Raw genomic sequence first — 54,873 nt, 5'->3', positions numbered from 1 at the left:
CGGGTGCGGGAGCTGCTCGGCGCGGCGGCCGAGGTCCTGGACGCCGCCGCGCACGCGATCCGGCACGGCGAGCCGGTCGTCCTGCCCCCGCCCGCGCTCGCCGCCCTCCGCACCCCGGACACCGGCGCGATCCTCAAGGGCCCGTCCCGCCGGGCGGCGCTCCGCCTGGTGGCGCTGCTGGGCGACGTCGTCGAGACGGCGGAGCCGCGTACGGAGACCTCGGAGCCGTACGCCCAAGGGGCCCGCGCCCGGCCGACGCTGCCCCGCCTCGCCCCCCTCGTCCTCGCGAAGGTGCGCGCCGAACTGCGCCCCGACTCCCCGGTCCTCCGGCACGCGGTCCGCGTCTCGGCGGTCACGGCCGCCGGCTACCTGCTGGGGACCTGGCTCCCGTTCGGGCACGGCTACTGGGCGCCGATGGCCTCGGTGATGGTGATGCGCCCGGACTTCTCGCAGACGTACGCGCGCTCGGTGGCCCGCTTCGGCGGCACCCTCGTCGGTGTGGCCCTGGCGACGGCGGTGGTGCAGTCGGCGCACCCGGGCATGTACCTGTCCGCCGCGCTCGCGGTGGTCTGCGCGTTCGGGATGTACCTGCTGATGCGGACGGGGTACGCGGCCGGCCAGGTCTTCGTCTCCGCGTACGTCGTCTTCCTGCTCGGCATGGCCGGCGCGGGCCTGACCCAGACCGTACGGGAACGGGTCCTGCTGACCCTCCTCGGCGGGGTCCTCGCGATGCTGTCGTACGCCGTCTACCCGGCCTGGGAGACGCCCCGGCTGCGCGGCCGGCTCGCGGACTGGCTGGCGTCGGTCGGCGCGTACGCGGCCGTCGTCGCCGCGCGGTACGCCGACCCGGCCGGGCCGGCCAGCCCCGACGTACGGGAAGCGCTCCTGAAGACCCGGGCCGCCCGCGTCGCCTGGCAGGAGGCGGTGGCCCGGGCGACCCACGAACCGGTCCGGCACCGGGGTCTCTCGCACGCGGCGGTGGAGCAGGCCGAGCACGCGCTCGCCGAGTTCGGCCGGGTGGCGATGCTCCTGGAGGCGCACCTGCCGGAGCGCGGCGCCCCGCCCGTACCCGCCGCCGCGACCCTCGCCGAGTCCCTGCACCGGTCGACGGAACGGGGCGCGAAGCAGGTACGGGAGCGCAGGGAGCCGCACTGGGACGACCTGCGCGAGACCGTCACCGCCTGGTCCGCCGAACCCCCGGACCACTTCCTGCTCGACAAGGGCGCCGTCCTGCTCCTGGAGACCCTGGAGGAACTCACGACGGCCCTGACGGAGTCGAAGCGCGGCCGCTGATTGCGACGAGGTGTCATCCGGCTGCGGGCGGACCGGAGTTGAGAGGGATGAGGGCGGCGAACGGTCGCGGCCCCGCGAGATCCCAGGAGCAACCGGATGAAGAAGTACCTGCTTGCGGCCGCCGGTGTCGTGGCCGCGGCGGTGATCGCGGCACCGTCGGCGGTGGGCGCGTCCACGGAGACCTCCGCGAAGCCGGCCACCACCCCGGCCACCGCACCTCTCCAGGCGAGGGCCGCCGCCGCACCCGCCGCCGCGGCCGTCACCCCTGCCGCGGCCCCCACCCGGATCCACACCGTCCGCTCCGGCGAGCGCGTGGACGCCGGGCTCGGGTACACGGTGTGGCTGACCGAGGACGGCAAGCACTGGGCGGGCCCGGACGGCTACGAGAACTTCCGCAGCGTGGTCGACGGCAACATCGACCGCTCGCAGCCCGGCGTCAGCCACCAGAGCGAGGGCAGCGAGGCCGGGGCCTTCCACTCGGGCCTCTTCTACGGCACGCGGAAGGCGGGCCGCGTCGTCCTCACCGACGCCGAGGGCCACAAGACCGTCGCCACCCTCGTCGCGCTCCCGGGCCACCCCGACTGGGGCGTCTGGTACGCCGTGACGGGGCCGGGCTCCAAGACCAGCAGCCCGGCCGTGGCGCTGTACGACCGTGCGGGCACACTCCTGGCCGAGCTTCCGGCCTGGAAGTACTGACCCGGCGTACGTCACCGTGACGGGGCCCGCTCCGGGCCCCGTCGTCCCCGTGTCCCACCGACAGATCGCGAGGCCCGAGACAGTGCCGCACGAGTCCGCCCCGGCCGTCTCCTCCGCCCCCTCCGCCACCGAGGGCGACGAGGACGACGGCTTCGCCGAGTTCGCCGTCGCCGCCTGGCCGCGCCTCGTGCGCACGGCCCAGCTCCTGACCGGGGACTTCCACGAGGCCGAGGACCTGGTGCAGACGACGCTGGCCAAGGTCTACGGGCGCTGGCGGCGGGTCCCCCGCGCCGAGATCGACCTCTATGTGCGCCGCGCGCTGATCAACAACAACCTGAGCAGGATCCGGCGGAAGCGGGTCGTCCACCTCCTCACGCCGGTGCTGCCGGAGTCGCTCCGCCACACCGCGGCCGGCCACGCGGAGGCGGTCGAGGAACGCGCCGGGCTCCTCGCCGCCCTCGCGGACCTCTCGGCCCGCCAGCGAGCCGTGATGGTGCTCCGCTACTGGGAGGACCTGACCGAGCCGCAGATCGCGAGCGTGCTCGGCTGTTCCCTCGGCACGGTCAAGTCCCATGCCCGCCGCGGTCTCGCGGCGCTGCGCGAACACCCCCGGCTCGCCGCCGCCACCACCGTTTCGCTTCCCCCTGTCCCCGCCTCTTCCGGAGTCCGCCCATGAACCCCACGCCCCTGCCGGACCCCGGCCCGTCCTCGTCCGGCCCCGGCGAGAGCGAGGTTCGGGGCGTCTTCGCGCGCGTGGCTCTCGATGTCACCCCGGGCCCGGTGCCGCTGGCCGCCGTCCGGCGCGCGGGCCGCGCGTGGCGGCGGCGCAGGACCGCGGGCCTGTCGGCGCTCGCGGTGCTCGGAACGGCGACGGCCGTGGCGGCGGTCGTCGCCCTCGTTCCCGTACGGCCGTCCCCGCCGGCCCCCGCGCCCGTCGCCGCCCCGCCGACCGCCGTCCGGACCTCGGCACCGGCGGTCGCCCCGACGCGGACCCCGCCTCCGGTCCGGCTCGTGGCCGCGGGGGAGCGGGTGGATGCGGGAGAGGGGTGGAAGGTCTGGCTGACGGGGGACGGCAAGCACTGGACGGGCCCGGACGGCTACGAGAACTTCCGCAGCGTGGTCGACGGGAACCTCGACCGCTCGCAGCCCGGCGTCAGCCACCAGACCGAGGGCGGCCCGGCCGGGACGTTCCACTCGGGCGTCTACTACGGGACCCGGGCGGCGGGCCGGGTCGAACTCACCGACGCCGGGGGGCGCACCGTCCTCGCCACGCTCCTTGAACTGCCGGGCCGCCCGGGCTGGGGCGTCTGGTTCGCGCGCACCGGCCCGGGGGACGGGCGGGCCGGGGTCACGCTCTACGACCGTGCGGGCGCGCGCCTCGCCCACCTCCCGGCTTGACGAAGCCACCCGGGCCGGGGCGGTCGGGGCGGTCGGGGCGGTCGGGGCCGGGCGCCGGGGCCGCCGCCTGGGGGTGACGTACCTCTCCATCGAACTATTGGCAATGGGATTCATTTTCATTTACTCTGCACAGCATGGCACGCAATGAACTCCGACCCGTCGTCAAGCTCCGCTCCACCGCCGGAACCGGATTCACCTACGTCACCCGCAAGAACCGCCGCAACGACCCCGACCGGCTCACCCTGCGCAAGTTCGACCCGGTCGCCGGCCGGCACGTCGACTTCCGAGAGGAGCGCTGACCATGAAGCCCGGCATCCACCCCACGTACGAGCCCGTCGTCTTCCGCGACAAGGCCGGCGGCTTCGCCTTCCTCACCCGGTCCACTCTCGCCAGCGAGAAGACCGTGGAGTGGGAGGACGGCCGCACCTACCCCGTCGTCGACGTGGAGATCTCCTCGGCGAGCCACCCCTTCTACACCGGCACCGCGCGTGTGCTCGACACCGCCGGCCGCGTCGAGCGCTTCGAGAAGCGCTACGGACGGCGCGAGGCGCGCTGATGCTCCCAGGCGCCCCTCGGGGCGCCTGACCTCAGATGATGGGATGTCAGTAACGCTCTACCAGTCGGTAGCACGCTCAGTCGCGTAGTCGCTACGCCACCCCTTGTGCACGTGCATCTGCTCATGCATCCGCATATGAACACAGCTATGATCCGAGGAAGTTGACACCTGCACCAAGCAACTCGGGGAGCTACCAGTGCATCATGCGCATCACGCGTACAACGGCATGGCGGCCACGGAGCTGCGAGGAGTCGTGTGGCAGAAGAGCCGGCACAGCAACTCCCAGGGATCCTGTGTGGAGTTCGCCAAGCTGCCGGGCGGTGACGTCGCCGTGCGCAACTCGCGCCACCCCGACGGGCCCGCTCTCGTCTACACGCCCGCGGAGATCGAGGCTCTCCTGCTGGGCGTCAAGGACGGGGAGTTCGACCACCTGGTGTGACGGTGACTGAGACGCGAGAAGGGCCCCGACGGTTGCCGTCGGGGCCCTTCCCGTGCTCGGTCGCGCTACTCCGGTCCGATCCGGAACAGCGCCCACACCACCTTGCCCTGGAGCGTGCCGGCGAGCGGGTGCCAGCCCCAGCTGTCGCTGAACGAGTCCACCAGGAACAGACCGCGCCCCGACTCGGCGGCGAAGTCCTCCTCGCCGCCGCGCGCCTCCGGGCTCTCCCGGCTGGGGTCGCGCACGGCGCACACCAGGCGCGAGGCCCAGCGCATCAGGTGCAGCCGGACCGGCGGGTTCTGGCCGTCCTCCTGCGGCGCGTCGGCGGGCACCGCGTGACGCAGCGCGTTGGTGACGAGCTCGGAGACGACCAGCGCCACGTCGTCGAAGCGCTCCGTCAGCTCCCAGCGGTCGAGCGTCGCGCTGGTGAACTTGCGGGCCCCGCGCACGGCTTCGTACCGGGCGGGCAGGGCGCAGGAGGCGGAGGTGGAGACGGCGCCGGGATCGATCGGCGGTAGGCCCTGCCGTAACGGCTCGAGCACGGTCGATCCATTCGTCCCCATGCGAGGCACTCCCGGGAATCGCGACTGTGGTGCGACAACACGACAACACGAACGAGTACGCGGCTGCGCGGGCTCCATGGTTCCGAATGCGTGCACTGGATGCAAGGGCAGATGCACGTGCACGCGCCGGACCTGTCCGTCCACGTGCCGAATCTGTGCATAAGTCGTCCACACGATGAGGGGAACTTCCCCGGATCCGCACGCACTGTGCCCGCGATGTAAGCGTGGATGCCCGGAACTCGCCGCCTTTCCGTAATCGAATGTGTACGCGCTGAAGCGTTTGATGGCAGAATCCGGGGCTCGACGGGGGCTCGACACCGTAAAGGGGAGGCGAAGAGCCGTGACCGCAGGCGAATCGAGCGGAGCGAGCGGGAGCGTGGTGCGGCGCATCCTGCTGGGCTCCCAGCTGAGGCGGCTGCGCGAGTCGCGCGGGATCACCCGTGAGGCTGCCGGTTATTCGATCCGTGCGTCCGAATCCAAGATCAGCCGTATGGAGTTGGGACGGGTGAGCTTCAAGGCCAGGGACGTCGAGGATCTGCTCACCCTCTACGGGGTCGGGGACGAGGCCGAGCGCGGCGCGCTCCTCGGACTCGCCCGCGAGGCCAATGTCGCCGGCTGGTGGCACAGCTTCGGCGACGTGCTGCCCGGCTGGTTCCAGACGTACATCGGTCTGGAAGGCGCCGCCTCCCTCATCCGCGTCTACGAAGTCCAGTTCGTTCACGGCCTGTTGCAGACCGAGGCGTACGCTCACGCCGTCGTCACCCGCGGCATGCCCGACGCCCCGCGCGCCGAGATCGACCGCCGCGTCGCCCTGCGTCTTGAGCGCCAGAAGGTCCTCGTCTCCGAGCGCGCCCCGCAGTTCCACGCCGTCCTCGACGAGGCCGCGCTGCGCCGCCCCTACGGCGACCGGTCGGTCATGCAGGGGCAGTTGAGGCATCTCATCGAGATCTCCGAACACCCGGGCGTCACGCTCCAGATCATGCCCTTCAGCTTCGGCGGTCATGCCGGCGAGAGCGGCGCCTTCACGATGCTGAGCTTCCCCGAGTCCGACCTCTCCGACATCGTCTACCTCGAACAGCTCACCAGCGCCCTCTACCTCGACAAGCGCGAGGAGGTCGCCCAGTACCAGCGGGTGATGGAGAAGCTCCAGAAGGACGGTCCGGATCCGGCCGAAAGCCGGGACCTTCTCCGAGGTCTCCTTCAACTCTCCTGATACATCAGTACGATGACGCCACATCAGTCGCACTGCAGGTAGCGGGTAGAGGGGTCTCAACCATGTCGCACTTCACCGACCTGGCCCACCAGTACATCGACGGCGAGTGGAAGCCCGGCAGCGGTTCGTGGGACATCATCGACTTCAACCCGTACACGGGGGAGAAGCTGGCGTCGATCACCGTCGCCACCGCCGATGAGGTCGACCGCGCCTACCGCGCCGCCGAGCGCGCCCAGACCGCGTGGGCCGAGACCAACCCGTACACGCGCCGGCTCGTCTTCGAGCGCGCCCTGCGGATCATCGAGGACCGCGAGGAGGAGATCGCCGAGACGATCGTCGCCGAGCTCGGCGGCACCCGTCTCAAGGCGGGCTTCGAGCTCCACCTCGCCAAGGAGTTCCTGCGCGAGGCGATCCAGCTGGCGCTGCGCCCCGAGGGCCGCATCCTGCCCTCCCCGGTCGACGGCAAGGAGAACCGCGTCTACCGCGTCCCGGTCGGCGTCGTCGGCGTCATCTCCCCCTTCAACTTCCCCTTCCTCCTCTCGATCAAGTCGGTCGCGCCCGCGCTCGCGCTCGGCAACGCCGTCGTCCTCAAGCCGCACCAGAACACCCCGATCTGCGGCGGCACGCTGGTCGCGAAGGTCCTGGAGGAGGCCGGTCTGCCGGCCGGCCTGCTGAACGTCGTCGTCACCGACATCGCCGAGATCGGCGACGCGCTCCTGACCCACCCGGTCCCGAAGGTCATCTCCTTCACCGGCTCCGACAAGGTCGGCCGCCACGTCGCCACGGTCTGCGCGCAGAACTTCAAGCACGCCGTCCTCGAACTCGGCGGCAACAGCGCCCTGATCGTCCTCGACGACGCCGACGTCGACTACGCGGTGGACGCGGCCGTCTTCAGCCGCTTCGTGCACCAGGGCCAGGTCTGCATGGCCGCCAACCGCATCCTGGTGGACCGCCGCCTCGAGGAGGAGTTCACCGAGAAGTTCGTGGCGAAGGTGAAGACCCTGCGCGTCGGCGACCCCGCCGACCCCGCCACCCACATCGGCCCCCTCATCAACTCCCAGCAGGCGGAGGCCGTCTCCTCGGTCGTCGACCAGACCGTGGCCGCCGGCGCGACGGCGCTCCTGCACGGCACGGTCGAGGGCAACCTCGTCTCCCCGTCCGTCCTCACCGGCATCGCCGCCGACGCCCCGGTCCTCAGCCAGGAGATCTTCGGCCCGGTCGCGCTGATCGTCCCCTTCGACGGCGAGGAGGAGGCCGTACGGATCGCCAACGACACCCCGTACGGGCTCAGCGGCGCCGTCCACACCGGGGACGTCGAGCGGGGCGTACGGGTCGCCAAGCGCATCCACACCGGCATGATCCACATCAACGACGGCACCGTGCACGACGAGCCGATCGTCCCCTTCGGCGGCGAGAAGCACTCGGGCGTCGGTCGGCTCAACGGCGAGGCGATGGTGGAGACCTTCACCACCCAGAAGTGGATCTCGATCCAGCACGGCCGGAGCCGCTTCCCGTTCTGATCCGCGTTGCGGACAGTACCTGTCCGCAAGGGTCCGTAGCGTGGTTCCTGTCGAAGAAAGCCACAGCTACGTAAGGCGGACACCATGGTTGCCCTTGTTCCCGCGGAGGCCCCCGGCGACGAGCGCGGTGCGTTCCTCAACTTCGTCGAGGCGCAGCGCGCCGCGCTCCGCCGCTCGCTCCTCGGGCTCACCGAGGAGCAGGCGGCGAGCCGCCCGAGCGCCAGCGAGCTCAGCCTCTCCGGGCTGGTCAAGCACGTCGCCGAGGTGGAGCTGACCTGGCTGCGGCTGGCGCAGGAGCGGCCGAACGAGCGGCAGCGCACGCAGGAGACCTGGGGCGAGGCCTTCCGGCTCGTGGACGCGGAGACGATCCCCGACGTCCTCGCGTTCTGGGAGGACGTGGCGAAGCAGACCGAGGCCTTCGTCCGCTCGGCTCCCAGCCTGGACGACACCTTCCCGCTGCCGCCCGCGCCCTGGTTCCCGAAGGACGGGCGGGTCTCGGTCCGCTGGATGCTGCTGCACCTGGTCCAGGAGATGGGGCGGCACGCGGGCCACGCGGACATCGTCCGCGAGTCCCTGGACGGGAAGGGTTCCTTCGACCTGATCGCCGAGGAGAACGGCGTCGCCTAGTCGGGACACCGCTGGTTCCCGGCCCGTCTTAGTCAAGGTTGACTAACATCGGGGCATGTCAGCGATCCGTCTTCTCGTCCTGGGCGCGGTCAAGCAGCACGGCCGCGCCCACGGCTACCAGGTGCGCAACGACCTGGAGTACTGGGGCGCCCACGAGTGGTCCCACGCCAAGCCCGGCTCGATCTACCACGCGCTGAAGCAGATGGCGAAGCAGGGACTGCTGCACGCGCACGAGGTCGCGCCGAGCGCCGTCGGCGGGCCGCCGCGCGTGGAGTACGAGCTGACGGAGCGCGGTGCGGAGGAGTACTTCGCGCTGCTGCGCGAGGCGCTGACCACGTACGACCAGAAGATGGACGTCCTGTCGGCGGCCATCGGCTTCATGGTGGACCTGCCCCGCGAGGAGGCCGCGGAGCTGCTGCGCCGGCGGGTGGCGGCGCTCGACGAGTGGCGGGCGGCGGTCACGGACTACTACACGCCGGAGGGCGGCCCGGAGCAGCTCGGGCACATCGGCGAGATCATGCACATGTGGGTCCACTCGGCGGACGCGGGCAAGGAGTGGACGCTCGGCCTGATCGAGCGGATCGAGGGCGGGGCGTACGTGTTCGCGGGCGAGGGGGACCCGTTCGTGGGGGTTCTCGCGGAGGGCCAGGAGAACCCGTACGCGAGCTAATCAAGTTTGATTAATGACCCGGAAGGGCATACCGTCCTCCGTCGGCGACTGCTAGTCAAGTTTGACTAAGGTCTTTCGGGAGGAAAACGGATGGCATCGGAAGCGGTCCTCGTCGAGGGCGCGCGCAAGCGGTACGGGGAGAAGAGCGCCCTAGACGGGCTCGACCTCGCCGTCGGACGGGGGACCGTCCACGGCCTGCTCGGTCCCAACGGCGCGGGCAAGACCACGACCGTACGGATCCTGGCCACCCTGCTGCGGCACGACGAGGGCCTGGTGCGCGTCGCGGGCCACGACGTACGGACCGGGGCCCGCGAGGTACGGCGGCGGATCGGGCTCCTCGGCCAGCACGCCGCCCTCGACGAGGAGCTCGGCGGCCGGCAGAACCTGGAGATGTTCGGCCGGCTCCACCACCTGGGCGCATGGCGCGCCGCCGCACGGGCCGGCGAGCTCCTGGAGCGCTTCGGCCTCGGGGACACCGGCCGCAAGCCCGTCCGGCAGTACAGCGGCGGCATGCGACGGCGGCTCGACCTGGCGGCCTCGCTGATCACCGAGCCCGAGGTGCTCTTCCTCGACGAGCCGACGACCGGACTCGACCCACGCGGGCGCATGGAGGTCTGGGACTCGGTGCGCTCCCTCGTCGGCGGGGGCACGACCGTGCTGCTCACCACGCAGTACCTGGAGGAGGCCGACCGGCTGGCCGACCGGATCTCGGTCGTGGACCGGGGGAGGGTCGTCGCCGACGGCACGCCCGACCGGCTCAAGGCGCGCGTGGGGGCCGATCGCCTCGACGTGGTCGTCCGGGACGCGGCACGGCTCGACGAGGCGGCCGGACTGCTGCCCGTGCCACGGGCGGAGGTGGGCGTGGACGCCGACCGGCGGCGGCTCAGCGCACCGGTCACGGACCGGATGGCCGCACTGGCCGAAACCGTGCGGGCGTTCGGCGCGGCCGGCATCGAGGCGGAGGACATCGCCCTGCGGCGGCCGACGCTGGACGAGGTGTTCCTGCATCTGACCGCGCGGGCCGGGGAGGTGGCGGCATGAGCGCCGCGTACGTGGTGAGCGACTGCTGGACCATGACCCGGCGCGAACTCGCCCACTGGGCGCGGCAGCCGGTGCAGGTCCTGGTCGGTCTCGTGTTCCCGGTGATGATGCTGCTGATGTTCGGCTACCTGGTCGGCGGCGGACGGACCGTCGACGGCGACTACGTCGACTACCTGGTGCCCGGGATGCTCACCCTGACCATGGTCTTCGGCCTCGAAGGCACGATGACGGCCGTGACGCGGGACCTGGACAGGGGAGTGATCGACCGGTTCCGGTCCCTGCCCATGGCCGACGGGGCGGTGCTCGTGGGGCGGGCGGCCGCCGACATGCTCCAGTCGACGGTGGGGCTGCTCGTGATGGTCGGCGTGGGGTACGCGATCGGCTGGCGGGCGGAGGGCGGCCCCGGGGCGACCCTGGGGGCGCTGGGGCTGCTGCTCCTGCTGCGCTTCGCGATGCTGTGGATCGGGATCTTCCTGGCCCTGGTCGCGGGGCGGGCGGAGCTGGTGCAGGCCGTGCAGATCCTGGTCTGGCCGGTGGGCTTCCTCTCCAACGCCTTCGCCTCGCCGGACTCGATGCCGGGCTGGCTCGGGGCGGTCGTGGAGTGGAACCCGATGTCGGCGACCGCGACGGCGGTGCGCGAGCTCTTCGGCAATCCGGGCGGCGAGCCGGGGCACGTCACGGCGGCGGTGGTGTGGCCGCTGGTGCTGCTGGGGCTCTTCTTCCCCCTGGCGGTACGGAAGTTCGGGCGGCTCGGAAAGTAGCGGCGCGGAGGTGGGAACCCGGGGGCGGCGAGCGGTGTATGGAAAGCAGCGGTTCACCGCGGACCGCCCGAGGGGCAAGGGGGATCGAGCGATGCGCAGGCTCGCGGGAGCGGCCGGCGCCGTCGTGGCGCTGGTGTTGGCGGTACTGAGCGGATGTACGGGGTCGGGGTCGGGGACGGGACCATCCGGGTCGGGGACGGATCGGGCGGCTTCGGGTTCGCCGGGCTCGGGGTCGGGCTCTGGCTCGGGTTCTGGCTCTGGCTCGGGCCCGACGGGTGCCGGCTCGGGTGTCTTCGGGGCGCCGCCCCGGATGCCGTCCGGGGCGGGGCTGCCCGGCTGGGCGCACGGTCTGGGGTTCGCGCGGGACGGCAGCGGGTTCGCGCTGCTGGCCGAGTGCGTGAGCGAGCCGGCGGCGCCGGGGAGCGGCTTCTGCCGGCAGCACGTGGCCGTGCGGGACGCCGGGGTGGAGGAGTGGGTGCTGCGGCGCTCCCCGCTGCCCGAGATACAGGGGGACGAGGGGGTCTCGGCGAACCTGCTGGTGCTGGGGCCGGGCCGGGCGCTGGTGGAGGAGGGCGCCGTGGGGCCGGGCGGGCGGACGTGGTTCACCCGGGACGGCGGCCGGAGTTGGCGGGCGGGTGACCGGCGCACGGTCGGCACGGTTCCGGAGATACCCGTCGGGGCCGTGCTCACCACCGACTGCGCCGCCCCGGCCGGGGCCCTGCCCGACGCGTGTGAGCGGGAGCGGCTCGTGGTGGTCTCGCCGCAGGACGGTCGGCGCCGGGCTCTCGCCCGGGGGCCGCTGCTTGGCGCGCATCCCCGGCCGGCGGAGCAGCCGGAGCCCGACGGGTCCTGGTGGGTCTCGGGCACGGACCCGCTCTCCGGCAGTCCGGCGGTCGCCGTCTCGCGGGACGGGGGCCGTGGCTGGACGGTGGCTCGGCTGCCGAGCGCGGCGAAGGGGCCCGGGTGGTACACGGCGGTGGCGGTGGGTCAGGACGCGGTGTACGCGGCGGAGATGGGGGAGCTGACGGGCGGTGATCCCGTGAAGAACGGGATGCGGGCGCTGCATCGTTCGGTGGACGGGGGCAGGAACTGGAGCCGGGTGTGGACCACGGGGCCGGTCGAGGAGCCCCGGACGCTGATGGGGCTGCCGGTGCCGGGGCCCGGGGGCCGGGTGGAGATCGCCGGGGAGCTGTCGGGGTACGGGAGCGCGGACGGCGGCCGCACCTTCGTGGACCGGAAGGACGGCACGCACTTCGTCCGCCGGACCCCGCTGGGCCTGCTGCGCGAGGGGTCCCGCTGTCGGTACGCGCTGACGGCGGACGGGGTGCGGTGGTCGGAGTTCCGGCTCGCCTGCGGGGACGAGGAGTCCTGAGGCGCGGGGTCTGCGCGGCGGGCGGGGCGGCGGGGGTCAGCGCAGGGAGTGGCCCTCGTGGTCGAGTTCGAGCATCGGGCGGCCGGTGACGATGAGCCAGGCCGGGAGGGAGGCGAGGCAGAGCACGGCGAGCATCGCCGGGGAGGAGGCGAGGACGGCGCCGGTGAAGAGGCTGATCCAGCCCTGCCGGGTGGTGGCGAGCAGGATGCCGAGGACGGCGGCGGAGACGGCGACGGCCGGCGGGATCTCGGGGACGAGGGCCTGTGCGGACAGGCCGAAGGCGGCGCCGATGAAGACGGCGGGGAAGATCCGGCCTCCCGGGAACCCGCAGGAGGAGGCGACGAGCAGGGCGAGGATCTTGACCAGGGCCATCTTCATCAGCTCGCCCGACGACCAGCTGCCGATGCCGGCGGTGAGGTCCTTGGTCTCGGTCAGGCCCTTGAAGAGGGTCAGGTGGCCGCCGAGGGCGCCCAGGAGGCCGAGGGTGAGGCCGCCCAGCGGAAGCATCACGAGGGGGTGCCGAAGGCGCCGGAAGGCGCCGTGGACGTAGGGGAAGAGGTAGCAGGCGACGAGGCCGAGGACGGCCGCGAGGGAGGCGATGACCATCGCGGCGAGGAGGTCGCCGAAGCCGGGGTCGTCCAGTGGCGGGAGTCCGACGTCGAAGCTGGGCGAGGCGAGGAGCTGGGTGGTCAGCGCGCCGGTGCCCGCGGCGACGAGCGGGGCGAAGAGCCTGTCCCAGAGGGAGCCGGGTCCCGGCTGGTGGGTCAGGGCCTCGGAGAGCACGAGGGCGGCCGCCACCGGCGTGCCGAAGAGGGCGCCGATGGTGGCGGCCGAGGCGAGGGCGACCCAGGCGGCGCCGGGCACGGCGGGCGCCGCCTTGCGGCCGAGCCAGTAGAAGAGGGCGATGTTGGAGGCGATGATCGGGTACTCGGGGCCGAGGCTGACGCCGCCGGCCAGGACGAACGTGGTCGCGAGCAGCAGTCCCGGCACCACGCCCGGGGGCTGGGCCGGTCCGCCCAGCCCTCCTTCCGCCGGGTCCGGTCCGGCGTGTCCGGGGATCTTCCACACGATGAGGCCCACGACGATGCCCGTCGCCGTGAGCATGGTGATCATCCAGAGGGAGGAGTAGTTCCCGATGCCGAGCGCGTCCGGCAGGTTGTTCCAGAGCACGTGCTGGAACTCCTCGGCGAGGGTGCTGATGCCGAGGAACAGCAGGCTCGCCCCGACGCCGATGACGAGGGCGGGGAGGAGCTGGGGGAGGAGGAGCCGGGCGGACGCCTCCGGGGGAGGCGGAGCATGATCGGTGGCCACCGACCCACCATAAGTGAGCAAATGCCGCAGAACATCCCGAGCGCGCCGGTGCGGGGCCGGGGCAACGCCCGCGCCGGGACTTGCACCTCACGTCGCGTCAGGACCCAGGCTGAACGGCGTACCGACAGAGAAAGGGCGGACGGCCGATGGGCTACTCCGTGGGACAGGTGGCCGGCTTCGCCGGGGTCACGGTGCGCACCCTGCACCACTACGACGCGATCGGGCTGCTCTCGCCGAGCGGCCGCAGTACGGCGGGGCACCGCCGCTACGACGACGCGGACCTCGACCGGCTCCAGCAGATCCTGTTCTACCGGGAGCTCGGCTTCCCCCTCGAAGAGGTCGCCGCCCTCCTCGACGACCCGCACGCCGATCCGCAGGAGCACCTGCGGCGGCAGCACACGCTGCTGACCGCGCGGATCGGCGAGCTCCAGAGGATGGCGGCGGCCGTCGAGCACGCCATGGAGGCGAAGAAGATGGGCATCAACCTCACCCCCGAGGAGAAGTTCGAGGTGTTCGGGGAGAAGGACCCCGAACGGTTCGCGGAGGAGACCGCCCGCCGCTGGGGCGGCTCCCTCCCCCTACGCCCTGGAGGGCGTGGGGGGACCCCCACCCACGAGCAGGCCCAGGCGCGTGCCGCCGGGTACGGCAAGGAGGAGTGGCAGCGGATGAAGGACGAGGTGGACGCCTGGGGCGCCGCCTACGCCGCCCTCATGGCCGGCGCCGCGGACCCCGGGTCCGAGGCGGCGATGGACCTCGCCGAGGCCCACCGCCGTCACCTCACCACCTGGTTCTTCGAGTGCCACCCGAGGACCCATGTGGAGCTCGCCGAGATGTACGTCGCCGACGAGAACTTCCACGCGTTCTACGAGGCGATCCACCCGGGCCTCCCCGAGCACCTGAGGGAGGCGGTCCGGGCGAACGCCGCACGTCAGGCGGGGTGACCCTCAGGCGCGCGGCCCGATCACCACCGCCGTGCCGTAGGCGCACACCTCCGTGCCCACGTCCGCCGCTTCCGTCACGTCGAAGCGGAACATGAGCACGGCGTTCGCGCCGCGCGCCCTGGCCTGCTCCACCAGGCGTTCCGGGGGCGGCCAGGGGCCGCACCCCATCGGAATGCACCTCCTGACCCCCCGAGCCTCGGGCCGAGGGGCCGGGTCCGCATCCCGTGGGGGCCGGGTGGAACCGGGGGCTTCCCGCCCGCGTTGATAGCTTGGGGCCAGCCGTCCCCCGAACCCCCACCGACCGCAGGAGCCCGGAACCCGTGAACACGCTTGCCCTCGGACCGAGCTGGCTGGACCCGGACTATCTGATCCAGACCTTCGGTCTGATCGGTGTCCTGGTCATCGTCTTCGCCGAGTCCGGCCTCCTCATCGGGTTCTTCCTGCCCGGCGACTCACTGCTCTTCACCACCGGCCTGCTCGTCACCACGAACAAGCTGGACACGCCGCTGTGGCTGGTGTGCACCCTGGTGGTGGCCGCCGCCGTCATCGGCGACCAGGTCGGCTATCTCTTCGGCCGCAAGGTCGGGCCGTCCCTCTTCAAGCGCCCCGACTCCAAGCTCTTCAAGCAGGAGAACGTCGAGAAGGCGCACGAGTTCTTCGAGAAGCACGGCCCGAAGTCGCTGATCCTGGCCCGCTTCGTCCCGATCGTCCGGACGTTCACGCCGATCATCGCGGGCGTCAGCAAGATGAACTACCGCTCGTTCATCACGTTCAACGTCATCGGCGGCGTGCTGTGGGGCGCGGGCGTGACCCTGCTCGGCGCCTCCCTCGGCAAGGTCGAGTTCGTCCACAAGCACATCGAGATGATCCTCATCGGGATTGTCCTGATCTCCGTGATCCCGGTCGTGATCGAGCTCCTCCGGGCCCGTTCCCAGGCGAAGAAGAACCCGCCGCACAGCGACCACGACGCCCCCGGCACCCCGAACCCGGGCTCGCCCCGCGGCCGCCACGCCAAGCGGTAGGAACCGGCCCTAGAAACCCCGGGTGCGCTTCGCCGCGCGCCGCGCCGCCGCCGCGCCCGGGGCCTGCATGAAGAGGCGGGCCAGCTCGCTCCCCAGGTTCACGCCGATCGCGATCGCCAGGGCGAGCGCCGCCGCCTTCGCGAGCGAGGCGAAGCCCTGGTCCAGATTGTTCTGGGCGATCGCGAGCACCCCGAAGTACGTCGCGGAACCGGGCAGCAGCGGACCGATCGCCGCCGTCACGTACGGCAGCGACGAGGTGTGGTGATAGCGGGCGATCAGCTGCCCGAAGAGGCCCACCAGACCGGCCGCCACCGCGGTCGCCATCACCGTTGAACCATCGGCGGTCACCGCGATCGACGCGTAGATCACCCACGCCACCCCGCCGTTCAGCGTCGCGAACAGCACCGTCCCCCGCGACTGCTGCAACAGGATCGCGAAGGTCGCGCACAGCACCATCGACGCCAGGATCTGCGTCACCGGCCGCTCCACCGCCTGCAGCGCCCCCTCCGGGTTCAGCTGCGCGTCGAACTGCACCGCGATGTACAGCACCGACAGCACGCCCACCACGATCGCGACGAAGAAGTACGCGACCTCCAGGAGCCGGGCCGAGGCCGTGATGTAGAAGCCGGTCAGACCGTCCTGGACGGCCGCGACGAGCGCCCGCCCCGGAATCAGCGCGAACAGGCCACCGGTGATCACCGCCGACGGACGCAGGTCCGCGTGCAGCATCGTCAGGAGCACACCCATCGCCGCCGGCGGCATCGCCGCCACCAGGAACTGGTAGAACTCCGGCATCCCGCGCCCCGCGAACAGCCACGCGAGCCGGTCGCCGAGGACCGCGCCGAGCGCCGCCACGAAGAAGACCGTCGGACCGCCGCCGAGCAGCACCGACGCCGCACCGGCCAGGACGCCCGCCGCCGCCGTCAGGACCCAGCCCGGGTAGGGGTGCCGGTTCCGCCGGATCTCCGCGAGCCGCCGGTACGCCTCCTCCGGCGTCACCTCGTGCGCCTGCGCGTTGATGTCCGAGAGCAGCTGGTAGACGGCCGCGAGCCGCGTGTAGTCCGTGCCCCGGCGCCGTACCGTCCGGTTCGCCGTGATCGGGTCGTCCACCAGCGAGGGCTGGTAGGTGACGGACAACAGGGTGAACGTCACCGTCGGCTCGACCCGGTCGAGACCGTACGAACGGCAGATCGCGAACATCGCCGCCTCGACGTCCTCCGCGGCCTCCCCGCCCGCGAGCAGCAGCTCGCCGATGCGGAGGGTCAGGTCGAGCACGCGCGGCACCGAGGGCCCGGACTCGTCCTCCTTGCGCGGCGCCTCCGGCACCGGCCGCTCACCCACCGGCAGCCGGAGCATCGTCCGCATCCGGTCCTGCCACGGAGCGTCCTGCGGGAGCCGCACCAGCGGCACCCCGTACGCCGGGGTGAACGCGGGCGGCGAGCTCTTGGCCGAGTACGTGGCCGGCGGGGCGAACGCCGAACCCTCCGGCTCCTGCGGCGGCTCCGGCAGCAGACCGGGCGGAAGCGCGAACTCGGAGGTCGCGTGCTCCTCCTCGGGCGGCACGGGCTGCTCCACCCCGGCCGGCGGCACGAACGCGCTCCGCGCCTCGTCCGACTGCGGCTTCCGGTCCTCAGGAGCACCGTCCTCCGGCTCCGCCACCACGCCCTCCGCCCTCACGCCCGGGGAATCCTGGATTCCAGTATGAAGGTGCGACAGACGTACGAAAGGCGGTGCACCCCAAGAGGTGCACCGCCTTCACACGATCGCGAGATCAAGCCCTCACGCGATCAGAGGGGCAGGGGCTCAGTGGCCGCCCTGCTCCTTGGCGCGCGCGAAAGACTTCTCGATCTCGGCCTCGGCCTCGGCGCGGCCGACCCAGTCGGCGCCCTCGACGGACTTGCCCGGCTCCAGGTCCTTGTAGACCTCGAAGAAGTGCTGGATCTCCAGGCGGTCGAACTCGGCCACGTGGTGGATGTCGCGCAGGTGCTCCATGCGCGGGTCCGTCGCCGGGACGCACAGCAGCTTGTCGTCGCCGCCGGCCTCGTCCGTCATGCGGAACATGCCGATGGCGCGGCACTTGATCAGGCAGCCCGGGAAGGTCGGCTCGTCGAGGATCACGAGCGCGTCCAGCGGGTCGCCGTCCTCGCCGAGGGTGTTCTCGACGTAGCCGTAGTCGGTCGGGTAGGCCGTCGACGTGAAGAGGCGACGGTCCAGGCGGATGCGACCGGTCTCGTGGTCGACCTCGTACTTGTTCCGCGATCCCTTCGGGATCTCGATGAGAACGTCGAACTCCACGGGTGGCTCCTCCTGAATCAACACAAGTGAATGCTCGCGACGACGCGCGGTGATTAAGTGTCCCTCACGCACGTGTGTGATCGCGAAAGGGGCTGGTCAGCAATGCCGGAGCCGAGGACGTGGCAGTTCACGGCGGGCTCCGCCGCCCTCGGTCTCGTCCTGGCCGCAGCGGCGGTCACCGCCGCCGGACCATGGGACGGAGGCCAGCGTACGGCCGAGCGGGCCCGCGCCGCCGCCCCCACGACGGGTGGCACACGTCACGCCCCTGCCCCGGCCCCCGCCGCACCCCGCCGCCCCGCGCCCGCCCCCAGCGCCCCGAGCGTCCTCACCGCCCTGCACGCCCCGGCCCCCCAGGGCCGCGCCGCCGACCTCGCCGCCCTCCTCGTCCCGCTCCTCGCCGACCCCGGCCTCGGCCCGCTCCGTACCGCCTCCGTCGTCGACACCGCCACCGGCAGGCAGCTCTACGGCGAGGGCGCGAGCACCCCCATGACCCCCGCCTCCACCGTCAAGGTCGCCACCGCCGCGGCCGCGCTCTCCGCCCTCGGCCCCGACCACCGCATCCCCACCACCGTCACCGCCTCCCCCGACGGCGGGTCCGTCACCCTCACCGGCGGCGGCGACCCCACCCTCGACCGGGCCCGCCTCAAGGCCCTCGCCGCCGACACCGCCCGCGCCCTCAAGGCCCGCGGCCGCACCTCCGTACGCCTCGCCCACGACACGAGCCTCTACAAGGGCCCCGCCCTCCACCCCATCGGCCCCAACGAGAACCTCGCCCCCGTCGTCGCCCTCATGACCCGCGAAGGACGCCTCGACGACAGCCACAGCGGCCCCGCCCCCCGCACCGCCGACCCGGCCGGCGACACCGCCACCGCCTTCGCCGACCTCCTCACCGAGGCCGGGATCAAGGTCACCGGCGAGCCCGCCCCCGGCCGCACCTCCAAGGCCGCCCCCCTCGCCCGTACGTACTCCGCCCCCCTCGCCGACCTCGTCGAGCGGACCCTCACGAACAGCGACAACGACCTCGCCGAGGCCCTCGCCCGGCAGACCGCCCTCGCCCGCAAGCAGCCCGCGAGCTTCCAGGGCGCCGAGAAGGCCGTACGCGACGAGCTCGCCCGGCTCGGTGTCCCCGTCGCCGGCGCCCGCTTCGCGGACGGCAGCGGACTCGACCGACGCGACCGCGTCTCCGCCGCCCTCCTCACCGGACTCCTCACCCGGGCGGCCGACCCCGCCCGCCCCGCCCTGCGCCCGCTCCTCACCGGACTGCCCGTCGGCGGCTTCACCGGCACCCTCGCCGGCCGCTTCGACACCGCCCCCGCCGGCGCCGGACTCGTCCGCGCCAAGACCGGCACCCTCACGGGCGTCAACACGCTCGCCGGGACCGTCGTCACCCCCGACGGACGCCTCCTCGCCTTCGCGTTCCTCGCCGGCCGCACCCCTTCTCCGTACGAGGCGCAGCCCGCCCTCGACCGGCTCTCCGCCGCACTCGCGGGCCGGAAGTGAGCCCACACGCCCCGCTTCGAACCCTCACCGAACAGGCGTCGAGCCCGTACGGTTGACGCATGACGAGCATCGGTGGCGCAGGCACATCCGGGATGGTCGACTGGAACCTCGCGGTCGCGACCGCGACCCGCCTCGTGCGGCCCGGACCCGAAGTCAGCCGCGACGAGGCCCGCGAGGTCGTCGCCGAACTCCGCAGGCACGCCAAGGCGTCCGAGGAACACGTCCGCGCCTACACCCGGATGATCCCCGAGGGCACCGAACCGCACGACACCCCCGTCCTCGTCGTCGACCGCGCCGGCTGGATCAAGGCCAACGTCGCCGGCTTCCGCGAACTCCTCACCCCGCTCCTCGGCAAGATGCAGGAACGCCGCTCCGGCAACCCCGGCAGCGCCGTCCTCGGCGCCGTCGGCGGCAAGGTCACCGGCGTCGAACTCGGGATGCTGCTGTCCTTCCTCGCCTCCCGCATCCTCGGCCAGTACGAGACCTTCGCCCCCGCCACCCGCGACCTCCCCGCCGGTGCGAACGGCGGCGGACGCCTCCTCCTCGTCGCCCCCAACATCGTCCACGTCGAACGCGAACTCGACGTCTCCCCGCACGACTTCCGGCTCTGGGTCTGCCTCCACGAGGAGACCCACCGCACCCAGTTCACCGCCGTCCCCTGGCTCCGCGACCACCTCCAGGGCGAGATCCAGTCGTTCCTCGCCGCCACCGACGTCGACCCCGGCACCGTCGTCGAACGCCTCCGCGAAGCCGCCCAGACCCTCGCCAGCGGCCGCCCCGAGGGCGAGGAGGGCGAACCCGCCCCCTCCCTCGTCGAACTCGTCCAGACCCCCGAGCAGCGCGAGATCCTCGGCCGCCTCACCGCCGTCATGTCGCTCCTCGAAGGCCACGCCGACTACGTCATGGACGGCGTCGGACCCCAGGTCGTCCCCTCCGTCGCCGAGATCCGCGAGAAGTTCCAGGCCCGCCGCGCCCGCGGCGCCTCCCGCCTCGACCTCGCCCTGCGCCGGCTCCTCGGCCTCGACGCCAAGCTCCGCCAGTACCGCGACGGCGAGCGCTTCGTCCGCGCCGTCGTCGACCAGGTCGGCATGGACGGCTTCAACCGCGTCTGGACCTCACCCAACACGCTCCCCACCAAGAGCGAGATCGCCGCCCCCGCCGACTGGATCGCGAGGGTGCACCGTAAGGCAGACTCCTGAGACAGGAGCGGCACACGACACAGGAACACCTCGGAACACCCCACCAATCACCCATCCGAGGGACCCTGGGCATGGGGTGAGGCGTGCAATGCTCGGGTAACGGCCGGGTTTCTGTCACCATCGACGCACTCTGAGTGACCGAACCCCCCTTTCCGACCGTTAAGACTCCGACCGAGGCACCCCACCCCCATTCACGAAGGGCACCGGACATGGGTCCCCATCCTGCGGTCGCGGCGATACGCCTGGCGGTCCGCCGCGTACTCCACGACGTCCTCACCGAACACACCACCGGCGACGCACCGCTGGTGCTCGTCGCCTGCTCCGGAGGCGCCGACTCCATGGCGCTCGCCTCCGCCCTCGCCTTCGAGGCCCGCAAACTCCCCGTACGCGCCGGCGGCATCACCGTCGACCACGGCCTCCAGGACGGCTCCGACACCCGGGCCGCCGAGGTCGTCGGACGCATGACCGCCCTCGGACTCGCCCCCGTCGAGTCCGTCACGGTCACCGTCGGCCGCGAAGGAGGGCCCGAGGCCGCCGCCCGCGACGCCCGGTACGCCGCCCTCGACGCCGCCGCCGAACGCCACGGCGCCACCGCGGTCCTCCTCGGCCACACCCGCGACGACCAGGCCGAGACCGTCCTCCTCGGGCTCGCCCGCGGCTCCGGCATCCGCTCCCTCTCCGGCATGGCCGCCGTCTCCGGCACCTCCGGCCGCTACCGGCGCCCCTTCCTCCAGCTCGACCGCCAGACCGTCCGCAAGGCCTGCATCGCCCAGGAACTCGCCGTCTGGGACGACCCGCACAACAGCGACCCCGCCTACACCCGCTCCCGCCTCCGCCACGAAGGCCTCCCCGCCCTCGAGAAGGCCCTCGGCAAGGGCGTCGTCGAAGCCCTCGCCCGTACGGCCCAGCTCTCCCGCGACGACGCCGACGCCCTCGACACCTGGGCCGCCGACGCCGAGACCGCCGTACGAGACGAGGCGGGCGCCCTCGAATGCGCCAAGCTCTTCGGGCTGCCCCCCGCCGTACGCCGCCGAGTCCTGCGCCGCGCCGTCATCGCCGAGGGCGCCCCCGCCGGCTCCCTCTTCGCCCGCCACATCGAAGAAGTCGACCGGCTCATCACCGGATGGCGCGGCCAAGGGGCCATCAACCTGCCCGGCCGCGTCGAAGCGCGCCGTCAGGGTGGCAGACTGGTCATCCGGCAAGGCTGACGCACGCTGCAACGAAAGTGACCCGGGTGAACGAGAAGGACATGGGCACCGACCTCCAGTCGGTGCTCATCACCAAGGAAGAGATCGACGCCAAGCTGGCAGAGCTGGCCGCGAAGATCGACGCGGAATACGCGGGCAAGGACCTGCTCATCGTCGGCGTCCTCAAGGGCGCGGTGATGGTGATGGCGGATCTGGCTCGCGCCCTGTCCACCCCCGTCACCATGGACTGGATGGCCGTCTCCTCCTACGGCGCCGGCACCCAGTCCTCCGGCGTCGTCCGGATCCTCAAGGACCTCGACACCGACATCAAGGGCAAGCACGTCCTGATCGTCGAGGACATCATCGACTCCGGCCTGACCCTGTCCTGGCTGCTGTCGAACCTCGGCTCCCGCGAGCCCGCCTCCCTCGAGGTGTGCACCCTCCTGCGCAAGCCGGAGGCCGCGAAGGTCGCCATCGACGTCAAGTGGATCGGCTTCGACATCCCCAACGAGTTCGTCGTGGGCTACGGCCTCGACTACGCCGAGAAGTACCGGAACCTGCCGTTCGTCGGCACGCTCGCCCCGCACGTCTACGGCGGCTGAGACTCCGGCCTCACGGGGAACCCGCACCGCCTTCCCTCCGTTGAACCACGGGAAGGCGGTCGCGGGCGACGATGCTGAGGTACCGTCCGAAGAACAGCTTTTTCACACAGCAGCTCTCACAGCAGCATTTTCCTACGGGCAGGAGGGACGGGGCGTACTCGCTCCGTATGGATGGACGTGAAGCGATACTTCCGTGGGCCGGTCATGTGGATCGTGCTGGCCGTCCTCGCCGTGGTCGTGCTGATGCAGGTCGTCGGCTCGTCCGAGGGCTACAAGACGGTGGACACCGGCCAGGTCGTCCAGGCGATCGACAAGAACCAGGTCAAGCAGGCAAAGCTCACCACCGGTGACGAGCAGATCATCAAGATCGAGCTCGTCGACGGCCAGAAGATCGACAAGAGCAGCAAGGTCCAGGCCAGCTACATCGGCACCCAGGGCGCGGACCTCGCCGACAAGCTCCAGGAGAAGTTCGAGGCCGGGCAGATCGAGAAGGGCTACACCGTCTCCCCGACGAAGCAGTCGCCCTTCGTCTCGATCCTGCTCTCGCTCCTCCCCTTCGTCCTCATCGTGGTCGTCTTCCTCTTCCTGATGAACCAGATGCAGGGCGGCGGCTCCCGCGTCATGCAGTTCGGCAAGTCCAAGGCGAAGCTCATCACCAAGGACACGCCGAAGACCACGTTCGCCGACGTCGCCGGCTCGGACGAGGCCGTCGAGGAACTCCACGAGATCAAGGAGTTCCTCCAGGAGCCCGCGAAGTTCCAGGCCGTCGGCGCCAAGATCCCCAAGGGCGTCCTGCTCTACGGTCCGCCCGGAACCGGCAAGACGCTCCTCGCGCGCGCCGTCGCCGGCGAGGCCGGCGTGCCGTTCTACTCGATCTCCGGCTCCGACTTCGTCGAGATGTTCGTCGGCGTCGGCGCCTCCCGGGTCCGCGACCTCTTCGAGCAGGCCAAGGCCAACGCTCCCGCGATCGTCTTCGTCGACGAGATCGACGCCGTCGGACGCCACCGCGGCGCCGGCCTCGGCGGCGGCCACGACGAGCGCGAGCAGACCCTCAACCAGCTCCTCGTCGAGATGGACGGCTTCGACGTGAAGGGCGGCGTCATCCTGATCGCCGCCACGAACCGCCCCGACATCCTCGACCCGGCGCTCCTGCGCCCCGGCCGTTTCGACCGGCAGATCGCCGTCGACCGCCCGGACATGCAGGGCCGTCTGGAGATCCTCAAGGTCCACCAGAAGGGCAAGCCGGTCGCCCCGGACGTCGACCTCGGCGCCGTCGCCCGTCGCACCCCCGGCTTCACCGGCGCGGACCTCTCCAACGTCCTCAACGAGGCGGCGCTCCTCACCGCCCGCAGCGACCAGAAGCTGATCGACAACAAGGCTCTGGACGAGGCGATCGACCGTGTGGTCGCGGGCCCGCAGAAGCGGACCCGGATCATGTCGGACAAGGAGAAGAAGATCACCGCGTACCACGAGGGCGGCCACGCCCTGGTCGCGGCGGCCTCGCCGAACTCCGACCCCGTCCACAAGATCACCATCCTGTCCCGCGGCCGTGCCCTGGGCTACACGATGGTCCTGCCGGACGAGGACAAGTACTCGACCACGCGCAACGAGATGCTCGACCAGCTGGCGTACATGCTGGGCGGCCGCGCGGCCGAGGAGCTCGTCTTCCACGACCCGACCACGGGCGCGGCGAACGACATCGAGAAGGCCACCGCCACCGCCCGCGCGATGGTCACCCAGTACGGCATGACGGAGCGGCTCGGCGCCATCAAGTTCGGCGGCGACAACACCGAACCCTTCCTCGGCCGTGAGATGGCGCACCAGCGCGACTACTCGGAAGAGGTCGCGGCGCTGGTCGACGAAGAGGTCAAGAAGCTCATCGAGACCGCGCACAACGAGGCCTGGGAGATCCTGGTCGAGAACCGCGACGTCCTCGACAACCTGGTCCTCGCCCTCCTGGAGAAGGAGACGCTGGGCAAGGAGGAGATCGCCGAGATCTTCGCCCCCATCGTCAAGCGCCCGGCCCGCCCGGCCTGGACGGGCTCGGCCCGCCGCACCCCGTCCACGCGTCCGCCGGTCCTCTCCCCCAAGGAGCTGGCCCTGACGAACAGCGCGAACGGCACGGCGGCCCCGGCGGTGGACACCACGAAGGGCATCGACATCGCCCCGGTGGACACCCCCGAGGACTGACCGCTCGGGCACCCCGGAATGGAAGCCGCGCCCCCACAGGTTCTAGCCTGTGGGGGCGCGGCTCTTTCGCGCGCACACAGTCAGACGGAACGAGGCACAGGATGACCGACCCGGTGACGCTGGACGGCGAGGGCACGATCGGCGAGTTCGACGAGAAGCGCGCCGAGAACGCCGTACGGGAGCTCCTCATCGCGGTCGGCGAGGACCCGGACCGCGAGGGACTGCGCGAGACGCCGGCGCGGGTGGCGCGGGCGTACAAGGAGATATTCGCGGGCCTCTGGCAGCAGCCGGAGGACGTCCTCACGACCACGTTCGACCTGGGCCACGACGAGATGGTGCTGGTCAAGGACATCGAGGTGTACTCGACCTGCGAGCACCACCTCGTGCCGTTCCGCGGGGTGGCCCACGTCGGGTACATCCCGTCCACCTCGGGCAAGATCACGGGCCTGTCGAAGCTGGCCCGGCTGGTGGACGTCTACGCCCGCCGCCCCCAGGTCCAGGAGCGGCTCACCACCCAGGTGGCGGACTCGCTGATGGAGATCCTTGAGCCGCGCGGCGTCATCGTGGTCTTCGAGTGCGAGCACATGTGCATGTCGATGCGGGGCATCCGCAAGCCCGGCGCGAAGACCATCACCTCGGCCGTCCGCGGCCAGCTGCGTGACCCCGCGACCCGCGCCGAGGCGATGAGCCTCATCATGGCGCGCTGAGCCGCACGACGGAGCGGTACCTCAGGCCCGGGCCTTGCCCGGGCCTTCGTCGTCGTCCTCCGGGAGCTTGCAGACCCGCTCCAGGAAGAGGGCGGCGGCGATGACGGCGATGCCCGCCACGACCGAGAAGGCCGCGTAGAGGGCCTGGTCGCGGCGGGCGGGGACGTCGAGGGAGCCGAGGAGGAAGACGCCCGTGCCGCCGTACATGCCGGCGACGAGGGCGGCGACCAGGGCGCTCGCCTGGCCGAAGACCACCGCGCGGGCCGCCATCAGGGGTTCGACGCCCTTGGCGCCGGGTCGGCGCTCGCGCTGGGCCTTGAGGCGGGCGCGGATCGAGAGGGCGGTCGCGGTGAGGACGACGGCGATCACGGCGAGGACGATGGGTGCCGCGATCGGCACGCTGGGGAGGGTGCCGACCGCGTCCCAGAGCCGGGCGGCTCCCCAGGAGAGGATGCCGGCCACGAGGAACAGTCCGGTGAGCACCTTCAGCCGCAGTTGTTTCACCGGATGTCCTTCGTGTCGTCGCTGGGGCGGTCTGGCACGAGCGTAACGACTACTCCGGGAGACGGAGTTCCAGGTCGGCACGGGGAGTGACGCCTTCGCGGCCGAGGGCGGCGAGGAGGTCGGCGACCGCGCCGTGGCCGGGGAGCTGGGCGTCGGGGTCGACGTCGTGCCAGGGGGCGAGGACGAAGGCGCGCTGGTGGGCGCGGGGGTGCGGGAGGGTGAGGACGGGGTCCTCGGAGATCACGTCCGCGTAGGCGACGATGTCGACGTCGATGGTGCGGGCGCCCCAGCGCTCCTCGCGGACGCGGTGGAAGGCCTCCTCGACGGCGTGGGCCCGCTCCAGGAGGGAGGAGGGCGGCAGCGTCGTCTTCACGAGGGCGACGGCGTTCAGGTACGAGGGCTGGGTGCCGGGCTCGACGCCCCAGGGGGCCGTCTCGTAGACGGGGGAGACGGCTTTGACCCGGAGGCCGGGGGTGTCGCCGAGGGCGTCGACGGCGCCCTGGAGGGTCTCCAGGCGGTTGCCGAGGTTGGCGCCGAGGGCGAGGACGGCCCAGCGGGGGTTGGAGAGGGTGGTGTCGGCGGCGTCGACGGTCTCGACGACGGAGGCCGGCACGGGCTGGACGGTGGGGTCGCTCTGCGTCGGCTTCATCGTCGGCTCCGGGTGATCGTGATGGTCACGTCGTCGAAGGGCACGGTGATCGGCGCGTCCGGCTTGTGGACGACGACCTCCACCTCTTGTACCCCGGCGTGGCTGAGGCACTGCTGGGCGATGCGCTCGGCGAGGGTTTCGATGAGGTCGACGGGCTCGCCCTGGACGACGTCGACGACCTCTTCGGCGACGATGCCGTAGTGCACGGTCTTCGTGAGGTCGTCCTCGGCGGCCGCCGGGCGGGTGTCCAGGCCGAGGACCAGGTCCACGATGAAGGTCTGACCCTCCTCGCGCTCCTTGGGGAAGACGCCGTGGTGGCCCCGGGCCTTGAGGCCGCGCAGCGCGACACGATCCACGCGAATCACTCCTGCTGTCGTAGTTCGGGTGGCCACGCAGCCGGGTGCGGACGGCCGGGTGTCCACTTCGAATCTACCTGCGGGGACCGACAGCGCTTGCCCTTGGGGGGCCGGAGGCGGGTCAGGCGGGTGGATTCGAAGCCTCGGGGCCGTCCTCGGGACCGCCCGTTTCCTCGGTGTCTCCCAGGACGGGGGAGGCGTGGTGGGACCAGATCCGCCAGCCCGCGGATGTGCGGCGGAACACATTGGTGGCGACGACGAGCTGGCCCACGAGGGGGCCGAGCTCGGCGCCGTCCTCGGCGGGGCCGCCGCTGAGGATGTTCTCGGTGCAGGTGACGAGGGCGGTGTCGCCGGCGAGGGAGATCCGCAGGTCGGTGAGGAAGAACTGGATGTAGTCGGTGTTCGCCATGATCAGGGCGTACGAGCGGAGCACCTCGCCGCGGCCGGTGAGGACGGGCCAGCCGGGGTGGACGCAGGTGATGGGGGTGGCCCCGTCGTCGAGCCAGAGTCCGGACAGCCTCTCGAAGTCGCCGGTCTCCATGGCCTCGTAGAAGGCGGTGTTGGCGGCTTCGACGGCTGCCTCGTCGGTGCCGCGGTCCGTGCGGCTCACGCGGCTCCCTCGACGGCCCTGGCGACCCGTACGGCGTCGGCGGTGGCCCGTACCTCGTGGACGCGGACGGCCCACGCGCCCGTGTGGGCGGCGATGGCGGAGACGGCGGCGGTGGCGGCGTCGCGCTCGCGGGCGGGGGGCGGGGTGGCGCCTTCCCGGGTGAGGACGTGGCCGAGGAACCGCTTGCGGGAGGCGGCGACGAGGAGGGGGCGGCCGAGGGCGCGGAGTTCGGGGAGGTGGGCGACGAGGGCCAGGTCGTGGGGGGCGAGCTTGGCGAAGCCGAGGCCGGGGTCGATGACGATCCGTTCGGGGGCGATGCCGCCGTCGACGACGGCCTCCATGCGGGTGCGGAGTTCGGTGACGACTTCGCCGACGACGTCGTCGTACACGGCGAGGCTGTTCATGTTCTCGCTGAAGCCGCGCCAGTGCATGACGACGAAGGGGACCTCGGCGGCGGCGACGGCGGGGACCATGCCGGGGTCGGCGAGGCCGCCGCTGACGTCGTTGACGAGGACGGCGCCGGCTTCGACGGCGCGGGCGGCGACGGTGGCGCGCATGGTGTCGACGGAGACGGTGACGCCTTCGGCGGCGAGGCCGCGGACGACGGGGATGACGCGGCGGAGCTCTTCGTCCTCGTCGACGCGGGTGGCGCCGGGGCGGGTGGACTCGCCGCCGACGTCGACGAGGTCGGCGCCCTCGGCGACCAGGTCGAGGCCGTGTTTGACGGCGGCCGTGGTGTCGAACCAGCGGCCGCCGTCGGAGAAGGAGTCGGGGGTCACGTTGACCACGCCCATGACCGCGCAGCGGTCCCACTCCGGCAGGCCCCGGGCCGTGCCCCGGTCGATCGTCGTACTCATGTGTCCAGCGTAGGGCCCAGGGGCGATATCAGGCCGCGCGGACCTCGCGGTCGGCCGTCTGGGTGGGGACGATGTGGGTGCAGGGGCGGGGGGCAGGGGCGGGGCGCCTGCGGGGGAAGGGTCGGGGCAGGGCGAGGTTCACGAAGCCTTCGGCCTGCATGGCGGCGAAGCCGATGCGGGGGAGGTCGCGGCTCTTGCGGTAGACGACGAAGCGGGGTTCCCAGCGTGGCCGGAACTTGGCGTTGAACTTGTAGAGCGACTCGATCTGGAACCAGCGGGAGAGGAAGACGAGGAGGCCGCGCCAGATCCGCAGGACGGGTCCCGCGCCGATCTTCTCGCCGCGGGCGAGGGCGGCGCGGAACATGGCGAAGTTGAGGGACACGCGCGTGATGCCGAGGCCGGGGGAGGCCTGGAGGGCGGCGACGATGAGGAGTTCGTTCATGCCGGGGTCGGCGGAGCGGTCGCGGCGCATGAGTTCGAGGGACATGCCGTCGGGGCCCCAGGGCACGAAGTGGATGATCGCCTTGAGGTCGCCGTAGGGCGAGGTGTCGTCGTCCTTGTGGGCGGTCGCTATGACGGCGTCGCCGTCGCCGGGGGCGCCGATGCGGCCGAGGGCCATGGAGAAGCCGCGTTCGGTGTCGGTGCCGCGCCAGTCGGCGGCGGCGCGGCGGACGCGTTCGAGTTCCTCGTCGTCGAGGTCACGGACCCGGCGGACCTGCGTGGTGTAACCGTTGCGTTCGATCCGCTTGACCATCTGCCGGACGTTGCGCATGGCCCGGCCGGAGAGGGAGAAATCCGCGACGTCGACCACCGCCTCGTCGCCGAGTTCGAGGGCGTCGAGGCCGGTCTCGCGGGTCCAGACCTGGCCGCCGGTCTCGGAGCAGCCCATGACGGCGGGGGTCCAGGAGTGGGCCTTGGCCTCGTCCATGAAGCGTTCGATGGCGCCGGGCCAGGCTTCGACGTCGCCGATGGGGTCGCCGCTGGCGAGCATGACGCCGGAGACGACGCGGTAGCAGACGGCGGCCTTGCCGCTGGGGGAGAAGACGACGCCCTTGTCGCGGCGGAGGGCGAAGTGGCCGAGGGAGTCGCGGCCGCCGTGCTGGGTGAGGAGGGCGCGGAGCCGGGTCTCGTCGTCGTCGGTGAGCCGGGCGGCCGGGTGTTCGGGGCGGAAGGCCAGGTAGATGGTGGTGAGGGCGGTGAGCATGCCGAGGGCGCCGAGGGAGTAGCCGACGGTCCAGTCGACGCCGTTGGTGTAGCCGACGGGGCCTTCGAAGCCGAGGAGTCCGTACAGGACGTGTTCGAGGCGGTCGGCGAGGCTGGGGCTGCCGACGACCCGGCGGGGGTGGGCGCTGACGATGACGAGGCCGAGGGCGATGGATCCGGCGCCCATGACGACGAAGTTGGCGAGGGCCCGCCAGCGGCTGCGGGGGTCGGGGAGGGCGGCGAACTCGTCCCGGTGCCGTACGAGGAGGGTGAGGAGGACGAGGGAGAGGAGGGCGCCGAGGACGGAGTGGCGCCAGACGAACTGGGCGGCGGCGCCGAGGGGCAGGAGGACGACGGCGGCGCGCCAGGCGCGGCGCTTGTTCCTCTTGAGGCCGTGGGCGAGGAGCAGGAGGAGGACGCCGGCGCTCAGGGAGAGGGCGGCGGAGAGGGGGCCGAGGGTGCCGGGGAGGACTTCGGCGACGGCGTGCATGCGGCTCGCGCGGAAGCGGGGGAAGACCCCGGCGGCGATGTCGATGAGGCCGATGAGGGTGCAGGCCGTGCCGACGAGGGCCGGGACCTTCTCGGGACGGGGGCCGCGGAGAATCCGTCGCACCCGAACCGGAACCAATCCCGATTTGTCCCCATCTACCGTGACAGACATGGCTTCCTGTACTTCCCGTGGTCCTGCGCAGGGTCTTTGACTCCGGTCGGGCCCCGCGGCGCGTTCGGCGGGCCGTTCCGGCTGGTGCGCCTTCTATGACGGAGGCGCGCGGGGTCGGGTTCATTCGTCCACAGGAAAATCTCGGAAAGAAGGCTCGGACGTCTCATGGGTCTCACCAGCGACAAAGTCCTCGTGTCGGCCGTGGTGCTGGCCGTGGTGCTGTTCCTGGCCACGGTCTTGCTGTGGCCGAGGCTCGCGCGGCGCGGCTGGCGGCCGGTCGCGGGCCGGGTGGGGCTGCTGCTCGTGACCCAGGTGGCGCTGTTCGCGGCGGTGGGCCTCGCGGCGAATCGTTCGTTCCTCTTCTACGGCTCGTGGGCCGACCTGTTCGGGCAGGAGCAGGAGATGGGGGTGGTCGTCGACCACGCGGCCGGTTCGAAGGACGTACGGGTGGTGGGGACGCAGGCGGTCGACGTGCCCGGCGGCGGCCGTCCCTCGGTCGGCGGCCAGATCCAGAAGGTCGTGGTGGAGGGGGAGCGGTCGGGGATCGCCTCGCAGGCCTATGTGTACCTGCCGCCGGAGTACTTCCAGGCGCAGTACGCCAAGCGGACGTTCCCGGCGGCCGTGGTGCTCACGGGGTACCCGGGCACGGCGGAGAACCTGATCAAGGGCCTCAAGTACCCCCGGACGGCGTACCTCCAGGCGAAGGAGGGGCGGATGCAGCCGATGATCCTGGTGATGCTGCGTCCGACGGTGGCGCCGCCGCGGGACACCGAGTGCGTGGACATCCCCGGGGGCCCGCGGGCGGAGACCTTCTTCGCCGAGGACCTGCCGAAGGCGGTCTCGGAGACGTACCGGGTGGGGACGAAGGCGCGGAACTGGGGCTTCATGGGGAACTCGACGGGGGGTTACTGCGCGCTGAAGATCGCCCTCCACCATCCGGACCGGTTCGCGGCCGGTGCGGGCCTCTCGGCGTACTACAAGGCGGCGGAGGACGTCACCACCGGGGACCTGTTCCACGGGGACGCCGCGCTGCGCAGGCGGGGCGACCTGCTGTGGAGCCTGGACCACGGGAAGGTGGGGAACACCTCGTTCCTGGTGACCACGTCGAAGAAGGGCGAGGGCAACCTGAAGGCCACGCGGGAGTTCATCCGGAAGGTGAAGAGCCCGGCGCAGGTCTCGTCGATCGTCCTGGACAGCGGCGGCCACAACTTCAACACGTGGAACCGTGAGATCCCGCCGGGCCTGGTGTGGCTGGCCGAGAGGCTCAGCGCGGACTAGGGGCTGTCTTTCGGATCAGGCCGGATCAGGGTCGGACAGGCCCTGGGGCGTCTTCGGGTGCCGAGGCGCGGCGCAGGGCGCGGTGGACGCCGGCGGGGGTGAGGACGCCGAGCGGCCGGCCGTCCGCGCCGGTGACGGTGAGCCGGCCGGTGTCGTGCTGGAGGAGCGCGGCGAGGGCGTCCTTGAGGGAGGTCCCCAGGGTTACGGGGGCGGGGGCGCCGTCCGGGTCCTTGCCGGTGCCGGGTACGGGGTCGAGGTCGGCCTCGGTGACGGGGGTGACCGCGAGCCGCTTGAGGCCGCGGTCGCTGCCGACGAAGTCCGCGACGTACGGGGTGGCGGGGGAGCCGAGGACGGTGGCCGGCGTGTCGAACTGTTCGATGCGCCCGTGTCCGTAGACGGCCATGCGGTCGCCCATGCGGACGGCCTCCTCGATGTCGTGGGTGACGAGGAGGACGGTCTTGCGGACGGTGGCCTGGAGCGCGAGGAACTCGTTCTGGAGGCGCTCGCGGACGACCGGGTCGACGGCGCCGAAGGGCTCGTCCATGAGGAGGACGGGCGGGTCGGCGGCGAGGGCGCGGGCGACCCCGACGCGCTGGCGCTGCCCGCCGGAGAGCTGGGCGGGGTAGCGGGAGCCGTACACGGCCGGGTCGAGGCCGACGAGGTCGAGGAGTTCGGCCGCACGCGCGCGTGCGTCGGCCTTCTTCCAGCCGAGCAGGGCGGGGACGGTCGCGGTGTTGTCGAGGACCGTGCGGTGCGGGAAGAGCCCGACCTGCTGGATGACGTAGCCGATCTTGCGGCGCAGGGCGACCGGGTCGACGCCGGCGATGTCCTTCCCGTCGACGAGGACGCGGCCGGAGGTCGGCTCGACGAGCCGGTTCACCATCATCATCGTGGTCGTCTTGCCGCAGCCGGACGGGCCGACCAGGGTGACGAGTTCGCCCTCGGCGACCTCGAAGGAGAGGTCGTCGACCGCCGTCGTGCCGTCGTCGTACCGCTTGGTCACGTGCTCGAACCGGATCATGGTTCCCCATTCTGTCCCCTGGGTGCCGGGGGTGTGTGAAGGGCGTGTTGCCGCATTGTGGCGGGTCTCGGGGATTGTCGGTGGCGGGGGTTAGGGTCGTCACACAAGCGTTCGGGAGGGTCGACGAACCGGGGGGAGGGACGATGAGCGCGCCGAACTGTCTGGTCACGAACGACTGGATCTGCGGTGAGTATCTGCGCACGCGCGGCGAGGAGTTGACGGACGCGCTGCTCCAGCATGTGGGAATCACGGTCGCGTCCGTGCTGATCGCGCTCGCCGTCGCGGTGCCCCTCGCGCTGCTCGTCCGCGCCCGGCCCCGGTTCGCCGGCCCGGTCCTCGGTCTGACCACCCTGCTCTACACGGTGCCGTCGCTCGCGATGTTCTCGCTGCTGCTGCCCTTCTTCGGGCTCTCGGCGGCGCTGGTCGTGACGGGCCTCGTGCTGTACGCGCTGACGATCCTCGTGCGGAACACCCTGGCGGGGCTCGCCGCCGTGCCGGCCGAGACCCGGGAGGCCGCCCGGGGCATGGGGTACGGCTCGCTGCGGATGCTCTGGCAGGTCGAACTCCCCCTCGCGCTCCCGGTGCTGATGGCGGGGATACGGATGGCGACGGTCTCCACGATCGCGCTGACGACGGTCGGTTCGGTCGTCGGCCGCGGCGGCCTGGGCAATCTCATCGAGGACGCGTTGCCGACCTTCTTCAAGGCGCAGATGCTCGCCGCCTCGGTGCTGTGCGTGCTGCTCGCCGTCACCGCCGACCTGCTGCTCCTGGGCCTCCAGCGGCTGCTGACGCCGTGGACCCGGATACGGACCGCGCCGGGAGGTGGGTGAGATGGGCATCGTGACGGACGCCTGGGGCTGGCTCACCACCGGCGCGCACTGGACGGGCGAGGACGGCATCGGGCAGCGGCTCACCGAGCACGTGTACGTGAGCGGGGCCGCGCTCCTGATCGCCGCGGCGCTCGCGCTGCCCCTCGGCCTGTGGCTCGGCCACCTCGGCCGGGGCGGGGCGCTCGCGGTGAACGTGTCGAACGTGGGACGGGCGATCCCCGTCTTCGCGGTCCTCGCCCTGTTCATGGTGTCGCCCCTGCGGAACGCCGGCTATGTCCCGACCGTGGTGGCCCTCGTGCTGTTCGCGATACCCCCGCTCCTCACCAACGCGTACGTGGGGGTCCGGGAGGTGGACCGGGCCGCGGTCCGGGCCGCGCGGGGCATGGGGATGACGGGCGGCCAGCTCTTCCTCCGGGTCGAACTCCCGCTGGCCCGGCCCGTGGTGATGACCGGGGTCCGCTCGGCCGCGGTCCAGGTGGTCGCCACGGCGACGGTCGCCGCGATGGTCGGACAGGGCGGCCTGGGCCGGATCATCACGGCCGGCTTCGCCACGTACGACACCGCGCAGGTCGTCGCGGGCGCCGTGCTCGTGGCGCTGCTCGCCCTCCTGGTGGAGGGCGTCCTGGTGGCCGCGGACCGCCTTTTCGACCGACACGGACGACTTGTTGAACGCTGACTGGGATGGGTGATGTCGTGAACAGGGTCTCGCGTATCGCGGGCGCGCTGCTGGGTACGGCGGCGCTGACCGCCGCCCTCGCGGCGTGCGGCGGTGACAGCCTGGAGGAAGGCAAGCAGAAGGGCTCCGGGAGCTCCGGCGGCTCTGCCGGCGGGGAGAAGGGCTCGCTGGTGGTCGGCGCGGCCGCCTTCACGGAGGCCAAGGTCCTCGCCGAGCTGTACGCGCAGTCGCTGCGGGCCGCCGGATACTCGGTGTCCATCACGACGGTGAAGAATCGCGAGCTGTACGAACCCTCCCTCGAGAAGGGCGAGATCGACGTCGTCCCGGAATACGCGGCGACGATCGCGGAATTCCTCAACGCGAAGGTGAACGGGCCGAAGGCGCCCGAGGACAAGCCGGTCGCCTCGGGCGACGTGACGGCCACCGTGGACGCGCTGCGGAAGCTCGCCGAACCGCGCGGTCTGAAGGTGCTCGCGGCGGGAGAGGCCGTCGATCAGAACGCCTTCGCGGTGACGAAGGAATTCGCCGAGAAGAACAAGCTGACGACGCTTTCCGATCTCGGCGCCTCGAAGCTGAAGGTGAAGATCGCCGCCGGTGACGAATGCGCGGTGCGGCCCTTCTGCGCGCCCGGTCTGGAGAAGACGTACGGGATCGACGTGGCCGGGATCGACCCCAAGGGCGTCGGTACGCCGCAGGCCAAGCAGGCGGTCAAGGACGGCGTGGACCAGCTGGTCCTGACGACCACCACGGACGCCACGATCGACACGTACGGTCTCGTCTTCCTGACCGATGACAAGCACCTGCAGAACGCGGACAACGTGCTGCCGGTGGTCAACGCCAAGGACGCGGGCTCTCCGGAGATAGCCGCCGCCCTCGACAAGATCACCAAGGTGCTGACCACAGCGGATCTCGCCGAACTCAACCGCAAGGTGGACGCCGAGCGGGCGAAGCCCGAGGACGTCGCCAAGGAGTATCTGGAGACGAAGGGGCTGCTCAAGAAGTAGGCGGCGGGGGAGGGGAGTCGGCCCGAAACGGAACCGGAACCATCGATATCCACTTCTGATGGCGAGAAGTGGCCAAGAGATTGCCGGGCCGACGCCCCACATGGCGCCTACGCACGGTAAATTTCAGGCCATGCCACGTGGACGCCACCGCCATTCCCCGCCTCTGCACAAGCTGCTGCCGCCCTCCGCGGTCGCCGGCGCCGCGGTCGTGTGCGCCGCGGCCGCCTGGCTGCCCGGCGACCCGGTGATCGCGCGGCTGCTCGCGGCCGCGGCGGCGGTCGCCGCCATCACCGGTGCCGTCCTCATGCGCAGTTGGGACCGGAGCGCCGGTCTGAAGGTCGCCGAGCTGGACCGGGCGCGCGCCGCCGAGGTGTGGAAGGCCGAGGAGCGGACCGCCGAGCTGGAGGCCGACCTGGAGGAGTCCCGCGCTCTCCGCGCCCGGCTCGACGCCAAGCTCCGCGCCAAGCGCGTGGAGCTGGCCGGGCTGCGCGGCGAGCACGCCGACCTGCTCCGCCGGTACGCCACCGCGGAGACCGAGCGGGCCAGCGCCCTCGAAGGCCGCCGCGTCCTCGCCCTGGAGACGAGCGCCGCGACCGAGGCGAAGGCGCTGCCGGCCGGTGGCTCCACGCCCACCCCGGAGGCGTACCGCCGCGCCGCCCAGGCGCTGCGCGACCTCCCCCGCAACGCCGCGGCCCAGCAGGCCCGCCGCACGGCCGAGGCGGCCCGCGCCCGCGACCTCGCCGAGCGCGCCCGGGAGACGGAGGAGCCGCAGGGGAAGCACGCGGCGGCCGCCGGAACCGAGCAGCACTCCCGTACGGCCGCCACCGCTCCCGCGCTCCCGCCCGCCTCCACCACCGCCGCTGCCGCCCTGCCGGCGGTGCCGGTCGCGGCCGCGATCGTGCCGTACGCGGCGCGCAGGCCCGTTCCGCGGCCCGAGGGCGGCTTCGACTTCTTCGGTACGCAGAAGGCGGCGGCGGTCATCGAGGCCGTGCAGAACTCCGACCTCGCGGACGTCGTGGGCGAGGAGGTCCTGGCTCTGGCGGCGCCGCGGGCGATCGGGCAGGTCATCGACCTGACGGCCCACGACGAAACGGAACAACTGGACGTGGCGGAACTCCGAGGCGCGGTCAACTCCTGACGACGCGCCCCCCCGTGTGGGCCCGCGCCCGCTGCCCGTGTGGGCAATCGTCCCGCAGGGCGGGACGGGTGGGCACACGGGACGGCGCCCTTCCGCGGCGCCTCCGCGTTCCGCGCCTTGGCCCGCACCACGACTGCGCCGTCACCAGGGGTGCGGGTTCAGGCTCGGGAGCCTCTGGCGCCGGCAAGGGCGCCGTCCGTTGTGCCCACCCTCCCCCAAGCTCTCGGCTTCGCTCGAGCAGGGGGGACCCCCATCGCCCCTTGCGGAACGCCTGCCCACAACGGGGTGGGCACCGCCCCGGAGGAACGCCTGCCCACAACGGGCGGAAGCGCGCCCACAACGGGGCCCGTTACTTGTCGATGTCGCCGACGACGAAGAACAGCGAGCCCAGGATCGCCACCATGTCCGCGACCAGCGTCCCCGGCAGCAGTTCCACCAGCGCCTGGATGTTGTTGAAGGACGCCGAGCGCAGCTTCAGCCGGTACGGGGTCTTCTCGCCCTTGGACACCAGGTAGTAGCCGTTGACGCCGAGCGGGTTCTCGGTCCAGGCGTACGTGTGCCCCTCCGGCGCCTTGAGCACCTTCGGCAGCCGCTGGTTGATCGGCCCTGGCGGCAGCTCGGCCATCCGGTCCAGGCAGGCGTCCGCCAGGTCCAGGGAGTTGTGCGTCTGGTCGAGCAGGCACTCGAACCGCGCGAGACAGTCGCCCTCCTGCCGCACGGCGACCTTCAGGGTGTCCTGGAGCTCCCCGTACGCGAGGTACGGCTCGTCGCGGCGCAGGTCGAAGTCGACCCCCGAGGCACGGGCGATGGGCCCCGACACCCCGTACGCGTGGACGGTCGACGGCGCGAGGACCCCAACCCCGCGCGTACGGCCGCGGAAGATCTCGTTGCCGAGGACCAGCCGGTCGTACACGTCCATCCGCGACCGCACGTCCGCGACGGCCTGTCGCGCCCGCCCCAGCCAGCCGGCCGGCAGGTCCTCCTTGAGGCCGCCGACCCGGTTGAACATGTAGTGCATCCGGCCGCCGGAGACCTCCTCCATCACCGCCTGGAGCTCCTCGCGCTCCCGGAAGGCGTGGAAGACGGGCGTGATCCCGCCCAGTTCGAGCGGGTACGAGCCGAGGAACATCAGGTGGTTGAGGACCCGGTTCAGCTCGGCGAGGAGCGTCCGCGTCCACACGGCCCGCTCCGGGACCTCCATGCCGAGCATCCGCTCGACGGCCATGACGACGCCGAGCTCGTTGGAGAAGGCGGACAGCCAGTCGTGGCGGTTGGCCAGCATGATGATCTGCCGGTAGTCGCGCGCCTCGAAGAGCTTCTCGGCGCCCCGGTGCATATAGCCGATCACCGGCTCGGCGTGCCGGACGACCTCGCCGTCGAGCACGAGCCGGAGCCGGAGCACGCCGTGGGTCGAGGGGTGCTGCGGGCCGATGTTCAGCACCATGTCGGTGCTCTCCGCCGCGCCGCCGATTCCGACCGTCGTCTCCGTCATGCGGCCAGTATCCCCCGCGGCCCGGCGGCCCCGGGCCCCTCGGGTCAGCGGACGGCGCCCGGGACCCGCTGGATCAGCCAGAGGAAGTCGCCGAGACCGCCCCGGGCGGTGAGCTCCGCCGCCTCGCCCGCGGAGGCGAGCGCGCGGACGTACCCGGCGGGGTCGGTCGAGGCGAGCGCGAGCGGCGGCCGCTCCCCGGACACCCCGAGCCGCCCGAGGGCCTCCCGCTGCGTGACCAGCTCCGCGGCGGGGAGCCCCGCCGTGAGCCCCGCGCACGCGTCCAGCGCCACATGGGAGGTCACGTCGCAGCTGCCGTCCGGGACGGGCGGGACCTCGCGGCCCGCGCGGAAGCCGGTCAGGGAGCCGAAGGGCGGCCGGGAGGCCCGTACGTGCGCGTAGTCCACGGCCACCGCGCGGCCCGCCGTCAGCGAGCCGACCGCCGCCGCCCAGGCCTCGTCGCGGGGCCGCCCGATCTCGGCCCGCGTGCCCGGTTCCCGCAGCGGCCACCAGCGGGCCAGCCAGTCGGCGTCCGGGCCGGTGACGGGGGCGCCGAGCCGTTCGCTGCCGTCCGGGGCGACCTCCACGTACCGGACCGTGCCCGCCGGGTCCGCCTCGGCGACGTCCGCCGGCACGTTGTCGAGCCACTCGTTCGCGAAGAGCAGCCCCCGCACGCCCTCCGGCACCCGGTCCGTCCACTCCACCCGTGGGTCGAGCCCGTCCGGGCGGGCCGCGCGCTCGACCGCGTACGCCCGTACGGAGAGCGAGGACCCGACGGCCGCGAGCACCGCCGTCAGGAGCTCGCCGCGCCCCGCGCCCACGTCCACCAGGTCGACCCCGTCCGTCCCCAGCTCCTCCGCGACCTCGCCGAGCAGCCGGGCCACGGCCGCCGCGAAGAGCGGGGAGGCGTGCACCGAGGTGCGGAAGTGCCCCGCCGGTCCCTCGGTGCGCAGATAGAAGCCCCCGGGGCCGTACAGCGCCCGCTCCGTGGCCTCCCGCCACCCCTGCCACTGACACGTCTCATCCGTCACGTGCCCCAGTCTCCACCTCGGGGAGTACGGGTCCCGCGCCAAGGATCGGCCCCACGGTTGATCCCTGCACCTATCTCTCTTCCCTACTCTGGGTGACGTGCAGCGCCTTTACGACTTCATTCGCAGACACCCGACGGGCGTCGACACCTTCTGGGCCGTCGTCCTCCTCGGGTTCTCCCTGCTGTGGGTGGTGTCGGCGGGCACGGTGGGCGGCAGCGGCCTCGGGTACGGCGTCGTGGCCCTGCTCTTCTCCCTGGTCGTGGCCCTGCGGCGCCGGGCGCCGGAGAGGATGCTGCTGCTGGCGGTCGCGCTGGGGCTGACCCAGCTCGCCCTCGGCCTGGTGCCGTTCATGGCCGACTTCGCCATGCTCGTGATCATCTTCACGGTCGCGGCGCACGACGGCCCCCGCTGGGCGTCCCGCCTCGCCCTCATCGGCGGACTCAGCGCCTCGACGCTCTCCCAGCTCAGATGGCCCATGGAGGGCTCGGAATCCGGCGCCGCCAAGGTCTTCTTCACGATCATCATGACCGTGCCGTTCGCCCTCGCCTGGGTGCTCGGCGACTCGCTCCGCACCCGCCGGGCCTACTTCGCGCAGCTGGAGGAGCGGGCCTCCCGCCTGGAGAAGGAGCGCGAGGCCCAGGCGAAGGTCGCGGTCGCCGCCGAGCGCGCCCGCATCGCCCGCGAGCTGCACGACGTCGTCGCGCACAACGTGTCGGTGATGGTGGTCCAGGCCGACGGCGCCGCCTATGTCATGGACTCCTCCCCGGAGACCGCCAAGCAGGCCCTGGAGACGATCTCCACCACGGGCCGGCAGGCGCTCGCCGAGATGCGCAGACTCCTCGGGATCCTGCGCACCGGCGAGCACCAGGAGGCCGGGGAGTACGTGCCGCAGCCCGACGTCCAGCAGATCGAGGACCTCGTCGAGCAGGTGCGGGGGGCCGGTCTCACCGTCGACTTCGCGATCGAGGGGAGCCCCCGCCCGCTGCCCAGCGGCGTCGAGCTCACCGCGTACCGGATCGTGCAGGAGGCCCTCACCAACACGCGCAAGCACGGCGGTCCCGACGTCGGCGCCAGCGTGCGGCTCGTCTACTTCGACGACGGTCTCGGTCTGCTCGTCGAGGACGACGGCCGGGGCGCTCCGCAGGAGATGTACGAGGACGGGGGCGCCGACGGGCGGGGCCACGGTCTGATCGGCATGCGGGAGCGGGTCGGCATGGTGGGCGGCACCCTGGACGCGGGGCCGCGGCCCGGCGGCGGTTTCCGGATCAGCGCCCTGCTCCCCCTCAAGCCCGCTCACTGACGACCCCTAAGGAACTGACCTGATGTCCATCCGCGTGATGCTCGTCGACGACCAGGTGCTGCTGCGGACCGGTTTCCGCATGGTGCTCGCCGCCCAGCCGGACATGGAGGTCGTGGCGGAAGCGGGCGACGGGGTCGAGGCCCTGGAGGTGCTGCGTTCCACGGCGGTCGACGTCGTCCTGATGGACGTGCGCATGCCCAAGCTGGACGGGGTGGAGACGACCCGGCGGATCTGCTCCGAGCCGGACGCCCCGAAGGTGCTGATCCTGACGACCTTCGACCTCGACGAGTACGCGTTCTCGGGGCTCAAGGCGGGTGCGAGCGGCTTCATGCTGAAGGACGTGCCGCCGGCGGAGCTGCTCGGCGCGATCCGCTCGGTGCACAGCGGCGACGCGGTGGTGGCGCCGTCGACCACGCGCCGGCTCCTGGACCGCTTCTCGCCGATGCTGCCGTCCTCGGGCAAGGAGCCCGAGCACAAGGAGCTGGGGCGGCTGACGGACCGGGAGCGGGAGGTGATGATGCTGGTCGCGCAGGGTCTGTCGAACGGCGAGATCGCCGCTCGGCTGGTCCTCTCCGAGGCGACGGTGAAGACGCACGTGGGCCGCATCCTGACCAAGCTGGGCCTGCGCGACCGGGTCCAGGTCGTGGTCCTGGCGTACGAGACGGGCCTGGTCCGGGCGGGCGGCGGGGCGATCTAGCCCGCTGCTCCTACCGGCTCCTACCGGCTCCTACCGGAGCACCGACTCCAGGAAGTCGCTGCCCAGCCGGGCGACGACGGCCACGTCGAGCTGGTGGAGCACGTACCGGCCGCGGCGCTGGGTGGTGATCAGCCCGGCCTTCTTGAGGACCGCGAGGTGGCGGGAGACCTCGGGCGCGGTGATGTTGTACGCGTCGGCCAGCTCGCTCGTCGTGCTGGAGCCGCGCGCCAGACTGCGGCAGAGCCGCATCCGCATGGGATGGGCGACGGCCTCCAGGCGCAGTTTGACCGCCTCGACGGAGGCCGCGCCGCCGAGGTCGCGGGCGGGGATCGGGTACTGGATGACGGGCTGCCAGCCGGGCGTGTACAGCGCGAACAGGTGCGGCCAGCCGAAGGCCGTCGGCAGGAACGTCACCGCGGTTCCCTCGGCGCTGGTCCGGCCCTGGACGAGCTTGTCGACGACGATCCGGGAGCCCTTCTCGTCCTCCTCCAGGCTCATCGCGGCGGAGGCGTCGGCGACGGCCTCGGCCAGCCCCTTGCGGCGCATGAGCTCGGTCTTGTGGCGGGCGTCGGCGGCGAGCTGGATCCGGACCCGGCGCCAGGTGTCCGCGAAGAAGGCCTCGTCGCAGTCCTCCATGAGCCGCCGGACCCACGCGCGCGTGCTGGGCGGGTCGGTCAGCATCCGCTCCACGAACGCGGCCTGGCGCGGGCCGCGCGCGGCCGCCAGGTCCTGGGCGCGGCGGCGCATCCGCTCGTCGACGAGCGGGGAGGGCGCGCCGTGCACGTACGTGCTGTTGCAGGAGATCTCCAGGGCGGAGCCGACGAACTGCTCGTCGTCCATGCGGTCGAGGTCGTCCAGCTCCTCCGCGAGGGTCTCCCGGGGCCGCGCGGGCAGCAGGATGTCCGAGCGGGTGGAGTTCCACATGAAGTCGGCCTCGTGGAGCCGGTCCGCGAGCTCCGGCTTCAGGGCCGCGGTCGTCGTGGTGGTCCAGGCGTGCAGCCGGGGGTGGTGCGTGGGCTCGGCGAGGGCGTGCAGGGCGGCGCCCAGCTCGGCCAGCGGCGAGGGGCAGAAGGTGATCCGCTCGTGCGGCAGTCCGGTGATGTCGATCGTCACGCTCACCCGTCCATGGTGCGGGGTGGGCCGGGGGAGCTGTCGTCCCGTTTGACGGGGGTCGTCAATCGACGGGCCCCGGATTGACGGGGGTCGTCAATCCGGGGGCCGGGCCGCGGCGGCGCGGCGCACGGTGAGGCCATGAACGCGCTGCACCAGTACCTCTTCGACACCTACCGCGCCGCCCGGCTCGGCGAACCGATGCCGCCGGCGCCGGGCACCCGGGACGTCGCCGTGCTCCGGGCCGTCCGCGAGCGCCGCCGCCTCGAACGCGCGGCGGCGGCCCGCCGTCCGCGCGGCGCCGTCCGCACGGCCCTGCACCGCTGGCTGCACCCCGCCGACTAGGGCCGCCGGCCGGCCGCACCCGGCCGACCAGGACCGTCGGCCGGCCGGACGCGGCCGACCAGGACCGTCAGCCGGCCGGACGCGGCCGACCAGGGCCGTCAGCCCTCCACGCGCGCCAGGAAGTCCCGTACCGCCTCCTTCACGTCCTCCGCCGTCCACTCCAGGCCCGGTTCGGTCACCGTCAGCTCCGTGAACGCCACTCCCGGCGGGCCGCCCGCGCCCGGGGAGAACCAGCGGCGGAAGAACGCGCCGCCGGTGTCCTCGGTCTGGGCGAGGGCCGCCGCCGTCAGGACGTCCGGGTCGTACGGCAGCCAGACCTGGAACTGGTGGGTGTGCGGGGTCTCGGGGTGGATCCGCGACCAGCCGGTGCCCGCCTCCGCGAGCGCCTCCCGGACCGCGTCGGCCACCACGCGCGCGTGTGCCACGTACGAGGGCAGCCGGGGCAGCTCGACGTCCAGGCCCCGCAGCGCGGAGAGCGCCGCCGGGTACTGCTGGAAGACCATCCCCCCGTACCGGTGGCGCCAGATCCTGGCCTCCTCCACGAGGTCCTCGGGGCCGGCGAGCGCGGCCCCGGACATGCCGCCGAGGGACTTGTAGAACGAGACGTACACGCTGTCGGCGAGCTCCGCGATCTCCGCGAGCCCGCGGCCGAAATGTGTCGTGCACTCCCACAGCCGGGCCCCGTCGAAGTGGACGACCGCGTCCCGCTCCCGGGCCGCCGCCACCACCTCGGTGAGCTCCTCCCAGGACGGCAGCACGAAGCCGGCGTCCCGCAGCGGCAGCTCCAGCATCAGCGTCCCGAAGGGCTCGGGGTGGTCCCGCACCTCCTCGGCGGTGGGCAGCCGGGGCGCGTCGGTCGGGTGGACCGTACGGAGCCCGGACACGGCCGCGAACGCCCCGTTCTCGTGGACCTCGGGGTGGGCGAGCGGGTGGAGGGCGACGACGGGGCTGCCGGTGCGCCCGGCCCAGCAGCGCAGCGCCACCTGCTGGGCCATCGTGCCGGTGGGGAAGAAGACGGCGGCGGGGAGGCCGAGCTCCTCGGCGACGCGCCGCTCCAGCTCCTCCACGAGCCCGTTCCCGTACGTGTCGAGCGGGGCCTCCTCGTGCCCCGCGGCCTCCGCCCAGGCGGCCAGTTCGCGCAGCCGCTCCCCGACCGTGCCGTCCACGGAGGTGTTCCACAGCCTGCGCTCGGCGCCGCCCCAGACCTTCGCCCGGTGGAGCCGGGTCGCTTCCTCGTCCACAGGATTCTCCACAGGAGTCACAGGATTCATGGGCCGATCATCACACCACCGCCCACACCCTGTGGACAGCCACGGAGGCGGCACGAAACGCTGGCGTAGCATGACCAGAAATCGTCCGGTACCCGCCGAGGACTGGAACGGAAGGCCGTCCCCACCGTGAACGCACAAACAACTCCGGAGCCCCGGGCCGAGGACCGACCCGCCCGGCTCACCGTCGGAGTCGTCGGCGCGGGCCGGGTCGGCCCCGCCCTCGCCGCCTCGCTCCGGCTCGCCGGGCACCGCCCCGTCGCCGTCTCGGCGGTCTCCGACGCCTCCCGGCGCCGTGCCGCCGAACTCCTGCCCGACGTCCCCGTCGTCGAGCCCGCCCGTGTCCTGGCCCTGGCCGACCTGGTCCTCCTGACCGTGCCGGACGACGCGCTGCCGGGCCTCGTCGAGGGCCTCGCCGACACCGGAGCCGTACGGCCTGGCCAGCTGCTCGTGCACACCTCCGGGCGGTACGGGGCGCGGGTCCTCGACCCCGCCCGCCGGGCCGGCGCGCTGCCGCTCGCCCTGCACCCCGCCATGACCTTCACCGGCACCGCCGTCGACGTCCAGCGGCTGGCCGGCTGCTCCTTCGGGGTCACCGCGCCCGAGGAGCTGCGGCTCGCCGCCGAGGCGCTCGTGATCGAGATGGGCGGCGAGCCCGAGTGGATCGCCGAGGAGGCCCGCCCGCTCTACCACGCGGCCCTGGCCCTCGGCGCGAACCACCTGGTCACCCTGGTGGCCCAGTCGATGGAGCTGCTCCACAAGGCCGGCGTCGCCGCCCCCGACCGCATGCTGGGCCCCCTCCTGGGCGCCGCCCTGGACAACGCCCTGCGGTCCGGGGACGCGGCCCTCACCGGCCCCGTCGCGCGCGGTGACGCCGGTACGGTCGCCGCCCACGTCGCCGAGCTGCGCAAGCACGCGCCCGGCACCGTCGCCGGCTATCTGGCGATGGCCCGCACGACCGCCGACCGGGCGCTCGCGCACGGCCTGCTCAAGCCCGAGCTGGCCGAGGACCTGCTGGGCGTGCTCGCCGAGCCGCTGAGCGGCGCCGCCCACCCCGCCGACCCCACCGACGGGCCGCAAGGAGACGACCGATGAGCCTGTTCGCCCGCGAGAGCGCCGAAGGAGGCCGTCCCGCCCGCCACGAGCCGGCCGCGCTGGTCTCCGACGTCCAGGAGCTGGCGGACGCGGTCGCGCACCACGGCGCCCCCGGCCGCAACGCCGTGGTCATGACCATGGGCGCCCTCCACGAGGGCCACGCCACCCTGATCCGGGCCGCACGCGAGCGCGTGGGCGCCAAGGGCTTCGTCGTCGTCACCGTCTTCGTCAACCCGCTCCAGTTCGGTGCAGGCGAGGACCTCGACCGCTACCCCCGTACCCTCGACGCCGACCTGGAGCTGGCCTTCGACGCGGGCGCGAGCGCCGTCTTCGCGCCCTCCGTCGACGAGGTCTACCCGGGGGGCGAGCCCCAGGTGCGGATCACCGCCGGTCCCATGGGCGAGCGACTCGAAGGCGCCTCCCGGCCCGGCCACTTCGACGGCATGCTGACGGTCGTCGCCAAGCTGCTCCACCTCACCGCGCCCGACCTGGCCTTCTTCGGCCAGAAGGACGCCCAGCAGCTGGCCCTGATCCGCCGCATGGTCAAGGACCTGAACTTCCCCGTCGAGATCGTCGGCGTGGAGACCGTCCGCGAGACCGACGGCCTCGCCCTCTCCAGCCGCAACCGGTACCTGTCGGCCGGGGAGCGGCGGACGGCCCTGGCGCTGTCCCGCGCGCTGTTCGCGGCCCGTGAGCGGCTCGCCGCGCAGGAGGCGCTGCGCGCGCGTGCCGCCTCGCTGCCGGGCGCCCAGGGCCGGGCCGAGAACCGTGCCGAGGCGCTGTCCCGGATCGGCGAGGCCCGGGCCGCCGCCGACGCCCACGCGGTCGCGCAGGCCGCCGAGGGCGGCTGCGCCGATGCCGTACGGGCCGCGGCCCGCGCCGTCCTGGACGAGGCGGCCAAGGCGGAGCCGCCGCTCACCCTGGACTACCTGGCCCTCGTGGACCCGGCCGACTTCACCGAGGTCGCCGACGGCCACGACGGTGAGGCGGTCCTCGCCGTCGCCGCGCGCGTGGGGAGCACGCGGCTCATCGACAACATCCCTCTGACCTTCGGAGCCACCAAGTGACCGGAATACGGCTGCATGCGCCCGCGCCGGGCTGGGCCATCGATGCCGACGTCGTCGTGGTCGGCTCCGGCGTCGCGGGTCTGACCGCCGCCCTGCGGTGCACCGCCGCCGGGCTCCGTACGGTCGTCGTCACCAAGGCGCGGCTCGACGACGGCTCCACCCGCTGGGCCCAGGGCGGCGTCGCGGCCGCGCTCGGCGAGGGCGACACCCCCGAGCAGCACCTGGACGACACCCTCGTCGCGGGTGCCGGGCTGTGCGACGAGCAGGCCGTGCGGGCCCTGGTCACGGAGGGCCCGGACGCCGTCCGCCGCCTGATCTCGACCGGCGCCGACTTCGACAAGACCTCCGACGGCGAGATCGCGCTGACCCGGGAGGGCGGCCACCACCGCCGCCGGATCGCCCACGCGGGCGGGGACGCGACCGGCGCCGAGATCTCCCGCGCCCTGGTCGAGGCGATACGGGACCGGGGCGTGCGCTTCATCGAGCACGCCCTCGTCCTGGACCTCCTGACGGACGCCGAGGGCCGCACGGCGGGCGTGACCCTGCACGTCATGGGCGAGGGCCAGCACGACGGCGTCGGCGCCGTCCACACGCCCGCGGTGGTCCTGGCCACCGGCGGCATGGGCCAGGTCTTCTCCGCCACGACCAACCCGGGCGTCTCCACCGGCGACGGCGTCGCGCTTGCGCTGCGGGCCGGGGCCGAGGTCTCCGACCTGGAGTTCGTCCAGTTCCACCCCACGGTGCTGTTCCTCGGGACCGGCTCCGAGGGCCAGCAGCCGCTGGTCTCCGAGGCGGTACGCGGCGAGGGCGCCCATCTGGTCGACGCCGACGGGGTCCGCTTCATGCTCGGGCAGCACGAGCTGGCCGAGCTGGCGCCCCGGGACATCGTCGCCAAGGCGATCACCCGCCGGATGCAGGAGCAGGGCACCGACCACATGTACCTCGACGGCCGTCACTTCGGCGCCGAGATGTGGGCGGAGCGCTTCCCGACGATCCTGGCGGCCTGCCGGGCCCACGGCATCGACCCGGTGACGGAGCCGATCCCGGTCGCCCCGGCCGCCCACTACGCCTCCGGCGGCGTCCGCACGGACCTGCGGGGCCGGACCACCGTGCCGGGCCTGTACGCGTGCGGGGAGGTCGCCTGCACGGGCGTCCACGGCGCCAACCGGCTGGCCTCGAACTCGCTCCTGGAGGGCCTGGTCTTCGCCGAGCGGATCGCCGAGGACGTCGTGGCGAGCGCCCCCGGCCGCGGTCCCGCCGTCCCGGTGGAGCACCCGGCCCCGGTGGTCCTGCCGCTGCTCGACCCCGCCGCCCGGCACCGTATCCAGCGCACCATGACGCTGGGCGCCGGAGTGATCAGGTCCGCCGAGAGCCTGCGCACGGCCGCCCGGGAACTGGACGCCTTCCACATCCCGGCCGTCCCCGGCGAGCGCGAGCGCGCCGAGGCCCCGGCCGTCCCGGGCGCGACCGCGGCCGGCGACCGGAAGTCCGCCGAGCCGGGCGTGGAGGCCTGGGAGACCACCAACCTGCTCTCCGTCGCCCGCCTCCTGGTCGCGGCAGCGTCCCGCCGCGAGGAGACCCGCGGCTGCCACTGGCGCGAGGACCACCCCGACCGGAACGACGCGGAGTGGCGCAGGCACCTCGTCGTCCATCTGACCCCTGAGCGGACCCTCGACGTCCGCACCACCGACACCGCCGACTTTCCCCCCACCCTCGACGCCCCCAGGGAGCCGTAAGTGAGCACGCCCGAGGAAGCCCGTCCCGAGCCCGTGGACGTCCCTCTCATCCAGATCAACACGGTCTCCTCCGAGGAGTCCGGCGGCTGCGGCGACGGCTGCGGCTGCGGCGACGGCGAGGAGTTCGAGTGCGGGCTCGACCCCGCGCTCGCGCAGCTGCTCGCCGACGCCGGTCTCGACCCCGTCCAGGTCGAGGACATCGCCCACCTCGCGATCGCCGAGGACCTCGACGGCGGGGTGGACGTCACGACCGTGGCGACCGTCCCCGAGGACGCCGTCGCGACCGCCGACTTCACCGCCCGCGAGGCCGGTGTCGTGGCCGGCCTGCGGGTCGCCGAGGCCGTCCTGTCGATCGTCTGCACCGACGAGTTCGAGGTCGAGCGGCACGTCGAGGACGGCGAGCGCGTCGAGGCCGGGCAGGTGCTGCTCAGCGTCACCGCCCGCACCCGCGACCTGCTGACCGGCGAGCGCAGCGCGCTCAACATCCTGTGCCGCCTCTCCGGCATCGCCACCGCCACGCGCGCGTGGGCGGACGTCCTGGAGGGCACGAAGGCCAGGGTCCGCGACACCCGCAAGACGACTCCGGGCCTGCGCGCCCTGGAGAAGTACGCGGTCCGCTGCGGCGGCGGCGTCAACCACCGCATGTCGCTCTCCGACGCGGCCCTGGTGAAGGACAACCACGTGGTGGCGGCCGGCGGCGTCGCCGAGGCCTTCAAGGCCGTCCGCGAGCTGTTCCCCGAGCTGCCGATCGAGGTCGAGGTCGACACGATGCACCAGGTCCGCGAGGTCCTGGACGCGGGCGCCGACCTGATCCTGCTGGACAACTTCACCCCGATCGAGACCGAGGAGGCCGTCGCCATCGTCGCGGGCCGCGCCGTCCTGGAGTCCTCGGGCCGGCTGACCCTGGAGAACGCGGCGGCGTACGCGGCGACCGGCGTCGACTACCTGGCGGTCGGCGGCCTCACCCACTCCTCCCCCATCCTCGACATCGGCCTCGACCTGCGCGAGGTGCGCTCCTGATGCTGCTCACCATCGACGTCGGCAACACGCACACGGTGCTCGGTCTCTTCGACGGCGAGGAGATCGTCGAGCACTGGCGGATCTCCACGGACCCGAGCCGCACCGCCGACGAGATGGCGGTCCTGCTCCAGGGCCTCATGGGCATGCATCCGCTGCTCGGCGTCGAGCTGAGCGACGGCATCGAGGGGATCGCCATCTGCGCGACGGTCCCCTCGGTGCTGCACGAGCTGCGCGAGGTGACCCGCCGGTACTACGGGGACGTGCCGGCGGTCCTCGTGGAGCCGGGCGTCAAGACGGGGGTGCCGATCCTCACGGACAACCCGAAGGAGGTCGGCGCCGACCGCATCATCAACGCGGTCGCGGCCGTCGAGCTGTACGGCGGTCCGGCGATCGTCGTGGACTTCGGCACGGCGACGACGTACGACGCGATCTCCGCGCGCGGCGAGTACGCGGGCGGCGCGATCGCCCCGGGCATCGAGATCTCGGTGGAGGCCCTGGGCGTCAAGGGCGCCATGCTCCGCAAGATCGAGCTGGCCCGCCCGCGCAGCGTGATCGGCAAGAACACGGTCGAGGCCATGCAGTCGGGCATCGTCTTCGGGTACGCGGGCCAGGTCGACGGCGTGGTGGCCCGGATGAAGCGCGAACTGGTCGGTCCGAAGGGCGACCCCTCCGACGTCACGGTGATCGCCACCGGCGGTCTGGCCCCGATGGTCCTCGCCGACTCGAAGGAGATCGACGAGCACGAGCCCTGGCTGACCCTGATCGGCCTGCGCCTCGTCTACGAGCGGAACGTCTCGCGCATGTGAGGCGGGCGCCCGGGGGTGATCATTCCGGCGCGCCGGAATGATCGCTAAGAGAAAATTGTCCGATTAGCGCGTATCGTCGCCCCATGCCCACGCCATACGGATCCCGCGGCGGCATGGCGTTCAGCGCGGACGAGCTGCGTGTGCTCCGCCGCGCCCTTGCCATCGCCCTCCACCCTGCCCCCCTCCAGGACGAGGACGTCCAGGACTGCCTGCGCCTGGCCGACTCCGTGGACGAGGCGGTACGCGAGGCCGGCCGGCTGCGCGCCTTCCTCCTCGACGACCTGGCCCGGTACCGCGAGGCGCTGCCCGGGTCCCTCAGCGGCTATCTGGAGCTGCTCAGGGACGCCCTGGCCGCCGGGTACGACCCCGGCGCCGACGACCTCGCCGCCCTCCGCGCGCTGCGCCGCAATCCGGCCGCCGCCGAGCTGCTCGCCCGCTGCCAGGTCCTCGCCGAGCGCTCCGTACGCGCGCGCCTGGCCCGGGTCTCCCAGGCCACCGCCTCGACCGCGCCCTCCGTCTCCCGGGCCCGGCTGCTCGCCCTGCCCGGCGGACGCGCGGCGGCCGACGAGCCCAAGCCGAAGCCGCCCGCCCCGGCCGAACGCCCGGTCCCCAAGCCCTCCGAGGTCTTCCCGCCACGCCGACGCCCCGTCCCCCCGCCCCCACCGGAGGAGCGGGCCGCCGGATAGCTACTCTGGACGGCATGGACTACGTATCCGCGCTCCTGCCTCCCGTGGTGATGGCCGCGTTCTTCATCGCCCTCGTCACCGTGATCGTCAAGAGCCAGGGCGGCCCGAACACGGCCAAGGAGGACGCCGTCGTGGACGCCGCCCTCGCCCGCGCCGAGGCCGCCCGCCAGGCGGACGGCTCCTAGCTCCGCCCCGTACAGAAGCAGCAAGGCAGTGCCAAGGGTGTGCGACCGCTTCCGGTCGTGCACCCTTTTCGTCGTTCTTGAGCGGCAATAGACGTTTATTGGCGTTTCTCCCACTAGGGTGGCATTGTGCCCCGCCCCTTGGGAGAACTCGAAGACGCCGTCATGACGCGCGTCTGGCAATGGAACCGCCCGGTCACCGTCCGGGAAGTCCTGGAGGACCTTCAGCAGGAACGGTCCATCGCCTACACCACCGTCATGACCGTCATGGACAATCTCCATCAGAAGGGCTGGGTCCGCCGCGAGGTCGAAGGCCGCGCCTATCGATATACGGCGGTCTCCACCCGCGCCGCCTACTCCGCCGCCCTCATGAACGAGGCCTGGGCGCAGAGCGACAACCCCGCCGCCGCACTCGTCGCCTTCTTCGGCATGATGTCGCCGGAACAGCGGGAGTCCCTGAACGACGCCATCCGGATCGTCCAGCGCGACAACCCCCTCCCCGCCGCCCCGCGCGAGGCCGAGGGTGACGAAGGGACGCCCCGCCCGTAGCGATAGCGTCCCCCCATGTCGACCTCCGCCAAAGCCGTCACCGTACGCAGGGCCCGCACCAGCGATGTGCCCGCGGTCCGCCGTCTCGTCGATCCTTTCGTGCAGCGCGGCATCCTGCTCGACAAGGCGACCGTGACGCTTTACGAGTCCATCCAGGAGTTCTGGGTCGCGGAACGCGACGAGGACGCCGTCGTGGTCGGCTGCGGCGCACTCCACGTCATGTGGGAAGACCTCGCCGAAGTCCGCACTCTCGCCGTCGATCCCGACTTCAAGGGAGCCGGCGTCGGACATCAGGTGCTGGACAAGTTGTTGCACACCGCCCGATGGCTCGGGGTGCGGCGGGTATTCTGCCTGACCTTCGAAGTCGACTTCTTCGCGAAGCACGGCTTCGTGGAGATCGGCGAGACCCCGGTCGACGGAGATGTCTACAGCGAGCTCCTGCGTTCCTATGACGAGGGAGTCGCCGAGTTCCTCGGTCTCGAACGAGTGAAGCCGAACACCTTGGGCAACAGCCGGATGCTTCTGCACCTGTGAGACGGAAGCCGGGCGATCCTCTCGCGGAACCCTATGTCCGAATCGCGCACGTTTCCCGCGTTGCCGGGGATCTGAACCTCTCCCAGGGGTTTGTGTTTTTCCGGGAAAAGCGGTTTCCTTTCCGCGTACTGCATTTTCGATGAAAGGAAATCCGGTGGCACAGAAGGTTCAGGTCCTTCTTGTCGACGACCTCGACGGCGTCGAGGCGGACGAGACCGTGACGTTCGCGCTGGACGGCAAGACCTACGAGATCGACCTCACCACCGCCAACGCGGAAAAGCTCCGTGGCCTGCTCGAGCCGTACACCACGAGTGGCCGTCGCACCGGTGGCCGCACCACCGGCGGACGCGGCAAGGGCCGCGCCGTGGCGACGGGCAGCCAGGACACCGCGAAGATCCGCGCGTGGGCCAAGGAGAACGGCATGAACGTCAACGACCGCGGCCGCGTCCCCGCCGACATCAAGGCCGCCTACGAGGACGCGAACCGCTGAGGCGACAGCTGCTGAGCCGCCCCACGGGTACGGGCACTCAGCAGCCGCACCCGATGGCACTCCGCCGCGGCGGCGGCCACGAGACGCACCAGACAGGGGGCGTCCGCGACGCCCCAGGGCGCGGACCGCAGCGCCGGAAGCGAGGACTCGACCTCGCGACCCGGCGCGGGCGCCCGCAGCCACACCGCGTCGCCCGGCGCGCCGGAACCGCTCCACCCCGGGGGAAGGGGTGCGGTCGTCCGGCCGCCGGCACCACGCACGGCGAGATCCAGCGAGATCCCGCCCCACTCCAGCCAGTCGAGCAGTCCCGGTAGCTCCTCCGCGCTCCCCGCGGCCACGAGCAGCCCCATCCGGCGCCCCATCAGGGCCACCGGCCCCGTCAGCGCGCCCATCCGGCGCAGCACGCCCCGGCCGGCCGCGGCGGGCAGTTCCAGGACGTCGAAGCGCAGCCCCGTGACCAGCTCCGCCGGCGGGCCCGCCACCGCGGCCCAGCCGAGCTCGTCCTCGTACCACCGCGCGATCCCGCCGTCGGACGGCGTGCGGGGGAGCGGGACGGTGAAAGCCATGCCCGGGGAACTCCCGAGGGGGCCCGTTGGTTACGCCCGCGGTGACACACCGTCCCCCGGCGAACGCGCAAGGTGTCCGTGATGAGGCGTACGCGTGCATTCGGCAGCGCAAGGGTGTTCGCTGGTAGCGGAGGGAACCGGGGTGCGCCGCATGGAGTGTCAGTGCTTACGGGTAAGACATTCCTAGTGGAGAGGGGCGACTCGCGGGCTTCGGCGTCTCACGTTCGCCATCGGCGTACTGATGGCGCGGGTAACTACTTGGCCTGCGGGAACATCGTCTCGCACCATCGGGTTGGAGCATTTGTCGGCTGTTCGGCAGCAGGTCTCCCCGCTTGAGAGGGGGTGATCCGGACGGATGTCGGCAGTTGGAATGAGCGGTCCCCGCTTGCGGGACTAAGCTGCGGAAGGACAGGGAGGGGATCGACCCCTAACTGACTGACCGCTCTGAGGAGCGATTAACGATGTTCGAGAGGTTCACCGACCGCGCGCGGCGGGTTGTCGTCCTGGCTCAGGAAGAAGCCCGGATGCTCAACCACAACTACATCGGCACCGAGCACATCCTTCTGGGCCTTATCCACGAGGGTGAGGGTGTCGCCGCTAAGGCCCTGGAGAGCCTCGGGATTTCGCTCGAGGCGGTCCGCCAGCAGGTGGAGGAGATCATCGGCCAGGGCCAGCAGGCCCCGTCCGGGCACATCCCCTTCACCCCTCGTGCCAAGAAGGTCCTGGAGCTGTCGCTCCGGGAGGCCCTCCAGCTCGGCCACAACTACATCGGCACCGAGCACATCCTGCTCGGCCTGATCCGCGAGGGCGAGGGCGTCGCCGCCCAGGTCCTCGTGAAGCTGGGCGCCGACCTCAACCGGGTGCGGCAGCAGGTCATCCAGCTGCTCTCCGGCTACCAGGGCAAGGAAGCCGCCACGGCCGGCGGTCCTGCCGAGGGCACCCCCTCGACGTCCCTGGTCCTCGACCAGTTCGGCCGGAACCTCACCCAGGCTGCCCGCGAATCCAAGCTCGACCCGGTCATCGGGCGCGAGAAGGAGATCGAGCGGGTCATGCAGGTGCTGTCCCGCCGCACCAAGAACAACCCGGTCCTCATCGGCGAGCCCGGCGTCGGCAAGACCGCCGTCGTCGAGGGCCTGGCGCAGGCCATCGTCAAGGGCGAGGTGCCCGAGACCCTCAAGGACAAGCACCTCTACACCCTGGACCTCGGCGCGCTGGTCGCCGGCTCCCGCTACCGCGGTGACTTCGAGGAGCGCCTGAAGAAGGTCCTCAAGGAGATCCGCACCCGCGGCGACATCATCCTGTTCATCGACGAGCTCCACACCCTCGTGGGTGCGGGTGCCGCCGAGGGCGCGATCGACGCCGCCAGCATCCTCAAGCCGATGCTGGCCCGCGGTGAGCTCCAGACCATCGGTGCCACCACGCTCGACGAGTACCGCAAGTACCTGGAGAAGGACGCGGCCCTCGAGCGCCGCTTCCAGCCCATCCAGGTCGCCGAGCCGTCGCTGCCGCACACGATCGAGATCCTCAAGGGTCTGCGCGACCGGTACGAGGCCCACCACCGGGTCTCCATCACCGACGAGGCCCTCGTCCAGGCCGCGACCCTGGCCGACCGGTACATCTCGGACCGCTTCCTCCCGGACAAGGCGATCGACCTGATCGACGAGGCCGGCTCCCGGATGCGCATCCGCCGGATGACCGCGCCGCCGGACCTCCGCGAGTTCGACGAGAAGATCGCCGGCGTCCGCCGCGACAAGGAGTCCGCGATCGACTCGCAGGACTTCGAGAAGGCCGCGTCCCTGCGCGACAAGGAGAAGCAGCTCCTCGCCGCGAAGGCCAAGCGGGAGAAGGAGTGGAAGGCCGGCGACATGGACGTCGTCGCCGAGGTCGACGGCGAGCTGATCGCCGAGGTCCTCGCGACCGCCACCGGCATCCCGGTCTTCAAGCTGACCGAGGAGGAGTCCTCGCGTCTGCTCCGCATGGAGGACGAGCTCCACAAGCGCGTCATCGGCCAGAAGGACGCCGTCATCGGCCTCTCGCGGGCCATCCGCCGTACCCGTGCGGGTCTCAAGGACCCGAAGCGCCCCGGTGGCTCGTTCATCTTCGCCGGCCCGTCCGGTGTCGGTAAGACCGAGCTTTCGAAGGCGCTCGCCGAATTCCTCTTCGGCGACGAGGACGCGATGATCTCCCTCGACATGTCGGAGTTCAGCGAGAAGCACACGGTTTCCCGTCTCTTCGGTTCGCCGCCCGGATACGTCGGCTACGAAGAGGGCGGCCAGCTCACCGAGAAGGTGCGCCGCAAGCCGTTCTCCGTCGTCCTCTTCGACGAGGTCGAGAAGGCCCACCCCGATATCTTCAATTCCCTTCTCCAGATCCTGGAGGACGGTCGCCTGACCGACTCCCAGGGCCGGGTCGTGGACTTCAAGAACACGGTCATCATCATGACCACCAACCTCGGGACCAGGGACATCTCGAAGGGCTTCAACCTGGGCTTCGCCGCCCAGGGCGACACGAAGTCCAACTACGAGCGGATGAAGGCGAAGGTCAGCGACGAGCTGAAGCAGCACTTCCGCCCGGAGTTCCTCAACCGTGTGGACGACATCATCGTCTTCCCGCAGCTGACGCAGGAGGACATCCTCCAGATCGTCGACCTGATGATCAGCCGCGTCGACGAGCGCCTCAAGGACCGGGACATGGGCATCGAGCTCTCCCAGTCCGCGAAGGAGCTGCTCGCCAAGAAGGGTTACGACCCGGTGATGGGCGCCCGGCCGCTGCGCCGGACGATCCAGCGCGAGATCGAGGACACGCTCTCGGAGAAGATCCTCTTCGGCGAGCTGCGCCCCGGTCACATCGTGGTCGTGGACACGGAGGGCGAGGGCGAGGAGCGCAAGTTCACCTTCCGCGGCGAGGAGAAGACGGCCCTGCCGGACGCCCCGCCGATCGAGGCGACGGGCGGCACGGGCCCGAACCTCTCGAAGGACGCGTGACGCACGCGCTGAGCGCTGAGCGGTAAGG

General features: G+C 72.2%; 57 protein-coding genes and 1 pseudogene (1 of these 58 only partly in view). 41 read left to right on the top strand and 17 right to left on the bottom strand.

The annotated features are described in order from the left end of the window. From ACWGN5_RS20335 to ACWGN5_RS20305, 7 genes are all read left to right on the top strand, one after another. Window positions 1-1,293 carry the 3' portion of an FUSC family protein gene (locus ACWGN5_RS20335; RefSeq protein WP_453516981.1) on the top strand. 774 nt of this gene lie to the left of the window's left edge, so 1,293 of the gene's 2,067 nt are visible here — the last part of the coding sequence; the start codon falls outside the window, past its left edge; it ends in the stop codon at window positions 1,291-1,293. 96 nt (window positions 1,294-1,389) lie between these two features. After that, window positions 1,390-1,989, top strand: a complete 600-nt coding sequence (locus ACWGN5_RS20330) for a hypothetical protein (RefSeq protein ID WP_453516978.1) — start codon at window positions 1,390-1,392, stop codon at window positions 1,987-1,989. Between the two features lie 82 nt (window positions 1,990-2,071). Next, window positions 2,072-2,665: a SigE family RNA polymerase sigma factor gene (locus ACWGN5_RS20325; RefSeq protein ID WP_453517098.1), complete on the top strand. Its 594-nt coding sequence runs from the start codon at window positions 2,072-2,074 to the stop codon at window positions 2,663-2,665. Further along, window positions 2,662-3,387 carry a hypothetical protein gene (locus ACWGN5_RS20320; RefSeq protein WP_453516975.1) on the top strand — a complete coding sequence of 242 codons (726 nt, stop codon included), beginning with the start codon at window positions 2,662-2,664 and terminating at the stop codon, window positions 3,385-3,387. The genes ACWGN5_RS20325 and ACWGN5_RS20320 overlap by 4 nt, the downstream gene beginning before the upstream one ends. Window positions 3,388-3,521: 134 nt before the next feature. Further along, on the top strand, window positions 3,522-3,686 hold the full coding sequence (rpmG, locus tag ACWGN5_RS20315; RefSeq protein ID WP_225801770.1) for a 50S ribosomal protein L33: 165 nt from the start codon (window positions 3,522-3,524) through the stop codon (window positions 3,684-3,686). Window positions 3,687-3,688: 2 nt separating this feature from the next. Next, window positions 3,689-3,943 carry a type B 50S ribosomal protein L31 gene (locus tag ACWGN5_RS20310; protein ID WP_453516971.1) on the top strand — a complete coding sequence of 85 codons (255 nt, stop codon included), beginning with the start codon at window positions 3,689-3,691 and terminating at the stop codon, window positions 3,941-3,943. 226 nt (window positions 3,944-4,169) lie between these two features. Beyond that, window positions 4,170-4,382 carry a DUF397 domain-containing protein gene (locus ACWGN5_RS20305; protein WP_063992029.1) on the top strand — a complete coding sequence of 71 codons (213 nt, stop codon included), beginning with the start codon at window positions 4,170-4,172 and terminating at the stop codon, window positions 4,380-4,382. 65 nt (window positions 4,383-4,447) lie between these two features. Here the strand turns inward: ACWGN5_RS20305 and ACWGN5_RS20300 are convergent, their stop codons facing one another. Further along, window positions 4,448-4,945 (bottom strand): ATP-binding protein, encoded by a 498-nt coding sequence (locus tag ACWGN5_RS20300; RefSeq protein WP_369144947.1) that lies wholly within the window; start codon window positions 4,943-4,945, stop codon window positions 4,448-4,450. Window positions 4,946-5,285: 340 nt separating this feature from the next. Here ACWGN5_RS20300 and ACWGN5_RS20295 point away from each other — a divergent pair, with 340 nt between their 5' ends. The 7 genes from ACWGN5_RS20295 to ACWGN5_RS20265 all read left to right on the top strand — a co-directional run bounded on the left by ACWGN5_RS20295 (window position 5,286) and on the right by ACWGN5_RS20265 (window position 12,149). Next, complete coding sequence (locus tag ACWGN5_RS20295; RefSeq protein WP_453516968.1) at window positions 5,286-6,158, top strand: helix-turn-helix domain-containing protein; 873 nt, start codon at window positions 5,286-5,288, stop codon at window positions 6,156-6,158. Window positions 6,159-6,220: 62 nt separating this feature from the next. Further along, complete coding sequence (locus tag ACWGN5_RS20290) at window positions 6,221-7,678, top strand: aldehyde dehydrogenase family protein (protein WP_453516965.1); 1,458 nt, start codon at window positions 6,221-6,223, stop codon at window positions 7,676-7,678. A gap of 84 nt (window positions 7,679-7,762) precedes the next feature. Continuing rightward, entirely contained in the window at window positions 7,763-8,305 is a 543-nt protein-coding gene (locus ACWGN5_RS20285) for a DinB family protein (RefSeq protein ID WP_453516962.1), read from the top strand. 55 nt (window positions 8,306-8,360) lie between these two features. Continuing rightward, window positions 8,361-8,975, top strand: coding sequence for a PadR family transcriptional regulator (locus ACWGN5_RS20280; RefSeq protein WP_453516959.1), 615 nt, complete (start codon window positions 8,361-8,363; stop codon window positions 8,973-8,975). A gap of 90 nt (window positions 8,976-9,065) precedes the next feature. Next, the gene (locus tag ACWGN5_RS20275) at window positions 9,066-10,016 is read left to right on the top strand and encodes an ATP-binding cassette domain-containing protein (protein WP_453516956.1); all 951 of its coding nucleotides are present in this window, start codon (window positions 9,066-9,068) and stop codon (window positions 10,014-10,016) included. Beyond that, window positions 10,013-10,777, top strand: coding sequence for an ABC transporter permease (locus ACWGN5_RS20270; RefSeq protein WP_453516953.1), 765 nt, complete (start codon window positions 10,013-10,015; stop codon window positions 10,775-10,777). Before ACWGN5_RS20275 ends, ACWGN5_RS20270 begins: the two co-directional genes overlap by 4 nt. A gap of 310 nt (window positions 10,778-11,087) precedes the next feature. Beyond that, a complete protein-coding gene (locus ACWGN5_RS20265; protein WP_453516950.1) occupies window positions 11,088-12,149 on the top strand; it encodes an exo-alpha-sialidase in 1,062 nt (353 codons plus the stop codon). A 36-nt stretch (window positions 12,150-12,185) separates the two neighbouring features. Here ACWGN5_RS20265 and ACWGN5_RS20260 read toward each other — a convergent pair whose 3' ends face one another. Then, the gene (locus tag ACWGN5_RS20260) at window positions 12,186-13,460 is read right to left on the bottom strand and encodes an ion channel protein (RefSeq protein WP_453516947.1); all 1,275 of its coding nucleotides are present in this window, start codon (window positions 13,458-13,460) and stop codon (window positions 12,186-12,188) included. Between the two features lie 146 nt (window positions 13,461-13,606). On the opposite strand from ACWGN5_RS20260, the gene ACWGN5_RS20255 reads away from it, so the two are divergent. Further along, complete coding sequence (locus ACWGN5_RS20255; protein ID WP_453516944.1) at window positions 13,607-14,401, top strand: MerR family transcriptional regulator; 795 nt, start codon at window positions 13,607-13,609, stop codon at window positions 14,399-14,401. A gap of 3 nt (window positions 14,402-14,404) precedes the next feature. Here ACWGN5_RS20255 and ACWGN5_RS20250 read toward each other — a convergent pair. Beyond that, window positions 14,405-14,542 (bottom strand): annotated as a pseudogene (locus tag ACWGN5_RS20250) (heavy metal-binding domain-containing protein); the annotation flags it as partial. A gap of 179 nt (window positions 14,543-14,721) precedes the next feature. Between ACWGN5_RS20250 and ACWGN5_RS20245 the strand changes: the two are divergent. Further along, complete coding sequence (locus tag ACWGN5_RS20245) at window positions 14,722-15,423, top strand: DedA family protein (RefSeq protein WP_453516941.1); 702 nt, start codon at window positions 14,722-14,724, stop codon at window positions 15,421-15,423. 9 nt (window positions 15,424-15,432) lie between these two features. On the opposite strand, the gene ACWGN5_RS20240 is transcribed toward ACWGN5_RS20245, so the two are convergent. Then, window positions 15,433-17,085, bottom strand: coding sequence for a threonine/serine exporter family protein (locus ACWGN5_RS20240; protein WP_453517096.1), 1,653 nt, complete (start codon window positions 17,083-17,085; stop codon window positions 15,433-15,435). A gap of 141 nt (window positions 17,086-17,226) precedes the next feature. Beyond that, window positions 17,227-17,718, bottom strand: coding sequence for an inorganic diphosphatase (locus ACWGN5_RS20235; RefSeq protein WP_123453014.1), 492 nt, complete (start codon window positions 17,716-17,718; stop codon window positions 17,227-17,229). Between the two features lie 102 nt (window positions 17,719-17,820). Here ACWGN5_RS20235 and dacB point away from each other — a divergent pair, with 102 nt between their 5' ends. From dacB to folE, 6 genes are all read left to right on the top strand, one after another. Beyond that, a complete protein-coding gene (dacB, locus tag ACWGN5_RS20230; RefSeq protein WP_453516938.1) occupies window positions 17,821-19,218 on the top strand; it encodes a D-alanyl-D-alanine carboxypeptidase/D-alanyl-D-alanine endopeptidase in 1,398 nt (465 codons plus the stop codon). 59 nt (window positions 19,219-19,277) lie between these two features. Next, window positions 19,278-20,417 (top strand): zinc-dependent metalloprotease, encoded by a 1,140-nt coding sequence (locus ACWGN5_RS20225; protein WP_453516935.1) that lies wholly within the window; start codon window positions 19,278-19,280, stop codon window positions 20,415-20,417. 209 nt (window positions 20,418-20,626) lie between these two features. Beyond that, the gene (tilS, locus tag ACWGN5_RS20220; protein WP_453516932.1) at window positions 20,627-21,625 is read left to right on the top strand and encodes a tRNA lysidine(34) synthetase TilS; all 999 of its coding nucleotides are present in this window, start codon (window positions 20,627-20,629) and stop codon (window positions 21,623-21,625) included. Between the two features lie 41 nt (window positions 21,626-21,666). Beyond that, window positions 21,667-22,206, top strand: a complete 540-nt coding sequence (gene hpt, locus ACWGN5_RS20215) for a hypoxanthine phosphoribosyltransferase (RefSeq protein WP_030219931.1) — start codon at window positions 21,667-21,669, stop codon at window positions 22,204-22,206. Between the two features lie 171 nt (window positions 22,207-22,377). Beyond that, window positions 22,378-24,396: an ATP-dependent zinc metalloprotease FtsH gene (gene ftsH / locus ACWGN5_RS20210; RefSeq protein WP_453516929.1), complete on the top strand. Its 2,019-nt coding sequence runs from the start codon at window positions 22,378-22,380 to the stop codon at window positions 24,394-24,396. 101 nt (window positions 24,397-24,497) lie between these two features. Further along, on the top strand, window positions 24,498-25,103 hold the full coding sequence (folE, locus tag ACWGN5_RS20205; RefSeq protein ID WP_362661033.1) for a GTP cyclohydrolase I FolE: 606 nt from the start codon (window positions 24,498-24,500) through the stop codon (window positions 25,101-25,103). Between the two features lie 21 nt (window positions 25,104-25,124). On the opposite strand, the gene ACWGN5_RS20200 is transcribed toward folE, so the two are convergent. The 6 genes from ACWGN5_RS20200 to ACWGN5_RS20175 all read right to left on the bottom strand — a co-directional run bounded on the left by ACWGN5_RS20200 (window position 25,125) and on the right by ACWGN5_RS20175 (window position 29,943). After that, window positions 25,125-25,607 carry a DUF3180 domain-containing protein gene (locus ACWGN5_RS20200; RefSeq protein WP_453516926.1) on the bottom strand — a complete coding sequence of 161 codons (483 nt, stop codon included), beginning with the start codon at window positions 25,605-25,607 and terminating at the stop codon, window positions 25,125-25,127. A 49-nt stretch (window positions 25,608-25,656) separates the two neighbouring features. Then, on the bottom strand, window positions 25,657-26,256 hold the full coding sequence (gene folK, locus ACWGN5_RS20195; protein WP_453516923.1) for a 2-amino-4-hydroxy-6-hydroxymethyldihydropteridine diphosphokinase: 600 nt from the start codon (window positions 26,254-26,256) through the stop codon (window positions 25,657-25,659). Beyond that, a complete protein-coding gene (folB, locus tag ACWGN5_RS20190; protein ID WP_116160313.1) occupies window positions 26,253-26,612 on the bottom strand; it encodes a dihydroneopterin aldolase in 360 nt (119 codons plus the stop codon). Before folB ends, folK begins: the two co-directional genes overlap by 4 nt. 121 nt (window positions 26,613-26,733) lie before the next feature. Next, on the bottom strand, window positions 26,734-27,222 hold the full coding sequence (locus ACWGN5_RS20185) for a nuclear transport factor 2 family protein (RefSeq protein ID WP_453516920.1): 489 nt from the start codon (window positions 27,220-27,222) through the stop codon (window positions 26,734-26,736). After that, entirely contained in the window at window positions 27,219-28,079 is an 861-nt protein-coding gene (gene folP, locus ACWGN5_RS20180) for a dihydropteroate synthase (protein ID WP_453516918.1), read from the bottom strand. Before folP ends, ACWGN5_RS20185 begins: the two co-directional genes overlap by 4 nt. 28 nt (window positions 28,080-28,107) lie before the next feature. Further along, window positions 28,108-29,943 (bottom strand): phosphatidylglycerol lysyltransferase domain-containing protein, encoded by a 1,836-nt coding sequence (locus ACWGN5_RS20175; protein WP_453516916.1) that lies wholly within the window; start codon window positions 29,941-29,943, stop codon window positions 28,108-28,110. Window positions 29,944-30,108: 165 nt separating this feature from the next. Between ACWGN5_RS20175 and ACWGN5_RS20170 the strand changes: the two genes are divergently transcribed. After that, window positions 30,109-31,221, top strand: coding sequence for an alpha/beta hydrolase (locus ACWGN5_RS20170; RefSeq protein WP_453516914.1), 1,113 nt, complete (start codon window positions 30,109-30,111; stop codon window positions 31,219-31,221). Between the two features lie 25 nt (window positions 31,222-31,246). Here ACWGN5_RS20170 and ACWGN5_RS20165 read toward each other — a convergent pair whose 3' ends face one another. Beyond that, a complete protein-coding gene (locus tag ACWGN5_RS20165) occupies window positions 31,247-32,242 on the bottom strand; it encodes an ABC transporter ATP-binding protein (RefSeq protein ID WP_453516911.1) in 996 nt (331 codons plus the stop codon). Window positions 32,243-32,385: 143 nt separating this feature from the next. On the opposite strand from ACWGN5_RS20165, the gene ACWGN5_RS20160 reads away from it, so the two are divergent. The 4 genes from ACWGN5_RS20160 to ACWGN5_RS20145 all read left to right on the top strand — a co-directional run bounded on the left by ACWGN5_RS20160 (window position 32,386) and on the right by ACWGN5_RS20145 (window position 35,890). Beyond that, window positions 32,386-33,072, top strand: a complete 687-nt coding sequence (locus tag ACWGN5_RS20160; protein WP_453516908.1) for an ABC transporter permease — start codon at window positions 32,386-32,388, stop codon at window positions 33,070-33,072. A gap of 1 nt (window position 33,073) precedes the next feature. Continuing rightward, window positions 33,074-33,748, top strand: coding sequence for an ABC transporter permease (locus ACWGN5_RS20155; protein ID WP_453516906.1), 675 nt, complete (start codon window positions 33,074-33,076; stop codon window positions 33,746-33,748). A gap of 5 nt (window positions 33,749-33,753) precedes the next feature. Then, entirely contained in the window at window positions 33,754-34,752 is a 999-nt protein-coding gene (locus ACWGN5_RS20150; RefSeq protein ID WP_453516903.1) for an ABC transporter substrate-binding protein, read from the top strand. A 130-nt stretch (window positions 34,753-34,882) separates the two neighbouring features. Beyond that, window positions 34,883-35,890, top strand: a complete 1,008-nt coding sequence (locus ACWGN5_RS20145; RefSeq protein ID WP_453516901.1) for a hypothetical protein — start codon at window positions 34,883-34,885, stop codon at window positions 35,888-35,890. Between the two features lie 349 nt (window positions 35,891-36,239). On the opposite strand, the gene ACWGN5_RS20140 is transcribed toward ACWGN5_RS20145, so the two are convergent. Both ACWGN5_RS20140 and ACWGN5_RS20135 read right to left on the bottom strand, forming a co-directional pair. Beyond that, window positions 36,240-37,382, bottom strand: coding sequence for an NADH-quinone oxidoreductase subunit D (locus ACWGN5_RS20140; RefSeq protein WP_453516898.1), 1,143 nt, complete (start codon window positions 37,380-37,382; stop codon window positions 36,240-36,242). Window positions 37,383-37,426: 44 nt separating this feature from the next. Then, a complete protein-coding gene (locus ACWGN5_RS20135) occupies window positions 37,427-38,410 on the bottom strand; it encodes an SAM-dependent methyltransferase (protein ID WP_453516896.1) in 984 nt (327 codons plus the stop codon). A gap of 97 nt (window positions 38,411-38,507) precedes the next feature. On the opposite strand from ACWGN5_RS20135, the gene ACWGN5_RS20130 reads away from it, so the two are divergent. Together ACWGN5_RS20130 and ACWGN5_RS20125 are read left to right on the top strand one after the other, a co-directional pair. Next, window positions 38,508-39,710: a DUF7134 domain-containing protein gene (locus ACWGN5_RS20130; protein ID WP_453516894.1), complete on the top strand. Its 1,203-nt coding sequence runs from the start codon at window positions 38,508-38,510 to the stop codon at window positions 39,708-39,710. Between the two features lie 22 nt (window positions 39,711-39,732). Next, a complete protein-coding gene (locus tag ACWGN5_RS20125; protein WP_453516891.1) occupies window positions 39,733-40,407 on the top strand; it encodes a response regulator in 675 nt (224 codons plus the stop codon). 30 nt (window positions 40,408-40,437) lie between these two features. On the opposite strand, the gene ACWGN5_RS20120 is transcribed toward ACWGN5_RS20125, so the two are convergent. Next, complete coding sequence (locus ACWGN5_RS20120) at window positions 40,438-41,526, bottom strand: DUF5937 family protein (protein ID WP_453516888.1); 1,089 nt, start codon at window positions 41,524-41,526, stop codon at window positions 40,438-40,440. Between the two features lie 132 nt (window positions 41,527-41,658). Between ACWGN5_RS20120 and ACWGN5_RS20115 the strand changes: the two genes are divergently transcribed. Continuing rightward, complete coding sequence (locus tag ACWGN5_RS20115) at window positions 41,659-41,862, top strand: hypothetical protein (RefSeq protein WP_453516886.1); 204 nt, start codon at window positions 41,659-41,661, stop codon at window positions 41,860-41,862. 98 nt (window positions 41,863-41,960) lie between these two features. Here the strand turns inward: ACWGN5_RS20115 and ACWGN5_RS20110 are convergent, their stop codons facing one another. Further along, window positions 41,961-43,133, bottom strand: coding sequence for a threonine aldolase family protein (locus ACWGN5_RS20110; protein ID WP_453516884.1), 1,173 nt, complete (start codon window positions 43,131-43,133; stop codon window positions 41,961-41,963). Between the two features lie 126 nt (window positions 43,134-43,259). On the opposite strand from ACWGN5_RS20110, the gene ACWGN5_RS20105 reads away from it, so the two are divergent. The 10 genes from ACWGN5_RS20105 (at window position 43,260) to ACWGN5_RS20060 (ending at window position 51,295) form a co-directional block, all read left to right on the top strand. Further along, the gene (locus ACWGN5_RS20105) at window positions 43,260-44,225 is read left to right on the top strand and encodes a Rossmann-like and DUF2520 domain-containing protein (RefSeq protein WP_453516881.1); all 966 of its coding nucleotides are present in this window, start codon (window positions 43,260-43,262) and stop codon (window positions 44,223-44,225) included. Then, window positions 44,222-45,292, top strand: coding sequence for a pantoate--beta-alanine ligase (panC, locus tag ACWGN5_RS20100; protein WP_453516878.1), 1,071 nt, complete (start codon window positions 44,222-44,224; stop codon window positions 45,290-45,292). The genes ACWGN5_RS20105 and panC overlap by 4 nt, the downstream gene beginning before the upstream one ends. Further along, a complete protein-coding gene (locus ACWGN5_RS20095; protein ID WP_453516876.1) occupies window positions 45,289-47,028 on the top strand; it encodes an L-aspartate oxidase in 1,740 nt (579 codons plus the stop codon). The genes panC and ACWGN5_RS20095 overlap by 4 nt, the downstream gene beginning before the upstream one ends. After that, window positions 47,029-48,048, top strand: a complete 1,020-nt coding sequence (gene nadC / locus ACWGN5_RS20090) for a carboxylating nicotinate-nucleotide diphosphorylase (RefSeq protein ID WP_453516873.1) — start codon at window positions 47,029-47,031, stop codon at window positions 48,046-48,048. Next, entirely contained in the window at window positions 48,048-48,854 is an 807-nt protein-coding gene (locus ACWGN5_RS20085) for a type III pantothenate kinase (RefSeq protein WP_453516871.1), read from the top strand. Before nadC ends, ACWGN5_RS20085 begins: the two co-directional genes overlap by 1 nt. Window positions 48,855-48,967: 113 nt before the next feature. Then, window positions 48,968-49,540, top strand: coding sequence for a hypothetical protein (locus tag ACWGN5_RS20080; protein ID WP_453517094.1), 573 nt, complete (start codon window positions 48,968-48,970; stop codon window positions 49,538-49,540). Between the two features lie 14 nt (window positions 49,541-49,554). Then, entirely contained in the window at window positions 49,555-49,725 is a 171-nt protein-coding gene (locus ACWGN5_RS20075; protein WP_453516869.1) for a hypothetical protein, read from the top strand. Window positions 49,726-49,851: 126 nt separating this feature from the next. Continuing rightward, window positions 49,852-50,271: a BlaI/MecI/CopY family transcriptional regulator gene (locus tag ACWGN5_RS20070; protein ID WP_453516867.1), complete on the top strand. Its 420-nt coding sequence runs from the start codon at window positions 49,852-49,854 to the stop codon at window positions 50,269-50,271. A 15-nt stretch (window positions 50,272-50,286) separates the two neighbouring features. Further along, window positions 50,287-50,805 carry an amino-acid N-acetyltransferase gene (locus ACWGN5_RS20065; RefSeq protein ID WP_369144902.1) on the top strand — a complete coding sequence of 173 codons (519 nt, stop codon included), beginning with the start codon at window positions 50,287-50,289 and terminating at the stop codon, window positions 50,803-50,805. Window positions 50,806-50,959: 154 nt separating this feature from the next. Next, entirely contained in the window at window positions 50,960-51,295 is a 336-nt protein-coding gene (locus ACWGN5_RS20060; RefSeq protein ID WP_030324199.1) for a histone-like nucleoid-structuring protein Lsr2, read from the top strand. Here the strand turns inward: ACWGN5_RS20060 and ACWGN5_RS20055 are convergent. After that, entirely contained in the window at window positions 51,274-51,861 is a 588-nt protein-coding gene (locus ACWGN5_RS20055; protein WP_453516864.1) for an SCO3374 family protein, read from the bottom strand. The two genes, ACWGN5_RS20060 and ACWGN5_RS20055, sit on opposite strands and share 22 nt — an antisense overlap. 461 nt (window positions 51,862-52,322) lie before the next feature. On the opposite strand from ACWGN5_RS20055, the gene ACWGN5_RS20050 reads away from it, so the two are divergent. Further along, window positions 52,323-54,845 (top strand): ATP-dependent Clp protease ATP-binding subunit, encoded by a 2,523-nt coding sequence (locus ACWGN5_RS20050; protein WP_351177523.1) that lies wholly within the window; start codon window positions 52,323-52,325, stop codon window positions 54,843-54,845. The last annotated feature ends 28 nt before the right edge of the window (window positions 54,846-54,873 follow it).

It is taken from the genome of Streptomyces sp. NPDC055815, from assembly GCF_053616475.1.
The sequence above is the reverse complement of the archived record's forward strand: the minus strand, read 5'-3'. Positions and strand labels throughout refer to the sequence as shown.

What these genes read in the sequence shown, in the direction of transcription:
- ACWGN5_RS20275 (WP_453516956.1), top strand. Translation starts at nt 9,066, where the DNA reads ATGGCATCGGAAGCGGTCCTCGTCGAGGGCGCGCGCAAGCGGTACGGG.
- ACWGN5_RS20300 (WP_369144947.1), bottom strand. Translation starts at nt 4,945, where the DNA reads ATGGGGACGAATGGATCGACCGTGCTCGAGCCGTTACGGCAGGGCCTA.
- ACWGN5_RS20165 (WP_453516911.1), bottom strand. Translation starts at nt 32,242, where the DNA reads ATGATCCGGTTCGAGCACGTGACCAAGCGGTACGACGACGGCACGACG.
- ACWGN5_RS20280 (WP_453516959.1), top strand. Translation starts at nt 8,361, where the DNA reads ATGTCAGCGATCCGTCTTCTCGTCCTGGGCGCGGTCAAGCAGCACGGC.
- rpmG (WP_225801770.1), top strand. Translation starts at nt 3,522, where the DNA reads ATGGCACGCAATGAACTCCGACCCGTCGTCAAGCTCCGCTCCACCGCC.
- panC (WP_453516878.1), top strand. Translation starts at nt 44,222, where the DNA reads ATGAGCCTGTTCGCCCGCGAGAGCGCCGAAGGAGGCCGTCCCGCCCGC.
- ACWGN5_RS20285 (WP_453516962.1), top strand. Translation starts at nt 7,763, where the DNA reads ATGGTTGCCCTTGTTCCCGCGGAGGCCCCCGGCGACGAGCGCGGTGCG.
- ACWGN5_RS20155 (WP_453516906.1), top strand. Translation starts at nt 33,074, where the DNA reads ATGGGCATCGTGACGGACGCCTGGGGCTGGCTCACCACCGGCGCGCAC.
- ACWGN5_RS20110 (WP_453516884.1), bottom strand. Translation starts at nt 43,133, where the DNA reads ATGAATCCTGTGACTCCTGTGGAGAATCCTGTGGACGAGGAAGCGACC.
- ACWGN5_RS20145 (WP_453516901.1), top strand. Translation starts at nt 34,883, where the DNA reads ATGCCACGTGGACGCCACCGCCATTCCCCGCCTCTGCACAAGCTGCTG.
- ACWGN5_RS20050 (WP_351177523.1), top strand. Translation starts at nt 52,323, where the DNA reads ATGTTCGAGAGGTTCACCGACCGCGCGCGGCGGGTTGTCGTCCTGGCT.
- ACWGN5_RS20125 (WP_453516891.1), top strand. Translation starts at nt 39,733, where the DNA reads ATGTCCATCCGCGTGATGCTCGTCGACGACCAGGTGCTGCTGCGGACC.
- ACWGN5_RS20055 (WP_453516864.1), bottom strand. Translation starts at nt 51,861, where the DNA reads ATGGCTTTCACCGTCCCGCTCCCCCGCACGCCGTCCGACGGCGGGATC.
- folE (WP_362661033.1), top strand. Translation starts at nt 24,498, where the DNA reads ATGACCGACCCGGTGACGCTGGACGGCGAGGGCACGATCGGCGAGTTC.
- ftsH (WP_453516929.1), top strand. Translation starts at nt 22,378, where the DNA reads ATGGACGTGAAGCGATACTTCCGTGGGCCGGTCATGTGGATCGTGCTG.
- ACWGN5_RS20320 (WP_453516975.1), top strand. Translation starts at nt 2,662, where the DNA reads ATGAACCCCACGCCCCTGCCGGACCCCGGCCCGTCCTCGTCCGGCCCC.
- ACWGN5_RS20265 (WP_453516950.1), top strand. Translation starts at nt 11,088, where the DNA reads ATGCCGTCCGGGGCGGGGCTGCCCGGCTGGGCGCACGGTCTGGGGTTC.
- ACWGN5_RS20085 (WP_453516871.1), top strand. Translation starts at nt 48,048, where the DNA reads ATGCTGCTCACCATCGACGTCGGCAACACGCACACGGTGCTCGGTCTC.
- tilS (WP_453516932.1), top strand. Translation starts at nt 20,627, where the DNA reads ATGGGTCCCCATCCTGCGGTCGCGGCGATACGCCTGGCGGTCCGCCGC.
- ACWGN5_RS20170 (WP_453516914.1), top strand. Translation starts at nt 30,109, where the DNA reads ATGGGTCTCACCAGCGACAAAGTCCTCGTGTCGGCCGTGGTGCTGGCC.
- ACWGN5_RS20270 (WP_453516953.1), top strand. Translation starts at nt 10,013, where the DNA reads ATGAGCGCCGCGTACGTGGTGAGCGACTGCTGGACCATGACCCGGCGC.
- ACWGN5_RS20065 (WP_369144902.1), top strand. Translation starts at nt 50,287, where the DNA reads ATGTCGACCTCCGCCAAAGCCGTCACCGTACGCAGGGCCCGCACCAGC.
- folP (WP_453516918.1), bottom strand. Translation starts at nt 28,079, where the DNA reads ATGAGTACGACGATCGACCGGGGCACGGCCCGGGGCCTGCCGGAGTGG.
- ACWGN5_RS20330 (WP_453516978.1), top strand. Translation starts at nt 1,390, where the DNA reads ATGAAGAAGTACCTGCTTGCGGCCGCCGGTGTCGTGGCCGCGGCGGTG.
- dacB (WP_453516938.1), top strand. Translation starts at nt 17,821, where the DNA reads ATGCCGGAGCCGAGGACGTGGCAGTTCACGGCGGGCTCCGCCGCCCTC.
- ACWGN5_RS20140 (WP_453516898.1), bottom strand. Translation starts at nt 37,382, where the DNA reads ATGACGGAGACGACGGTCGGAATCGGCGGCGCGGCGGAGAGCACCGAC.
- ACWGN5_RS20075 (WP_453516869.1), top strand. Translation starts at nt 49,555, where the DNA reads ATGGACTACGTATCCGCGCTCCTGCCTCCCGTGGTGATGGCCGCGTTC.
- ACWGN5_RS20115 (WP_453516886.1), top strand. Translation starts at nt 41,659, where the DNA reads ATGAACGCGCTGCACCAGTACCTCTTCGACACCTACCGCGCCGCCCGG.
- ACWGN5_RS20290 (WP_453516965.1), top strand. Translation starts at nt 6,221, where the DNA reads ATGTCGCACTTCACCGACCTGGCCCACCAGTACATCGACGGCGAGTGG.
- ACWGN5_RS20080 (WP_453517094.1), top strand. Translation starts at nt 48,968, where the DNA reads ATGGCGTTCAGCGCGGACGAGCTGCGTGTGCTCCGCCGCGCCCTTGCC.
- folK (WP_453516923.1), bottom strand. Translation starts at nt 26,256, where the DNA reads ATGAAGCCGACGCAGAGCGACCCCACCGTCCAGCCCGTGCCGGCCTCC.
- ACWGN5_RS20225 (WP_453516935.1), top strand. Translation starts at nt 19,278, where the DNA reads ATGACGAGCATCGGTGGCGCAGGCACATCCGGGATGGTCGACTGGAAC.
- ACWGN5_RS20305 (WP_063992029.1), top strand. Translation starts at nt 4,170, where the DNA reads ATGGCGGCCACGGAGCTGCGAGGAGTCGTGTGGCAGAAGAGCCGGCAC.
- ACWGN5_RS20150 (WP_453516903.1), top strand. Translation starts at nt 33,754, where the DNA reads ATGGGTGATGTCGTGAACAGGGTCTCGCGTATCGCGGGCGCGCTGCTG.
- ACWGN5_RS20310 (WP_453516971.1), top strand. Translation starts at nt 3,689, where the DNA reads ATGAAGCCCGGCATCCACCCCACGTACGAGCCCGTCGTCTTCCGCGAC.
- ACWGN5_RS20160 (WP_453516908.1), top strand. Translation starts at nt 32,386, where the DNA reads ATGAGCGCGCCGAACTGTCTGGTCACGAACGACTGGATCTGCGGTGAG.
- ACWGN5_RS20175 (WP_453516916.1), bottom strand. Translation starts at nt 29,943, where the DNA reads ATGTCTGTCACGGTAGATGGGGACAAATCGGGATTGGTTCCGGTTCGG.
- ACWGN5_RS20255 (WP_453516944.1), top strand. Translation starts at nt 13,607, where the DNA reads ATGGGCTACTCCGTGGGACAGGTGGCCGGCTTCGCCGGGGTCACGGTG.
- hpt (WP_030219931.1), top strand. Translation starts at nt 21,667, where the DNA reads ATGGGCACCGACCTCCAGTCGGTGCTCATCACCAAGGAAGAGATCGAC.